Below are 57,671 nucleotides of genomic sequence, written 5' to 3' on the forward strand. Positions count from 1 at the left end.
GAATCTGAGGCTCCTCGGGAATGAGAGGCATGAGCTGATTTTTATCAAACACTGGTGCGGTTCGCGCCAGCGGGTGGCACAGCAGTGCGAACGACGGGGTCAGAAGTCGAAGCCGAGTTGGCCCGCGACCTCCGGAACGCTTGCGTCCGCCCAAGTGCGGGCCTTCTTGAGGTGCCGCCACTGGGGCAGCGCATCAAGATACGCCCACGACAACCGGTGGTACGGGGTGGGGCCCAACTCCTGCAGCGCGGCCTTGTGCACGGGTGACGGATACCCGGCGTTGTCCGCGAAACCGAAGTCTGCATGGTCGATGCCCAGTTCGGCCATCATTTTGTCGCGCTGGACCTTGGCGAGCACCGAGGCGGCCGCGACAGCAACGCACGACTGGTCGCCCTTGATCACCGTGCGAACGCGCCAGGGGGTGCCGAGGTAGTCGTGCTTGCCGTCGAGGATGACCGCGTCGGGCCGGACCGGCAGGCCCTCGAGGGCCCGTACGGCGGCGAGCCGCAGCGCGGCCGTCATCCCCATGCCGTCGATCTCCTCGTGGGAGGCGTGTCCGAGGGCGTAGGACGTCACCCACGTCCGCAGTTCCTCGGCGAGTTCGGTGCGGCGCTTCACGGTGAGGAGCTTGGAGTCGGTGAGGCCCGCGGGAGGTCGGCGCAGTCCGGTGACCGCGGCGCACACGGTGACGGGTCCGGCCCAGGCACCGCGCCCCACCTCGTCGACACCGGCAATGATCTTCGCTCCGGTCGTGGCGCGGAGGGAGCGCTCGACGGTGTGAGTGGGTGGTTCGTACGGCATGGCGCCCTCAGACTACGCCGCCGGGATCGCTGCGCGACACCCCGGTTCCCCTCCGCGGATCCGCCCGCCCGGAAGTCGGCCTGAACGCGCTCCGCGCGCCCGGCACGAGGCCGACCGCCAGTCGTCCTGCCGCTGCTCCGCCACCCGCCCAAGGGCGGCACCCCGCTGGAAGCGGCGGCCCCCGTAGCGCCCCGGCTCAGCCCGCGTGCGGCCGCAGCAACGGCAGCATCAGCTGGTCGACCATCTCCTCCAGCTCCCGGTCCTCCCATTCGCAGCCGCGCACCTTCGAGCGGTACATCATCATCGCCGGGACGGCGTCGAAGACGTAGTCGTTCGTCGCGTCGGGCCGCACCTCCCCCCGCTCGATCCCACGGCTGATGGCCTGATGGAGCAGCTCGACGGTGGGCCGCACGACGCCCTCGAAGATCAGCCCCTGGAAGCGTTCCACTTGCGCCGGATCGCATTCGTGAATCACTGCGCGGAGAGCGACTCCGGGGCGCGAGAACATCGCGTCGCGCGCCGTGCGGCACAGCGCCAGCAGGTCCTCGCGCACGGTGCCCAGGTCGGGCGCCTCGTCCAAGCGCGGCAGCGCGGCCTGGAGGGCGTCGGCGACCAGGTCCTCCTTCGACGGCCAGCGCCGGTAGACCGCGGCCTTGCCGGTCTGGGCGCCGGCGGCGACGCCCTCCATCGTGAGGCCGTTCCAGCCGACGGTGCCGAGTTGCTCCAACGCCGCGTCGAGGATCGCGCGTTGGAGCACGGCGCCGCGCCGGCGGGGGGAGGCCGCCTGAACGGGGGCGGCCGTCCAGCGCGAAGTAACCATCCGAGTCTCTCCAGGTGCAGGTGAAGCGGGGTGGTGCGGGGAAGCAGCGGGCGTCGGACGGCAGTTGGGGGACGGGCGCTGCCGTACGGCGAAGACAGTGAACGCTTGCGTTCTCTAGCGGGGACTCACTACCGTGGGCGCAACAGTGAACGCAAGCGTTCACTAAGCCTTGCGTGGGGGACCCATAGTGACAACCTCTCAGTTGATCGAAGAACAGAAACCGGGTGCGGCCCGCCGGCAGGGGCATCCCGGCATCGCGCTCACCGTCATCGCGGCCTGCCAACTGATGGTGGTCCTCGACGCGACGATTGTGAACATCGCACTCCCGCACATTCAAGATGCGCTCGAGTTCAGCACCACCGACCTCACCTGGGTGGTCAGCGCCTACACGCTCACCTTCGGCGGTCTGCTGCTGCTCGGCGCGCGGGCCGGCGACATCCTCGGGCGACGCCGGGTGTTCATGACCGGCATCCTGCTGTTCACCTTCGCCTCGCTGTTGGGCGGAGTGGCCCAGGAACCATGGCAGTTGCTCGCCGCGCGTGCCCTGCAGGGCGTGGGAGGAGCGATCGCGTCCCCCACCTCCCTGGCGCTCATCACCACCACGTTCCCCGAGGGCCCGGAACGGAACCGGGCCTTCGGAGTCTTCGCCGCCGTGTCGGCGGGCGGCGGTGCCATCGGTCTGCTCACCGGCGGCATGCTCACCGAATGGCTCGACTGGCGCTGGGTGCTGTTCGTCAACGTGCCCATCGGCGTCCTGATCGCGTTCCTGACCCCGCTGTACATCAGCGAGTCCGAACGCCACCCGGGACGCTTCGACATCGCGGGCGCGCTGACCTCCACACTCGGCATGGCCTCCTTGGTGTACGGCTTCATCCGCGCCGCCGAGGAAGGCTGGCGGGACGACCTTACCCTGGGCTCCTTCGCGGCCGCCGTGATCCTGCTGCTGTCCTTCGTCTTCATCGAGACGCGGGCCAAGGAGCCGATCACCCCGCTGAGGATGTTCGCCGACCGCAACCGCTCCGGCACATACGTGATCATGCTCAGCCTGGCCGCCGCCATGTTCGGCATGTTCTTCTACATCGTGCTGTTCGTGCAGAACGTGCTCGGCTACAGCCCGATCAAGGCCGGTGTCGCGTTCCTGCCCGTGACGTTCGCGATCGCCGTGGGCGCCGGTCTGTCGCAGCGCTTCCTGCCCGTGCTCGGCCCCAAGCCGTTCATGCTCAGCGGCACCGCCCTCGTGGTCGTCGGGCTGACCTGGCAGACGTTCATCAACCCCGACAGCTCCTATCTCGGCGGCGTGCTCGGTCCGATGCTCGTGTTCGGCTTCGGCATGGGGCTGAACTTCGTGACCGCCACCGTCACGGCGGTCGCGGGCGTCGCTCCCCACGAGGCGGGCGCGGCCTCCGGGCTGCTCAACGCCATGCAGCAGGTGGGCGGTTCGCTCGGCCTGTCCATCCTGACCACCGTCTTCGGGTCGGCCAGCAAGGACGAGGCCGAGAAGCAGCTGCCGCGGTTCCTGGCCGACGGGTCGCCCGAGCAGAAGGCGGAGTTCGCCAAGACGCACCAGCTGCCCGCCCCGTGGGGGCACGAGGTGCTCGCCCACGGGATCTCGACGGCCTTCATCCCGGCGGCCGCCATGGGTGTACTGGGCCTGGCCACCGCCTGGTTCGTCATCCGGGTCCGCAAGAGCGACCTGGAGGCCCTGTCCGGCACGGCCGGCCCGATCGTGGGCTGACCGGGGAGCCGGACCACCACGGACCGAACGGGCCGGGTCCCCGGCGGACGCGAGCCCAACACGTCCGCCGGGGCCCGGCCGAGCCCGTTCCCGAAGTCGGCACCCACCTCGCACGCGCGCTCCCCACCCCACGAGCACCACCCCTAGACCTCGCACATCCCCTCCAGAACCACCCGCACCTCACACAGCGGATGTCCGGACAACGAGCGCGCGGTCACAGAGAGTTCCCGGCAAATACGCAGAGTTTCGAAAGCACTCTCCGGGACGGCTCAGTGGCGCATCAGGCGGACACGCCCGCCCACTCCGGCAGCGCCTCCGTCCGTTCCGCCCATGCCGCCGGCGGCGCTCCCGCCCGGCCCGCGGAGACGATCCCGCCCACGATCGCGCAGGTGGTGTCCACGTCCCCGCCGACCTGCGCGGTCGTCCAGAACGCCTCCTCGTAGCCGCCCAGGGACCGGGCGGCCGACCAGACGGCGAAGGGGACGGTGTCGTGGGCGGTCGTACGGCGTCCGCAGCCCAGGACCGCCGCGACGGTGGCCGCGTCGCCGTAGTCGAGCATGTCCCGCGCTCGGCGCAGGCCGGCACCGACCGCGCTGCGCGGGACGAGCGCGATCACCCCGTCGAGGAGCGACTCGGGGGTCGGCGGGCCTCCTGGCGCGGCGGCGAGTGCGGCGGCCGCGGCCACGGCCATGGCGCCGACCACCGCCTCCCGGTGCTGGTGCGTGGGGTAGGCGGAGATCTCGGCCTGGTGGGTGGCCTGCTCGGGATCGTCCGCGTACCAGGCGCCGAGCGGGGCGATGCGCATGGCGGCGCCATTGCCCCAGGAGCCCTGGCCGTTGAAGAGCGCGGCGGACAGCTCGCGCCAGTCGCCGCCCTCCCGGACCAGCCGCAGGAGCCGGTTGACGGCGGGGCCGTAGCCCCGGTCGAAGTCGTGGTGCTCGGCGAAGGAGCGGGCCAGGGCGTCCTGGTCGATGCGCCCGTGCCCGGCGAGGACGGCGACGACGGAGCAGGCCATCTCGGTGTCGTCCGTCCACTGCCAGGGTCCGGACGGCAGCTCGCGGAGCTTGAGCAGCGGGACATTGACCGGTACGAAGAACTGCGAGCCCAGCGCGTCGCCGACGGCGAGTCCGCGCAGGCTTGCCAGGGCGCGCTCCAGGCGCCCGTCGGAAGAGGTGTCTGAGATCATCGGTTCTGCCACTCTATCCGGTGATCCCGTACGATTCCGGGTCACGCCAGCGGTCGAACGGCCGGTCGAGGGTGTACTTGCCGTCGTCGCCCAGAACGAGCATGCGCATCTCCGCGTTCCCGGGATTGGACAGCGACTCGAATTCGGCGACGGTCCAGTGGAACCAGCGCATGCAGAACAGGCGCATGGCCAGGCCGTGGGTGACGAGGAGGACGTTCGGCGGGTGGTCGGGGGCCTCGAAGCTGCGGAAGAGGCTCTCCAGGAAGTTGCCGACGCGGTCGTAGACGTCGGCGCCGCTCTCCCCCTGGGCGAAGCGGTAGAAGAAGTGCCCGTAGGCGTCGCGGTAGGCCTTCTGCAGGCGCACGTCGTCGCGGTCCTGCCAGTTCCCCCAGTCCTGCTCGCGCAGCCTGGGCTCCTCGCGCACGCGGATGAGCTCCTGGTCGAGGTGGAAGGCGCGCAGGGTCTCGTGCGTGCGCCGGTACGGGGAGACGTAGACGCTGATCTGCTCGCGCCCGAAGACTTCCCTCAGGGTCTTCCCGGTCTCCTCCGCCTGCCGCCACCCGCGCTCGGTCAGCGCGAGGGCGTGGTCGGGTTCACGCTCGTACACGGTGTCATCAACATTGCCCGTTGACTCCCCGTGGCGGACAAGGACGATGCGCCGTGGTCGTGCCATGCCAAAACACTAGATCGGATGGCGCGATTGCGAGCACTCGTGCGGGCCCCATACGGCGTACGTCACACCGAACGTGCTCCAGGGGTCACACGACGGCGTCAGACGGTCCAGGTGGGTTCCAGCTCGACGATGTCACCGGTGAGCGAGGCGATGTCGGCCTCCGTCTGGGCGCGCAGGGAGAGCCGCTCGATGCGCTCGGTCCGGTACTTGCCGTGCTCGGCCTGCGAGCGCCACATCGACAGCACCAGGAACTCGTTGCCGGGCGCCTCGGCGAACAGGCCGCGGATCATGCCGGGGGAACCGGCCATCGCGGGGTTCCAGACCTTCTCCTGCATCAGCGTGTAGTGCTCGGCCCGGTCCTCGTGGACGCGGCACAGCGCCACGCGCAGCAGGTCGGCGTCCGTGAAGCGGGGCTCGAAACCGGTCTTCACGTCGAAGCGGTAGTCGAAGAGCCGGGCCTGGACGTCCTTGAAGGTGCCGGCCTGCGCCGCCGCGAGGCGGTCGTGGGAGCGGGCCATGAAGGAGTCGTAGAAGGCGCGGCTCTCCCAGAACGCGAAGACGTGGGCCACGGAAGGCCGTCGCCGGCTCCAGCCCCCGCCCTGTCCGCGAAACCCCGGCTCCCCCAGAAGCCCCGCCCACTTCCGCTGCCCGCGCTCGAAACCGCGGCGGTCCACCACGGTGCAGCGAATCCACTTGACCAGCACCGCGCCATCGTAAGGCCAGCGGGCGTGGCGTCGGTCACGCTGAGCGCACCTCAGGCGCACCGACGCGTACGCGCGCGTGGCAGGATGGACAACCCGCCCCGGGGGTCGGTCAGTTACGGCCGACGACCGACCGGGAACGGGCAGTCGGGCACATGCGGAGACGGGGAAGGGGAGCCTGGTGAACGGTCTCAACAAGGGGATCCGCAAGGTCGAAGCCGCGGTGAAGTGGGATCCGAGCCCGGCCGGGCAGCCGCCCACCGACCTCGACATCGTGGCCGCCACCTACCTGGCGAGCGACCCGTACGGCGAACCCGCGTACGTCGTGCACTTCGACAGCCGGTCCCCCGACGGCACGATCTACCTCAACCGGGACAGCACGGACGGCAAGGGCTTCGGCTGGGACGAGGTCCTCACGGTGGAGCTCGAGCGGCTGGACGCGCGGTACGCGCGCGTGGTGGTCGGTGTCGTGATCCAGCAGCGTCCCGCCCACCGCACGTTCGTGAGCGTGCTCAACCCGGGCTTCCGGGTGCGCGAGGGCTACTCCGTCCTGGCCGAGGGCGACTTCGGTTCCGTCCTCGGCGCCACGGCGGCGACGTTCGCGGACTTCGTGCGCGACCCGGACGAGGGCTGGACGTTCCGCGACGATGTGCGGGGGTTCGAGGACGACCCGGTGACGTTCACCCGGTCGATGGGCGGGCTCGGCCAGGCCTGAGGTTCGGGGAGCTGAGGGGCGCGCGTCGCTGCGGAAGGCGCCCGCGTCCCTCGCCCCCTGCCCCTTCCCCGCGTCAGCCCGCGCTGTCCCAGCCGGGCACGGTCGGCAGGACGCGCTCGGCGACCCGCAGCAGGGCCGCGTCGTCGGGCGTCACGTTGTCCTGGCGCCAGATCACGATCTCGAGGGAACCGCCGCCGTCCTTGGCGCTCGGGGCGACCATCAGACAGCGGGCGATGCCGCCGGGACCCGTGCTCGCCTTGTCCCCGTCGAGGGTGAAGTCGAACTCGATGGTCCGGTCCGAGTAGAGGAGCGCCGGATGACCGAGGAACGTCTTCTTCTCGGCGTCGATGCCCATGAGCGTGCTCATCCGGGCCACGGAGATGTCGTCGTACGAGGCGGACAGTTTCACGGAGTAGGTGTCCAGGTCGACACTGCCCTCGGGGGTGATGATCTTGGTGCCGTCGGCGAGCGCGAACGAGCGTTCGTTGCCGTTCGCGCTCATCGGCTGCTCGGTCGGCGTGCCGAGGAGCGCCGCCAGGTCGGGGCGGTTGAGCGCCTTGCACAACTGCCGGCCGGAGACGCGCTGCGCCCGCGGCGGCGCGCTCGAGGAGCTGGAGCACACGGCCGGTTTCGCCTCGGCGGACGTCTCGCCGACGACGTTGCCCAACGCCCACAGCCCCACCCCGAGGCCGCCGACCAGCAGCAGTGCCGCGGCCGCCTGGGCGCCCGCACTCGTCGTCTTCTCCGGTTCGGCGGCACCGTCGACCATGTCCCCCACCTGCGCTTCCTGTCCCCCACTTGAAGTGCGCCTGACATGGCGCCGGTGGAGCCTAGCGGGTGATCGTTTCGCGGGAAACAGAAATGTTCGCGGAAACGGGTGACAAGGGCCCGTAAAGGCAGCAAAGCGGGGGGACCACCGAGGTGGTCCCCCCGCTCAGCGAGGTACCGGGCCGGCCGGTGCCGGGGTCAGCTGCAACCGCTGGTGGAGCCGCAGCCCTCGCAGATGTAGCAGGAACCGGCGCGCTGCATCTTCGTACCGCAGGAGAAGCAGAGCGGGGCGTCGGCCTGGATGCCCAGCTGCATCTCGACCAGTTCGGCGCTGGTGTGGGCCTGCTTCGTGACGGGCTTGGCCGGCTCGGTGGACGCCGCGGGGGTGGCCACGGCCTTCAGGTCCGTCTGGCGCGGCGCCGACTGGGCGAGGCCCTCGACGTCGACGTCCTCCTCGGCCGGCTCGTAGGAGCCGGTCTCCAGGTGGCGCTGACGCTCCTCGGCGGAGTGGATGCCGAGCGCGGAGCGCGTCTCGAACGGCAGGAAGTCCAGCGCGAGGCGGCGGAAGATGTAGTCGACGATCGACTGCGCCATCCGCACGTCCGGGTCGTCCGTCATGCCGGCCGGCTCGAAGCGCATGTTGGTGAACTTCGAGACGTACGTCTCCAGCGGCACGCCGTACTGCAGGCCGACGGAGACGGCGATGGAGAAGGCGTCCATCATGCCCGCGAGGGTCGAGCCCTGCTTGGACATCTTCAGGAAGACCTCGCCCAGGCCGTCGTCCGGGTAGGAGTTGGCCGTCATGTAGCCCTCGGCGCCACCGACGGTGAAGGACGTGGTGATGCCGGGACGTCCCTTCGGGAGGCGCTTGCGGACCGGGCGGTACTCGACGACCTTCTCGACCTTGGTCTCGACGGCGGCGGGCGCCTCGGTCTTGGCCTCGGCCTTGTCGTCGCCCTTGGTCTTGGCGGACAGCGGCTGGCCGACCTTGCAGTTGTCGCGGTAGATCGCGAGGGCCTTGACGCCGAGCTTCCAGGCCTCGTAGTAGATCTCCTCGACCTCCTCGACGGTCGCCGTCTCCGGCATGTTGACCGTCTTGGAGATGGCACCGGAGATCCACGGCTGGATTGCGGCCATCATGCGCACGTGGCCCATCGGGGAGATGGCGCGCTCGCCCATGGCGCAGTCGAACACCTCGTAGTGCTCGGGCTTGAGGCCGGGGGCGTCGATCACGTTGCCGTTCTCGGCGATGTGGGCGACGATCGCCTCGATCTGCTCCTCCTGGTAGCCCAGGCGGCGCAGGGCCTGCGGGACGGTGCCGTTGACGATCTGCATCGAGCCGCCGCCGACCAGCTTCTTGAACTTCACGAGCGCCAGGTCGGGCTCGACGCCGGTGGTGTCGCAGGACATCGCCAGGCCGATGGTGCCGGTCGGGGCGAGCACGGACGCCTGGGCGTTGCGGAAGCCGTTGCGCTCGCCGAGGCGCAGGACGTCCTGCCAGGCCTCCGTGGCGGCGGCCCACACCGGGGTGTCCAGGTCGTCCATGCGGACGGCCGTGCCGTTGGCGTCGGAGTGCTGCTTCATGACCCGGTTGTGTGCGTCGGCGTTGCGGGCGTAACCGTCGTACGGGCCGACGACGGAGGCCAGTTCGGCGGAGCGGCGGTACGCCGTGCCGGTCATCAGGGAGGTGATGGCACCGGCGAGGGCGCGGCCGCCGTCGGAGTCGTAGGCGTGGCCGGTCGCCATCAGCAGGGCGCCGAGGTTGGCGTAGCCGATGCCGAGCTGGCGGAACGCGCGCGTGTTCTCGCCGATCTTCTGGGTCGGGAAGTCCGCGAAGCAGATCGAGATGTCCATCGCGGTGATGACCAGCTCGACGACCTTCTGGAAGCGCTCGGTCTCGAAGGACTGGCTGCCCTTGCCGTCGTCCTTGAGGAACTTCATCAGGTTCAGCGAGGCGAGGTTGCAGGACGTGTTGTCCAGGTGCATGTACTCGCTGCACGGGTTCGACGCGGTGATCCGGCCGGACTCGGGGCAGGTGTGCCAGTTGTTGATCGTGTCGTCGTACTGGATGCCGGGGTCGGCGCAGGCCCAGGCGGCTTCGGCGATCTTGCGGAAGAGCGCCTTGGCGTCGACCTCCTCGATCACGTCACCGGTCATGCGCGCGCGCAGCCCGAACTTGCCGCCCTGCTCGACCGCCTTCATGAACTCGTCGTTGACGCGGACCGAGTTGTTGGCGTTCTGGTACTGGACGGACGTGATGTCGTCGCCGCCCAGGTCCATGTCGTACCCGGCGTCACGCAGGACGCGGATCTTCTCCTCTTCCTTCACCTTGGTCTCGATGAAGTCCTCGATGTCCGGGTGGTCGACGTCGAGGACGACCATCTTCGCGGCGCGGCGGGTGGCGCCACCGGACTTGATGGTGCCGGCGGAGGCGTCGGCACCACGCATGAAGGAGACCGGGCCGGAGGCGTTGCCGCCGGAGGACAGCAGCTCCTTGGAGGAGCGGATGCGGGAGAGGTTCAGGCCGGCGCCGGAGCCGCCCTTGAAGATCATGCCCTCTTCCTTGTACCAGTCGAGGATCGACTCCATGGAGTCGTCGACGGACAGGATGAAGCAGGCGGAGACCTGCTGCGGCTGGGGCGTGCCGACGTTGAACCAGACCGGGCTGTTGAAGCTGAAGATCTGGTGCAGCAGGGCGTAGGCCAGCTCGTGCTCGAAGATCTCGGCGTCCGCGGGCGAGGCGAAGTACTTGTAGTCCTCACCGGCCTTGCGGTACGTCTTCACGATGCGGTCGATCAGCTGCTTGAGGCTGGTCTCGCGCTGCGGGGTGCCGACGGCCCCGCGGAAGTACTTGCTGGTGACGATGTTGACCGCGTTCACCGACCAGAAGTCGGGGAACTCGACGCCACGCTGCTCGAAGTTGACCGAGCCGTCGCGCCAGTTGGTCATGACGACGTCACGGTGCGCCCAGGCCACCTCGTCGTACGGGTGCACGCCGGGGGTGGTGTGGATGCGCTCGATACGCAGACCCTTGGTGGCCTTGGTCCCCTTGGCCCGGGAACCTCGTGCCGGACCGCTCGCCGTCTCTGTCATGCCGCCTCCCTGTACAGGCAAAAACGCCCTGAAATGCCACGATGTTCCCGTGGCACGGTGATGTGTCTGGTGCTGCGGGCGCCCACGCGCCGCCCGCAACCGGTCTTGTCAACGCCGCCGCCCGGCCGGCCCCCGGAGCCGGGATCCCGGTTCCGGCCCTCCGGTCAGTCGGCGGCCCGGGCGGGCTCGGGGACCTGAACGGTTCCCCCTGGCCCCCCGTCGTCTTCCTGGCTCCCCGCGACGGTTCCGCCGTCCGCGCGGTCGCCGCCCGCGTCGTCGTCCGCGGCGGGGGGTCCCGTCTGGTCCCTGAGCTCCGCGATGGCCGTCTCGAAGTCCTCGAGCGAGTCGAAGGCCCGGTAGACGGAGGCGAACCGCAGGTACGCGACGAGGTCGAGTTCCTGCAACGGGCCGAGTATGGCCAGCCCCACGTCATGGGTGGTCAGTTCGGCGCTCCCGGTGGCCCGCACCGCCTCCTCGACCCGCTGGCCGAGCTGGGCGAGTGCGTCCTCGGTGACAGGCCGTCCCTGGCACGCCTTGCGCACACCGTTGATGACCTTGGTGCGGCTGAACGGCTCGGTGACTCCGGAGCGCTTGACCACCATCAGTGAACAGGTCTCCACCGTCGTGAAACGACGGGAGCAGTCGGGACACTGACGGCGCCTGCGGATCGACGTGCCGTCGTCGGTCGTACGGCTGTCGACGACACGGCTGTCGGGGTGCCTGCAGAAGGGGCAGTGCATGATCTCCAACCCTCCTCACAGCAGACTCAACAGCCTCGTGGGCCACACGAGCCCCTCGAAGCAGCCCCCAGCATAGGCGATCGCCGAGCATCCGAAGACACCGGGGACCACAACTTCTGGGCCGCTGATGACATCCAACCACTACATGTAGGGCTTGGCTCATACATGCAGGATGTGTCGCGTGTCGCGGTCGGAGCCCTCACGCACCGCTGCCCGGCCGTCACGCCGAGCGTCCGGGAGACGGCATGATCGCGTCCGCTCCGCACGCGCGCGACCACGAATGGAGCGGACGATGCACCTGCGTGAAGCCGACGGCACGCACGCGTGAAAGCGTCCCGCGAGCACCCGCGGTTCGCGCACGCACGGTGACCGCCTCCAGCCGGCGGCCGTCGACACGCGCGTGTGGGGACGCATCGCGCGGACGCGTACGGAGATACCGTGAGCGCCGCAGGGAGGAGCGGTGCGACTCCCGGACAGGGTCGGCTCCGGGTCCCGACGGGCGGGGCCACGAATGGCAGACTGAGGCTCCGGCCCACAGGTCGGCGGCCCCGGCGGTGAAGAGTACAACAACGAGCTCTTCGGCCCGCCCGGGACGCGGCGTCAGCCATACACCCAGACACATGATCAGGTCCGGTTATCCACGGTTTTTCACTCGAACGTGTGTTTGGCGCAACCTTTCGAAAGCCACTACCGTTGTCCAGCAGGGAGACCATCGAGAGGGGCCGACGTGACCACCACCGCAGACAGCGCCAGCATCACCGCCCAGGACCGCTCCCAGGGCCGACTCGAGCCGGTGCACGCCATGAACGAAGCCGTGCATCCCGAGCACAAGCGCTCCCTGCCGGGCCGACCTCCAGGCATCCGTGCCGACAGCTCGGGACTCACCGACCGTCAGCGCCGGGTGATCGAGGTCATCAGGGACTCCGTGCAGCGCCGGGGGTACCCGCCGTCGATGCGCGAGATCGGTCAGGCGGTGGGCCTGTCCAGCACGTCCTCCGTGGCCCACCAGCTGATGGCGCTGGAGCGCAAGGGCTTCCTGCGCCGCGACCCGCACCGCCCGCGCGCGTACGAGGTGCGCGGCTCGGACCAGGCCGCCCAGGTCCAGCCGACGGACACCGCCGGCAAGCCCGCCGCGTCGTACGTCCCGCTCGTCGGCCGCATCGCCGCCGGTGGCCCGATCCTCGCCGAGGAGTCGGTCGAGGACGTCTTCCCCCTCCCCCGCCAGCTCGTCGGTGACGGTGAGCTGTTCGTCCTGAAGGTCGTCGGCGACTCGATGATCGAGGCCGCCATCTGCGACGGCGACTGGGTCACGGTCCGCCGCCAGCCGGTCGCCGAGAACGGTGACATCGTGGCCGCCATGCTCGACGGCGAGGCGACCGTCAAGCGCTTCAAGCGCGAGGACGGGCACGTGTGGCTGCTCCCCCACAACTCGGCCTACGAGCCGATCCCCGGCGACGACGCGACGATCCTCGGCAAGGTGGTGGCCGTCCTGCGACGCGTCTGAGCACGGCGCCGGGCGAGCTTCTCCTCACCCCGCCCCCTGTGACTGGGCCCCGGGATCCCTGCGCCGGTTCCGGGGCCCTGTGCTGTGCCGGGACACGGGCGCGTGTGTGCGCCGGGGCGCGCGACACGCCTGGCGCCCAGGCCTTCGTGCCGCGAGCGCTGCGCAGTCAGGGGCCGGTACGTGCGTACCGGCCCTCGTTCACTGGTCTTCCGTCTGCTTCGCCGCCGCGTCGATCGCCGCGAGCGACCTGCGGACCTGGTTGCGGTCCGTCGTGAACCAGAAGTCGGGCATGGACGCCTTCAGGTAACTCCCGTACCGGGCCGTCGCCAGCCGCTGATCCAGGACGGCGACCACACCGCGGTCCCCGGACGCCCGTACGAGACGGCCGGCGCCCTGGGCCATGAGGAGCGCCGCGTGCGTGGCGGCCACCGCCATGAAGCCGTTGCCCCCGGCGTCCTCCACCGCCTTCTGCCGGGCGCTCATCAACGGGTCGTCGGGACGCGGGAACGGGATCTTGTCCATGACCACCAGCTGGCAGCTGGGGCCGGGTACGTCCACGCCCTGCCACAGCGAGAGCGTGCCGAACAGGCAGGTCCTGGGGTCCGCTGCGAAGTTCTTGATCAGCTCGCCGAGGGTTTCCTCGCCCTGCAGCAGGATCGGGTACTCGGGGATGCGCGAGCGCAGCTCCTCCGCGGCGAGCTGGGCCGCCCGCATGGAGGAGAAGAGCCCGAGCGTGCGCCCGCCGGCCGCCTGGATCAGCTCCGTCAGCTCGTCCAGCATGTCGGCGCGGTCACCGTCGCGCGCGGGCCGGGCCAGGTGCTTGGCCACGTAGAGGATGCCCTGCTTGGGGTAGTCGAACGGCGATCCGACGTCGATGCCCTTCCACTGCGGCACGTCCTCGCCCTCCGTGCCCTCCGGGGCGAGGCCGAGCGAGGCGCCGACGCCGTTGAAGTCCCCGCCCAGCTTCAGGGTCGCGGAGGCCAGGATCACCGAGCGGTCGGAGAAGAGCTTCTCCCGCAACAGCCCGGACACGGACATGGGGGCGACCCGCAACGACGCGCCGAACCGGTCGTGGCGCTCGTACCAGACGACATCCCACTCGGAGCCGTTCACGACCCGTTCCGCCACGTCGTGCACCGACTCCACGGACGCCAGCGCCTGCTTGCGGACCGCGTCCTCGTCCTGGACGGACTTGTCACGGGTGCCGCCGATCGCGGTGATCACCGTCCGCGCGGCGTCGCGCAGCGCCATCAGTGCGTAGCCGAGGTCCTCCGGGATCTCCTCGAGACGGCCTGGCAGGGCCAGCTCCATCACCCGCTCGAACCCCTCGGCGGCGGTCTGCAGCTGGTCGGCCGCCTTCTCGTTGACGAGCTTCGCGGCACGCCGCACCGCGCGGTTGACCTGCCCCGGGGTCAGCTCCCCGGTCGCGACCCCGGTGACCCGGGAGACGAGCTCGTGGGCCTCGTCGACGATCAGCACCTCGTGCTGCGGGAGCACCGGCGCGCCCTCGATCGCATCGATCGCCAGCAGGGCGTGGTTGGTGACGACGACCTCGGCGAGCTTGGCCCGCTCACGCGCCATCTCGGCGAAGCACTCGGCGCCGTACGCGCACTTGGAGGCGCCCAGGCACTCCCGCGAGGACACCGACACCTGCGCCCAGGCGCGGTCGGAGACACCCGGCGTCAGGCCGTCGCGGTCACCGGACTCCGTGTCGTCGGCCCATTCGCGCAGCCGCAGCAGGTCCTGGCCCAGCTTGCTCGTGGGCGCGGCCGCCTCGAACTGGTCGAAGAGCCCCTCCTCCTCGTCCTGCGGCACCCCTTCGTGCAGGCGGTGCAGGCACAGGTAGTTCGACCGGCCCTTGAGCATGGCGAACTCGGGACGGCGGCGCAGCAGGGGGTGCAGCGCCTCCACCGTGCGCGGCAGGTCCCGCTCGACCAGCTGGCGCTGGAGGGCCAGCGTGGCGGTCGCTACGACGACCCGCTCGCCGTGGGCGAGCGCGGGCACCAGGTAGCCCAGCGACTTACCGGTACCGGTGCCGGCCTGGACGAGCAGGTGGGTGCCGTCGTCGATCGCTTCCGCGACCGCTTCGGCCATGGCCACCTGGCCGGGACGCTCCGTACCGCCGACGGCGGCGACGGCGGCGTGCAGGAGTTCGGGGAGAGAGGGCTTCGTCATAGCGCGACCACCCTACGGCGCGGGACTGACAAACGTGGGGTCGAGGAGGTGAGGGGCGAGGGGATCAAGGTCTTGGGCTTCTCGTGGGAGGGGTGGGGAGAAGGGGCCGGGGGTGGTGGAGGGATAGGTGTGGTGGGGCGCCGATGAGCGGGGGGGGGCGGAGGGCGCCCGGCCGTGGATTTCGAAATATGGGGTGGCGACGGGAACCGGCCCGCCGAGCCGTTCGTTGCGGAGAGTGACGGCACTTCTTCCGAGTGTCACAACAGGTGACGTAGGGATCGGTCTCTGATCAGCAGCGCGGCTCGCTTGGCCGGCAGTTCGAGCTCGGCGGCGTATCGGAAACCGGCGGTCAGGAAGGCGGCGATGGACGGGATGTTACGGAGGTCGGGTTCCGCGACGACGCGGGCACAGGCAGGTCGCTGGTCGAGCACGAGATCGGCCACGGCCCTGAGGAGCACCCCGCCCAGACCGCGCCCTCGGTCGGTTGCGCCACCGATCAGCAGGTGGATACCGGTGTCGTGAGGCCGGGCCGGGTAGTGCCGGGCCAGTGGGTCGAGGTCGGCCCGGTAGATCTCCCAGTAGCTCATCGGCGTGCCCTCCAGCACGCCCAGGCACGGCACGCTGCGTCCGTCGCCCGCCAGTTGGCGACGCAGGTGCTCCTCGGTCACGGCGCCGGGGCCCGCCAGGTCCCAGTAGGCCGCGACGGAGGGGTCGTTCATCCACCGGGTGACGAGGGGGAGGTCGCGGTCGGCTTGTACGGGGACCAGTCGGAACGCACCGACGGGGGTGGCGGCCGCGCCCCAGGTGTCGATGTGGTCGAGCAGGTCCTCAGTGGACGACGCCCAGCGGGCAGGTGAACTCGGCCCCTCGCCGACGAGGTTGTGGAACCCCGCCAGAAGGCGCAACTCCAGCGTCTCCTCGTTGTCCGTGGCGGCGCCTAGGCCGACGACGGGAGCGGTAAGGACGTCGGCGCCAGTGTCGGTGGGCGGCACGGGACGCTCCTCTCGGGAGTGGGTCCGGAAGGGCGCTCAAGACCCAGGGACGAGTTTCAGGAATGGAGGGGGTTGGCGATGGTGACGTAGACGGACTGGGTGTCCACCGGGCCGATGAGTTCGTCAAGGCCGTGCAGCCGGGTGAGCAGGTTGGCCTTGCAGCGCAGGACGGGTGAGTCGAGCAGCCGGGCGGGCAGCGCGCTGCGCATCCGGTGGGGGCCGGATGCGGCGTCCTGGAGGAAGCGGCGCAGGGCGGCGAGCAGCAAGTGTTCGTCGGCCAGGCGTTGGGAGCCGAACGCGCCGATGAGGCCGAACACGTTGTTGATGCCGAGGTAGTAGGCGAAGCGCTCGTCGGTGACCTCGTCGGAGACGAAGGTGTCGCTCCGCTCACCGATGCCGGCCAGTCGGGCCTCTAGTTCCGCGCGGCGGGAGGCGCGGAAGTAGTAGCCCTGGTTGTCGCGGTAGCGGGCGCCGGCGGGCCATCCGTCCCGGTCGAGCAGCAGGAGGGTGTTCTGCTGGTGGGCCTCCAGGGCCACCCCCGCCTCACCGTCCAGCCACAGAACCGGACGGACGACGTGGTGGAGGTAGCGCAGGAACCACTCGGCGGCGACGGCCCCGACAGGTCGGCCGGTGCGGGAGGCCAGAGCACTGACGACGACGGCGAGGCGGGAGCGCGTGACGGTCGTGTCGGAATGGGGGTGGAGGTGAGGGCGCGGTGAGACCAGGCCCGCGACGCAGGAGACGTCGTCGGTCGGGGTGAACGGGTTGTGCCGGATCACCACGTCGAGTCCGGTCACCGGGGTTCCGTCCGGGCTGTCGACGGCCAGCCAGGCGGGGTCGCGGACGATGTCGAAGTCCGGGTGTTCGGCGTGCCACTGCTGGGCGAGGCCGGTGCGCAGCAGGCGGTGGACCTCGACGCCGCGGTGGAGTTCCTTGCGGAGGTTCTCGCGGCGGGAGTTGGTGATGCGCAGCGCCAGCGACAGCTTGAGCATGGCGGGGGCGCCGGAGCGGTGAACGGTACGGACGGAGGAGGTGGGGTGCCACGGCGGGCCGTACGGGCCGAGGTCGCGGAGGTGACCGGCGTCGAGGAGGGCGGCGACCTCACCGCGGTGCCGGGCCTCGCGCAGGTGCCAGGGGTGCAGCGGCAGGGCTGCCCAGCCTTCGGGCAGCGGCAGCCCGGCGCCGACCAGGCGGGCGGTCAGCAGCAGGGCGGGGACAGGGCGTCCGCGTTCGGTCCAGGCGGAGTCGGACGCGAGGACGGAGGGAGCCACGGCGAGCCAGTGCAGGGGGAAGGAGCCGCGCAACTCGGGTGAGTACGGCCGGGCTTCGGTGTCGGAGAGACCTTCGCGGCTCTTTGGGGTCGGGTGCAGGGGGTGGCCGAGGAGAAGGGCCTGCTCGGCTGCCAGGAACAGGTCCGCTTCGTCGGCGGGGCGTTCCCTGCGGTCGGTGATGAAGGTCGCGGTGCGCCGTGCGGAGTCGGCGACGCGGGCGACGAGGTCGATGCCGTGGGTGGAGGAAGGGGCGTCGCCGTGGCCGACGGGCGGGGCCGTTGTGGTGCTGGTGCTGCCGGCTTCGCCTCGGGCCCGCAGGGACTCCTCAGCGGACTCCCGAGCCAGGAGTGCCGCCACCGTGGCCGGGTCGGCGGGTGGGCAGGCCAAGGGGGCTTTGGCGAGGCGAGGGGGACCGAAGCGGTGCCAGCCGGTCGGGGACCAGTAGCGGACAGGGACGAGCAGGGCCGTCCCGGAAGCGGGGAGAGGGATGCGGAGGACGTTGATGAGGGGGGCGGGGAGGTTCGTCTCGCGCACCCAGCAGCGCAGCAGGTTCTCGGTGGTGGCCGCCTGGGCCGCGGTGTGCGGGTCGTGGTGGTCCAGGAGGTCGGGTTCCGGGTCCAGGGCCGTGCGAGGCCGCTTCGCCGGGGGCGGGGCTTCGGTGCCGCGCGAGGAACCGACCGGGAGTACGCACTCCCCGGAGGGCCGGGGGGCGGGGGCTGCGGTGGTGGGCAGGTCCGCGGCACAGGGAGCAGCGGGTGAGGAAGCGACGGTCAACGGAGGTCCTTGCGGGGCGGGTCGGTCGGCTGGTGCGGGGGCTGTACGGGGAAGGTGGGACGAGCGGGGATCAGGGGTTCGGTCGGCCCGGGCGGTCGGCTGTGCCCCGGGCCACCGCTTCCACCGCGTCGGCCAGGCGGTCGAGCACGGCCGAGGCCTGTTCGTCGGTGATCGTCAGGGGCGGGAGCAGGCGTACGACCGAGGCGTGGCGGCCGCCGAGTTCGACGATCAGGCCTCTCCTCAGGCACTCCCGCCGGATGGCTGCCGCGAGGCCGGGCGCGGCGGGGCGGGGTGCACGGGGAACGGGGCGGTGCGTGGTCTCCGCGGCCTCCCGTTCGGGGTCGACCACCTCCAGTCCGATCATCAGGCCGCGTCCCCGTACGTCCCCGATGCACGGGAACCGGTCGGCGAGCGTGCGGAGCTGGGTCAGCATGCGGGTGCCGAGGGCGGCGGCGTGGTCGGCGAGGCGGTGCCGGCGGACGTAGGCGAGGGTGGCGGTGCCGGCGACCATGGCGAGTTGGTTGCCGCGGAAGGTTCCGGCATGGGCACCGGGCTCCCAGGCGTCGAGGTCGTCGCGGTAGACGACGACGGCCAGCGGGAGGCTGCCGCCGATGGCCTTGGAGAGGACCATCACGTCCGGGGTGATGCCGCTGTGCTCGACGGCCCAGAAGGCGCCCGTACGGCCGACGCCGGTCTGGATCTCGTCGGCGATCAGCGGGATCGAGCGGTCGGCCGTGATCTGCCGCATGCGGCGGAGCCATGGGTCCGGTGCCGGGATGACCCCGCCCTCGCCTTGAACGGGTTCGAGGATCATCGCCGCGGGCGTGGGCACGCCGGAGCGGGGGTCGTCGAGGAGGTACTCCGTCCAACGGGCGGCGAGTTCGGCACCCGTCTCGCCTCCGGTGCCGAAGGGACAGCGGTAGTCGTACGGGTACGGAAGTCGGGTGGCGCGGACGTCGGTGGCGTGGCCGGAGGCGTCCTGGGCGGCGGCGGTCATGCCGTGGTAGGCGCCGGTGAAGGAGAGGATGCCCGTGCGGCCGGTCGCGGTGCGGACGAGTTTGAGGGCGGCTTCCACGGCGTCCGTGCCGGCGGGTCCGCAGAACTGCACGCGTGCGTGGTCGGCGAGCCCGGGCGGCAGGGTGTGGAACAGCTCGGTGACGAAGGCGTCCTTGACGGGGGTGGCGAGGTCGAGGGCGTGCAGGGGCGCGCCGGAGTCGAGGACGGCTCGGACGGCCTCAAGGACGACGGGGTGGTTGTGGCCGAGCGCGAGGGCGCCGGCGCCGGAGAGGCAGTCGAGGTAGCGGCGGCCGTCCGCGCCCTCGATGGTCAGTCCGCGAGCGCGCACGGGCACGATGGGCAGGGCGCGCGCGTAGGTTCGGGCGGACGACTCGCGCGCCGCCTGACGCCGCAGGATCCCCTCGTAGCCGGGGTGCGCTCCCCCACGCCCGCCCTCGGGTCCGTCTGCACGTGCGTCCGCCGGTCCGTCCTCAGGCCGGTCCGCACGCCCGCTCTCCCGGACCCCGCCGAGGAACCCACCGGTTCCGGCACCGGTGGGCCCTCGTCCTTCGGCCGCCCCTCCGGCGGTCACCCCTGCCGCTCCCCCGGTGGTTCCTCCGGCGATGTCTCCGGCGGTGTCTCCGGACACAGATTCGGTCACGGCCACGGCTCGCAGTCCTCCCGCTGTCCAGGGGTGAGTTCGTCGTCGCGGAGTACCGGGTGGGGGCGCGGGGCCCGGACGGGCACACGGCCGGTCCGTCGGCGTCCGGTGTTCGGCCGGTCAGGGGGGCGGCCCGCGGGCATCCGGCTCCTCACCGCTACCAACCCCGGTCGGCCTCACGGGTTACGGTCCCGCGCCGAGAAGCTCGTGGCGGCGGGAGCAGTTCGGCCGGACGCGCGCCCCCGCCCGACCCCATCGTCCGCCTCCCGGCGACCTGGTGAAGCAGCAGGTCAGGGAGCTCGTAGCGAAACCGTTGCCGTACCGTCGGAAGTCCCCCACGGGGACGGCATATTGTGTGATGCCGTTCCACGAGGCTGTGGGACGCGTCTGAACCCGGCATGAAAGCACCGTGAGTTCAGCCGGTTGTCCGGGCCACGGTGTCCAGTTCGTCCACCTCAGGGGGAGTAAGACCATGCGACCGATACGGCCGTCGTCCACCGCTCGTCGAGGCGGGAGCACGCGTCGCCGAAGCCTCCCCACCCTGTCGGCCGTCGCCCTCGCCTCGGCGCTCGCGCTCACCGCGACGGCGTGCGGCGGGGACGACACCGACGCGTCCGGGCAGTCCTCCGCGTCCGCCTCGGCCGGCGAGGGCGGCCACGGGAAGATCAAGATCCCGGACGACCTGAAGAACCGGCTCAAGGAACACGGGATCGACCTCGACAAGTGGAAGAACGGGGCCTGGAAGAACTGGGACCGGGACGACTGGCTGCGCGAGGCGAAGGACTTCGTCAACCCGATCATCGAGGGACTGTGGGACCCGGACCGCATGCGAGACGCCGAGGACCCCGACCGGGGCGTGGACAGCGGTGACCTCTCGGCCGACCAGGGCGTGACCGACCCGACGCCGGACCCGGTGGACGCGCAGGCCGTGCCGACCGCCTACCACGCCAACGCGGCCGAGGCGGGCAAGGTGTTCTTCGACTCCCCCGAGGGCACGATGGTCTGCTCGGCGACGGTGGTGAAGGACCCGGCGCACCCGGGCAAGTCCAACCTCGTGTGGACCGCGGGTCACTGTGTGCACGCGGGCAAGAAGGGCGGCTGGTACCGCAACATCGCGTTCGTGCCGTCCTACAACGACGCGGGGCTGTCGACCTCGGCGTTGCAGACCGCGACCAGGGAGCAGGTGGCCCCGTACGGCGTCTGGTGGGGTGACTGGGCGCGGACCTCGGACCAGTGGATCGCGCAGGGCGGCCAGACCGGCGGCGACGGGGCGCCGTACGACTTCGCGGTGATCCATGTGACGCCGGAGCAGGGTGGTTCGGGGAAGTCGCTGGAGGAGACGGTGGGTTCGGCGCTGCCGGTGGACTTCGACGCGCCGGCCGTGCCGCAGGTGCGGAACATGACGGCGACCGGCTACCCGGCGGGTGCGCCCTACGACGGGCAGAAGCTCTACCAGTGCAAGGACAAGCCGGGGCGGCTGTCGCTGGGTGCCTCGGACCCGACGATGTACCGCATCGGCTGCACGATGACCGGCGGTTCGTCCGGTGGCGGCTGGGTGGAGACCGGCTCGGACGGCAAGCCGGCGCTGGTGTCCAACACGTCCATCGGCCCGGTCCGTTCGGGCTGGCTCGCGGGGCCGCGGCTGGGTGCGGTGGCCAAGGGCGTGTACGACTCGGTGAGCAAGAAGTTCGCCGGTCAGTGACGTCGCGCTGAGCCGTCGCGGCACCCGGCACCGGGCGCTCGCAGCGGGCCGCGCCCGCGTCCGTACACGTTTCTTTCTCACGGGGGTCTCCGCACCATGCACGCCACACGTACTCCTGGTACGCCTCACACAGTTGACACGCCTCGCGCGTCTTCTTCGTCCCGAGCGTCATCAGCGTCCGGCACGTCCCGGTCCGGCCGGCGGCGCATCCTGGTGGCCGCGACCGGGCTCGTCGCGGCCCTGGCGCTCACCGCGACCGCCTGCGGCGGCGGGGACGACGACACGGCCGATGGGTCCAACTCCGGTGCCACCGCGACCGCGACCGTCACGGCCGGTGGCGGCGAAGGCGGTGACGGCAAGGTCCGCCTCCCCGCCGGTGTCGCCGACAAGCTGAAGCGCCACGGCATCGACGTGGACGACTGGGCCAAGGGCGGCTGGCGGGACTGGGGCGAGGACAAGTGGCTCAGCGCGGCCAAGGACTTCGTCAACCCCATGATCGAGGGCCTGTGGAAGCCGGAGCGGATGAAGTCGGCGAAGGAGGCCGACAAGACGGTCACGGCCAAGGACGCCGCCGCCGACCAGGGCGTGAGCGATCCCGCGCCCGAGCCCGTCGAGGCGTTGGCCGAGAAGACGCCGTACCACGAGAACGCGGCCCCGGTCGGCAAGGTCTTCTTCGACTCGCCCGAGGGGTCGATGGTCTGCTCCGGCACGGTGATCAAGGACGTGAACCATCCGGGCAAGTCCGACCTCGTGTGGACGGCGGGCCACTGTGTGCACGCGGGGTCGGGCGGCGGCTGGTACCGCAACATCGCCTTCGTGCCCGCCTACAACGACCTCGGTGAGTCCGAGGCACAGTTGCGCAACGCCACCTCCACGGAGATCGCGCCCTACGGCAACTGGTGGGCCGACTGGGCCTCCACGTCGAAGGAGTGGATCGCGGGTGGCTCGGAGACGGGCGGCGCGGGGGCGGCGTACGACTACGCGGTGCTGCACGTCACGCCGGAGCAGGGCTCGAAGTCGCTGGAGGAGACCGTCGGCGGGGCGCTGGACGTCGACTTCTCGGCGCCGTCCGCGAGCGAGGTGGCCTCGATGGGTGCCTGGGGGTACCCGGCGGCGCCGCCGTACAACGGGCTGAAGATGTTCAAGTGCCTCGACCGGCCCGGCCGGCTGTCGCTGAGCCCGGCCCTGCCGACGATGTACCGGATCGGCTGCACGATGACCGGGGGTTCGTCGGGCGGCGGCTGGTTCCGGGTGGTGGACGGCAGGACGAAGCTGGTGTCCAACACGTCGATCGGCCCGTCCGACAACACCTGGCTGGCCGGCCCGCAGCTCGGCGCGGAGGCCGAGGCGATCTACCGGAACATGAGCAGGACGTACGGCGGACGGTGATCCCGCACGCGCGAAGGCCCGCCCCCTGCGACGAGCAGGGGGCGGGCCTTCGGTTTCGGCGTCTGCGCGGTGCGCGTGCCGGACGCAGGTGTCAGAGTGCCTGCGCCGGTACGTACGGTGCGAGGTCCGCGGCCAGTTCCTCGTGGACCCGCGCCTTGAGCAGGGTGCCCTCCGCGGTGTGCTCCTCCGAGATCACCTCGCCCTCGGTGTGGGCACGGGCGACCAGCTTGCCGTGGGTGTACGGCACGAGCGCCTCGATCTCGACGGACGGCCTGGGCAGTTCGTTGTCGATCAGCCCGAGCAGTTCGGCGATGCCCTGGCCGGTGCGGGCGGAGACGGCGATGGAGCGCTTCTCCACCCGCAGCAGCCGCTGGAGCGTCAGCGGGTCGGCCGCGTCGGCCTTGTTGATCACGACGATCTCGGGCACGCCGGTGGCGCCGACGTCCCGGATCACCTCCCGCACGGCCAGCAGCTGCTCCTCCGGGTTGGGGTGCGAGCCGTCCACCACGTGCAGGATCAGGTCGGCGTCGCCGACCTCCTCCATGGTGGAGCGGAACGCCTCGACCAGGTGGTGCGGCAGGTGGCGCACGAAGCCGACGGTGTCGGCCAGCGTGTACAGCCGGCCGCTCGGAGTCTCCGCCCGGCGGACGGTCGGGTCCAGGGTCGCGAACAGGGCATTCTCGACCAGGACACCCGCGCCTGTGAGGCGGTTGAGCAGGGACGACTTGCCGGCGTTGGTGTAGCCCGCGATGGCGACGGACGGCACCTTGTTGCGCCGGCGCACCTGGCGCTGGACCTCACGGCCGGTCTTCATCTCCGCGATCTCCCGGCGCATCTTCGCCATCTTCTCGCGGATCCGTCGCCGGTCCGTCTCGATCTTGGTCTCACCGGGACCACGGGTGGCGAGGCCGCCGCCCTTGCCGCCGCCCATCTGCCGGGACAGCGACTGACCCCAGCCGCGCAGGCGCGGCAGCATGTACTGCATCTGCGCGAGCGCCACCTGCGCCTTGCCCTCTCGGGACTTGGCGTGCTGGGCGAAGATGTCGAGGATCAGGGCCGTACGGTCGATGACCTTGACCTTGACGACGTCCTCGAGGTGGATGAGCTGGCCCGGGCTGAGCTCACCGTCGCAGATGACGGTGTCCGCGCCGGTCTCCAGCACGATGTCGCGCAGCTCTCCGGCCTTGCCGGAGCCGATGTAGGTGGCGGCGTCGGGCTTGTCGCGGCGCTGGATCACGCCGTCGAGCACGAGGGCGCCGGCCGTCTCCGCGAGGGCGGCGAGCTCGGCGAGCGAGTTGTCCGCGTCCTGCACCGTCCCCGACGTCCAGACGCCGACGAGGACGACCCGCTCCAGACGGAGCTGTCGGTACTCGACCTCGGTGACGTCCTCGAGTTCGGTGGAGAGGCCCGCCACGCGGCGCAGGGCCGCGCGCTCGGAGCGGTCGAACTGGTCGCCGTCGCGCTCTCCGTCGATCTCGTGGCTCCAGGCGACGTCCTCTTCCATCAGGGCATCGGCCCGGAGACCTTCGGGGTAGGCGTGCGCGAAGCGCTTGGTGTCCTGGGAAGGGGAAGAAGAGGAGGTCATTGGATCCTTACGTCGATGGGGATGCCTGTGCGGCGTTCACTTCTGACAACGCGCGAGTACCCCGGGAGATTCCCGTGTCCCGCCCCTGTCCGGTGGCGCGCCGACCGGTCGATGGTCGCACGGTACGGCCCGTCTCGTCACCGCCTTATTCGACGGACGCCACGGCCTTCCGGCCGCCTCGCGCGACAGGCGCCGTCCTCTCCCCGCCGCCTCACGCGGCGAACGCCGCCCCCTCCCCGCCGCCTCGCGCGACAGGCGCCGTCCCCTCCCCGCCGCCTCACGCGGCGGACGCCGTCGCCTTCCGGTCGCCGTGCGGGACAGGCGTCGTGGCCGCCTTTTCCTCGTCCGATCCGGCCGGCGCCGTCGCCTTCCAGTCCGGGTGGCCGGGCATCGGCGGGGTCTTGTCGCCGTACAGCCAGCCCTGGAAGAAGCCGTCGAGGTCACGGCCGGAGACGCGGGCGGCCAGCGCCGCGAAGTCGGCGGTGCCCGCGGTGGCGTCCCGGTTCCGTTGCACCCAGGCCCGCTCCAGCTGCTCGAACGCACGTTCGCCGATTTCCTGGCGCAGGGCGTACAGGACGAGCGCGGCACCGTCGTAGACGTTCGCGCGGAAGATGCCGATCTTCTGGCCCGGCTTGGGCGGCTTCGGCGCCGCGGGCGGTCCGCCGGAGGCGCGCCAGCGGTCGGAGGCGCCGTACGCGGCCTTCATCCGCGCCTCCATCGGCCGGTCGGCCTTCTCCTGCGCGTACAGGGACTCGTACCAGGTGGCGTGTCCCTCGTTGAGCCACAGGTCGGACCAGGTGCGCGGGCTGACGCTGTCGCCGAACCACTGGTGGGACAGCTCATGCACCATGATCGACTCGACGTACCAGGCCGGGTAGGCCGGGTCGGTGAACACCTCCCGTTCGAAGAGGGAGAGGGTCTGCGTCTCCAGCTCGTAGCCGGTGGAGGCGTCGGCGAGGAGCAGCCCGTACGTCTCGAAGGGGTAGGCGCCGACCTTGCCCTCCATCCAGGCGATCTGGTCCGGGGTCTTCGTCAGCCACGGCTCCAGCGCGTCGCGGTACCGGGTCGGCACGACGTCCCGCACGGGCAGTCCGTGCGGGCCCTCGCGGTGGACGACCGCGGAGCGGCCGATGGACACCTGGGCGAGCTCGGTGGCCATGGGGTGCCGGGTCCGGTACGTCCAGGTCGTCGACCTGTCACCGCGGTCGACGCCGGTGGGCAGGCCGTTGGCGACGGCGGTGTAGTCGTTCGGGGCGGTGATCCGGAGGGTGAACATCGCCTTGTCGGAGGGGTGGTCGTTGCACGGGAACACGAGGTGGGCCGCGTCCGCCTGGTTGGCCATCGCCAGGCCGTCCGAGGTGCGCACCCAGCCGCCGTCGCGGTCGGGCGCGGGCATGGGGTCGCTGGTGTGCCGCACGGTGATCCGCGTCCAGCTGCCGCGCGGCAGGGGGCGTTCGGGGGTGACGACCAGGTCGTCCCCTGCCTCGGTGAAGCCGGCCGGCCGCCCGTCGACCTCGACGGAGCCGACGGTGCCGTGGGCGAAGTCGAGGTTCACGCGGTCCAGGGAGGCCGTCGTGCGGGCGGCGATCGTGGTGACCGCCTGCAGCGGTTCGCTGTTGTCTCCCGAGTAGGTGAAGGCCAGGTCGTACGCCGCCACGTCGTAGCCCGGGTTGCCCAGGTACGGGAAGAGGCGGTCGCCCAGGCCCAGCGGGGCCGCGGGGGCGCTCGCCGCGAGCAGGGCGAAGGAGACGGCGGACGCGGCGCCGGCGAGCAGCGCGGCCCTGGCCCGGCGCCGACGCGCTGCCGTACGGCCCCGGCGGTCGTCCCGCACTCGGGGCGGGCCGTCGGGGGCGGGCGCCGGGGCGGTGTCGGGCGGGGCGTCGGCAGCGGAGGACCTGCGGAACCGGGGGGCGCGGAGGGTGAGCGGCATGCACCACCGCTACCAGCGCCCGCCCGCCCGACGGCGACGACGCGCGCCCGGCCCACCCGAACGGGTCGCTCACGCGCGCGTGGGGTTCACCGGGCCATCACCGCGCCCGGCTCCGTCAGACGGAGCCGACGGAGCCGATGGAGCCGACAGAGCCGGGCGATGCGGCCACCCGTCACGCCGACACGTGGTGCTGCGCGCGCCCCACGTCGTACACCCCGGCCACGTTCCGCATCGCGCGCATCAGGGTGGGCAGGTGGGAGGCGTCCGGGAGTTGGAGGGTGTAGGTGTGGCGGACGCGCTGCTGGGCGGGCGGTTCGACGGTGGCGGAGACGATCTCGGCGCCCTCCGAGGCGATCGCCTCGGTCAGGTCGGCCAGCAGGTGCGGCCGGCCGAACGACTCGGCGACCAGCGTGACCCGGCACTCCGTGGTGTCCCCCCAGCGCACGTCGACCTCCGCGCGCCCCCCGTCCCGCATCCGCGCCACCCCGGCGCACTCGACGCGGTGCACGGTCACCATCCCCCCGCGCACGGCGAAGCCGATCACCTCGTCGGAGGGCACGGGCGTACAACAGCCGGCGAGCCGCGCGCTCGCCTCGGGCCGTCCGACGACGGTGACGCCGTCACCGGGGCGCGGGGCGGGAGCCTCGGGCGAGGACCGTACGACCGCTCCGGCACCGCCCTGCGGTGCGGCGGACCCGGCGCCCTGGTGTGCCGCGACGACCCCCGCGAAGTCCCCCGCCGCACCGGTTCCGGCCGTCCCATCCGCCCCAGCCGTCGCGACCACCGCCCCCGCACGGTCGTCCGTGGCATCCCGGTCATCCGTCTCCAGGTCCGTCGCCGACGTGGGATGCGCGGTCAGCCAGCGCTGGATGGCGATACGGGCGGCCGGGGTGTGGGCGTGCTCGAGCCACTCGCGCGAGGGCTCCGAGGCGGGGTCCTGGCCCATGAGGAGCTGGACGGTGTCGCCGTCCCGCAGCACGGTGCTCAGGGTCGCGAGGCGGCCGTTGACGCGCGCGCCGATGCACGCGTGGGCGTCCTCGCCGTACTGCGCGTAGGCGGCGTCGACGCAGGTGGCGCCCTCGGGGAGGCCGAGCGTGCCGCCGTCGGGGCGGAAGACGGTGATCTCGCGGTCCTGGGCGAGGTCCTCGCGCAGGGTGGACCAGAAGGTGTCGGGGTCCGGAGCGGCCCGCTGCCAGTCGAGGAGCCGGGACAGCCAGCCGGGGCGGGTGGGGTCGACGCGCTCGCCGTCGGCCGTGGCCTGCTCCTCGGCCGGAGCGGCGGAGGGGTCCGCCGGAGCGGTGTACGGGTTGCCCAGGGCGACGACGCCCGCCTCGGCGACCTTGTGCATCTGGTGGGTGCGGATGAGGACTTCGGCGACCTGGCCGTCCTCGCGGGCGACGGCGGTGTGCAGCGACTGGTACAGGTTGAACTTGGGGACGGCGATGAAGTCCTTGAACTCCGAGACGACGGGCGTCAGACAGGTGTGCAGCTCGCCGAGGACGGCGTAACAGTCGGCGTCCTCGTTGACCAGCACCAGGATGCGCCCGAAGTCGGCGCCGCGCAGTTCCCCGCGCTTGCGGGAGACCCGGTGGACGGAGACGAAGTGGCGTGGCCGGACGAGGACTTCGGCCGGGATGTCGGCGTCGCGCAGCACCGCGCGGATGGCGTCGCAGAACTCGGCCAGCGGATCGTCCGGGCGGGAGGCGTTGGCGGCGATCATCTCCCGGGTGTGCGCGTACTCCTCGGGGTGGAGGATCGCGAAGACCAGGTCCTCCAGTTCGGTCTTGAGGGCCTGGACGCCGAGGCGTTCGGCGAGCGGGATCAGGACGTCGCGGGTGACCTTGGCGATGCGGGCCTGCTTCTCGGGGCGCATCACGCCGAGGGTGCGCATGTTGTGCAGCCGGTCGGCGAGTTTGATCGACATCACGCGGACGTCGTTGCCGGTGGCGACGAGCATCTTGCGGAAGGTCTCGGGCTCGGCGGCGGCGCCGTAGTCGACCTTCTCCAGCTTGGTGACGCCGTCGACGAGGTAGCGCACCTCCTCGCCGAACTGCTCGCCGACCTGATCGAGCGTCACCTCGGTGTCCTCGACGGTGTCGTGGAGCAGCGAGGCGGTCAACGTCGTCGTCTCCGCGCCGAGTTCGGCGAGGATGAGGGTCACGGCGAGGGGGTGGGTGATGTACGGCTCACCGCTCTTGCGCATCTGGCCGCGGTGCGAGGACTCCGCGAGGACGTAGGCGCGGCGCAGGATCTCGAGGTCCGCGTCGGGGTGGTGGGCGCGGTGGGCCTCGACGACGTGGCCGATGGCGTCGGGCAGCCGGTCGCGCGAGGCGGGCCCGAGGAGCGCGGCGCGGCCCAGCCTGCGCAGGTCGATCCGGGGGCGGCTGCGCCTGCGGGCCACCGCGGGCGCTACCGGGCCTGGGGTCGCGGGGTTCGTGGCCTCCGCACTCATGGGGCACCTCCGGCTGCGTCGACCGGCTGACGGGGTGCCCCATGCGGACACGGCTCGGGGCACTGGCGTAGATCCCCCGTCCAGGCCGGTGCTTGATGCTACCGACCTCATCACGCCCGACCGACCGCCTCTCGCCGAGCGTGAAACGGATCACCCATTCGAGCGAGGCAAAGGAGGTTTACGTTTTTGCGCCACAGGTACAGGGCGTCGCCTTCGGCACCAGCGTGCCTGCCACCGCCGGGCCCGCAGGCCGGCCGCGTACATCCTCCCGGACCTGTGAATCGCAGCCCAACTGCCATCAGCGCAGGGCGTTTTCCAGCCACTCCTCGTCGATCTCGCCCTCGGCGACGATCACGGCCGGGCCGGTCATCTCGATCTCGCCGTCCGGGCGCTCGGTGATCACCAGGCGTCCGCCGGGGACGTCCACCGTGTACGTGACCGCGGTGCCCGTGGCGGCCGGGTCGGCCCCGTCCCGGCGGGCGGCGGCCACGGCGACGGCGCACGCGCCCGTGCCGCACGAGCGGGTCTCGCCGGAGCCGCGTTCGTGCACGCGCAGCGCGACGTGGCGCGGGCCGCGGTCGACGACGAACTCGACGTTCACCCCGTCCGGGTAGGCGGAGGCCGGGCTGAAGGGCGGCGGGGCGTACAGGTCGCCGGCGTGCGCGAGGTCGTCGACGAACGCGACGGCGTGCGGGTTGCCCATGTTGACGTTGCGCGCGGGCCAGCTGCGCTCACCCACGCTCACCGTGACGTCGCCGGCCGGCAGGGCGGCCCGGCCCATGCCGACGGTGATGTCGCCGTCCTTGTCGATGTGGACCGACTTCACGCCCCCGCGCGTGGCGATCGCGAGGTCGCCCTCGGTGACGAGCCCGGCGTGCTGGAGGTAGCGTGCGAAGACCCGGACGCCGTTGCCGCACATCTCGGCGATCGAGCCGTCGCCGTTGCGGTAGTCCATGAACCACTCCGCCTCGGCGGCCATCGCGCGTGCCTCGGGGTGCGCCGCGGACCGCACGACGTGCAGCAGGCCGTCCCCGCCGATGCCCGCGCGCCGGTCGCACAGGGCCGCCACGGCGGCCGGGGACAGGTCGAGGGCGTTGTCGGGGTCCGGGACGATCACGAAGTCGTTCTCGGTGCCGTGCCCCTTGAGGAAGGCGATCCGCGTGCTCATTCCTCGATCGTACGGGGTCGCTGTGACAGCGGCCGACGCCCAGGTCGGCGTCGCGTGGAGGGCGCCGATCCACACGTAGGCCTATGCGCGCGCGCCGGGAGCCCCCGTCGCGAGCCGGGGGTCAGCGCAGTCGGGCCACGCGCCAGACGGCGAGTACGGCCACCGCGGCGACGACCACGACGTACGCCAGGACCACCCGCCAGTCCGGACGGCGGCCGGAGCCCCGCTGGGGCAGGCCGGGCCAGGTGTAGCCGACGCGGCGGGCCGCCATCATGCCCCAGCCGGCGGCGCACGAGCAGATCAGCAGCCCGAGCATCGCGATCACGGCCCCGCTGTCGCCGAAGTCGAAGGCGAGGGGGAAGGCGAACATCAGGGAGCCGGTCGCGGCCAGGGCCACGATCGGGGCGAGCTGCCAGATGCGCAGCCGGCGCTGCGGGCGCAGCTCCACCTCGACCTCGGGGCCGCTCGCGAACATCTCCTCGGGCTCGGGACCGTCGTCGGTCACCTCACCGTCGGAGGTGTCGTCGAGCACGTCGGGGCCCAGGGGATCGAGACGCAGCGGATCGGCACCGAGGGGATCAGCACTCAGGGGATCAGCACTCAGAGAATCCTCGCCGCGCGGGCTCGACGAGTCGTCGTCGGGGCTGAAGGGGGCACCGACCTGTTCGACGCGCTCCTCGTCCCGGCGCACGTGATCGTCGTCCGCTTCCCGGTCACCGCATGCCGCGGTGAACGGTTCGCTGCCTTGTGCGGTGTCACGAGGGCCGGCCTCCATCGCCACGCGCCCTCCCAGACTCGGACTCCACTTGGTCGATCGAAGCTCGATGATGGCACGGCGCCGGAGGCCCGGACGGCGGCCTGGGCGTCCCGATGCCATGACGTGATCAGGCTGTAACCGGTCGTTCGACCAACGCCAGGGCACGTCGCGGAAGTTCTGTGACATCCGCCGCAGCCCCACTCAACCAGTGCACCCGCGGATCGCGCCTGAACCACGAATCCTGACGGCGCGCGAAGCGTTTGGTGGCACGGACGGTCTCCGCGCGGGCCTCCTCCTCGGTGCACTCCCCCGCGAGCGCCGCCAGCACCTGCTGGTAGCCGAGCGCGCGCGAGGCCGTACGCCCCTCGCGCAACCCCTGCGCCTCCAGTGCGCGGACCTCGTCCACGAGACCCGCCTCCCACATCCGGTCCACCCGGCGTGCGATGCGCTCGTCGAGCTCCGGACGGGCGACGTCCACGCCGATCTGCACCGTGTCGTAGACCGAGTCGTGCCCGGGGAGGTTGGCGGTGAACGGCTTGCCGGTGATCTCGATGACCTCCAGCGCCCGGACGATACGGCGGCCGTTGCCGGGCAGGATCGCCCGCGCGGCCTCCGGGTCGGCGGCGGCGAGCCGGGCGTGCAGCGCGCCGGAGCCGCGCAGCGTCAGCTCCTCCTCCAGGCGGGCACGGACCTCCGGGTCGGTGCCGGGGAACTCCAGGTTGTCCACGGCGCCACGGACGTAGAGCCCCGATCCGCCCACCAGGACCGGCCAGCGGCCCTCGGCCAGCAGCGCGTCGATGCGGGCGCGGGCCAGCCGCTGGTACTCGGCGACGGAGGCCGTGACGGTGACGTCCCAGACGTCCAGGAGGTGGTGCGGCACGCCCCCGCGCTCCTCGGGCGTCAGCTTGGCGGTACCGATGTCCATCCCTCGGTACAACTGCATGGAGTCGGCGTTGACGACTTCGCCGCCGAGCCGTTGGGCCAGGAAGACGCCCAGATCGGACTTACCGGCCGCGGTCGGTCCGACGACGGCGATGACGCGGGGGGCGGGGGGTGCGCTGCTCACCGGACCAGTCTCCCAAACCTCGCGGGCCGCCCCCGAACGAGTTACGTGACGGCACGCGAGCGGGGTCGTTCCCCGTTGCGAGGTTCCCCGCAGCCAGGGCCTGTCGTTCGGATCAGCCCGGCGAGGCGCACGGACGCTCCCCGGGCTCGCGAGGCCGCCCGAGCTGGGGAGACCGGGACCGCACGGCAACGCGGGATGTCGCCCGCACGAGTAACGTATGGAGTGGATATGGGCGTTTTTGCGCGACTTCTTCGGAGGTCGAAGACCACGGAGGATGCGGTCACGGAGGAGGTGACCCCCGAGGCGATCCCGGTCGCGGACGAGGTCGCGGCCGACGGTGACGTCCCGGCCGGCGGAGGGGTCCCGGCTGCCGACGAGGCTGCGGCCGCGGTCGCAGGGCCGGTCGCCGACGAGGCGGTCCCGGCCACCGGTGCCGAGGCGGAGGCGGAGGAGGGCTCCGCCGTCGACGCTCCCGCGTCCGTCTCCACCGAGGCTCCGGCTCCGGCAGACGCGTCCGAGGCGGAACCGGACGAGAACAAGGCGGCCGCCGAACCGGTTCCGGAGGCCGACTCCGCCGGCGCGGACGGTGTCGAGATCCCCCGGCAGCAGTCCGCCGACGAGGCGGCCGACCGCGAGACCGACGAAGGCGCCCGCACGTGACGCTCCCCGTCAGGGAAGGTGGCCCATGGGTCTGATGGACAACTTGAAGGCCAAGCTCGGCCCGGCCAAGCACAAGGTGTCGGACCTCGCGCAACAGCACGGGGGCAAGATCACGCACGGCATCGACAAGGCCGCGAAGGTCGTGGACGAGAGGACCAAGGGCAAGTACAGCGACAAGATCCATACGGGCACCGACAAGGCCAAGGGCGCCATGGACCGGCTCGCGCACAAGGACGACGGCACGGCGACGCCACCGGGCACACCGCCGCCGAGCACACCGTCGAGCGCACCGCCGCCCAGCGGACCGCCGCCGGCCTCCTGACCACGGCGGCGAACGGCAGCACGCGCACGACCCACGACAAGCAGTACACCCGGCATCCTCGGAACGCTCGCCGCACGTGCAGCGCGGACGGCAGACGGCAGACGGCGGACGGCCGCGCAGCCCCGGCTCGCGGCCGTCCGCCGTCCGCCGTCCGGTGTTCAGCGCTCGACGCTTGCCGTTCCGCCACCGGAGAAGACCGACCGGCGCCTACGACCAGGCGGCGACCAGGTACCCCACCCCGTACGGCGCGTCGTCGTACAGCAGCGCCCCGCCCAGCCCCGAGCCGCCGGCGCCCTGCGCGCCCTCAGCGGCTCCCGCGAGCACCTGCCAGGGCGCGCGGCCGGAGGCCATGAGTTCGTGGGCCAGATCCGCGTCGAGGGCGTTCAGGGCCGCGAGGTCCGCCTCGCGCAGCGCCCGGGCCGCCTCGGCGTCGAAGGGGGCGGCGCGCTCGTCGAGGTAACCGGGCGCCTTGAGGGTCCGGCACGCGCTGCCGTCGCCCATCACCAGCAGCGCGACACGGCCTTCGCGCGTGCCGGTCTCCCGGCCGATGCCGAGACACCGCTCGGGCGCGAGGCGCTGGTCGACGGCCAACGCCTCGACGGGGGCGTCGGCCCAGTTGACGTGTTGGAGCAGCCACGCGGCCACGGCCAGCGAGGGCGGCAGGGTGGGCAGGTCGGCCCCGGCGGGGTCGGGTCGGCCGAGCCGTACGTCGAGGTCGACCCCGAAGCCACGGAACGTCCCCGGTGAGCCCGCGGGGAACAGCGCGTGCCCCGGTTCGTCGGCGGGGCCCACGACCACGAGCCGGTCGGGCCGGGCGGCGGCCAGTACGCCGAGCGCGTCGACGCAGGCGTCCCGCGCCCCGTCCAGCTCGGGCGCGGCACCCGCGGCCACCTCGGGCACGAGCAGCGGCGGACACGGGCATACGGCGGCGGCGACAAGCATGATCGGCAGGGTAACCCGGGGAAGGACCACGGCTCGCCGTCGGCCCACGGTCGAAGGGGACCCGGACCACCACCGCCCCCATGGCCTCAGTACCCCGTCAGCGGCGGCACCTCGGCCGCAGCACTACCCGCCGCCCCGTCACCCCGTCACCCCGTCACCCACCCCGTCACCCCGTCACCCCGTCAGCCCGTCAGCCGGCGGTCGGTCCGCCGTCAGTCGCACCCACACCCGCTCCCCGAAGCCACCGGCAGCGGCTCCGGCGCACCGATCTTCGGCAGGCCCAGGAGCACGCCCTTCGGCTTCGCGGCCTCGGCCGCGTTGCGCTTCTCCCAGGCGTCCCCCGCGCGCGTGCGGCGCACGTCGAGCACGGCGCCCTCGGCGAGGAGGTGGTGCGGGGCGGCGTAAGTGACCTCGACGGTCACCACGTCACCGGGGCGGACGTCCTGCTCGGGCTTGGTGAAGTGGACCAGCCGGTTGTCGGGGGCCCGGCCGGACAGGCGGTGGGTGGCGCCGTCCTTGCGGCCCTCGCCCTCGGCGACCATCAGCTCCAGGGTGCGGCCGACTTGCTTCTTGTTCTCCTCCCAGGAGATCTCCTCCTGGAGGGCGACGAGACGCTCGTAGCGCGCCTGGACGACCTCCTTGGGGATCTGGTCGTCCATGGTCGCCGCCGGGGTGCCGGGGCGCTTGGAGTACTGGAAGGTGAACGCCTGCGCGAAGCGGGCCTCGCGGACAACGTGCAGGGTCTGCTCGAAGTCCTCCTCGGTCTCGCCGGGGAAGCCCACGATGATGTCGGTGGTGATCGCCGCGTGCGGGATGGCGGCGCGCACCTTCTCGATGATGCCGAGGTAGCGCTCCTGCCGGTACGAGCGGCGCATCGCCTTCAGGACCGTGTCCGAGCCGGACTGCAGCGGCATGTGCAGCTGCGGCATGACGTTCGGCGTCTCGGCCATGGCCGCGATGACGTCGTCGGTGAAGTCACGCGGGTGCGGGGAGGTGAAGCGGACGCGCTCCAGGCCCTCGATGCTCCCGCAGGCGCGCAGCAGCTTGCTGAACGCCTCCCGGTCGCCGATGTCGGAGCCGTAGGCGTTGACGTTCTGGCCGAGCAGCGTGATCTCGCTGACGCCCTCGGCCACGAGGGCTTCCACCTCGGCGAGGATGTCGCCGGGCCGGCGGTCCTTCTCCTTGCCGCGCAGGGCCGGGACGATGCAGAAGGTGCAGGTGTTGTTGCAGCCGACGGAGATGGACACCCAGGCGGCGTAGGCGCTCTCGCGCCGGGTCGGCAGGGTGGAGGGGAACGCCTCCAGCGACTCGGCGATCTCGACCTGCGCCTCCTCCTGGACGCGGGCGCGCTCCAGCAGGACCGGCAGCTTGCCGATGTTGTGCGTGCCGAAGACGACGTCCACCCAGGGCGCCTTCTTCACGATGGTGTCGCGGTCCTTCTGCGCGAGGCAGCCGCCGACCGCGATCTGCATGCCGGGCCGGGAGGCCTTCCGCGGGGCGAGGCGGCCGAGGTTGCCGTAGAGCCGGTTGTCGGCGTTCTCGCGGACCGCGCAGGTGTTGAAGACGACCACGTCGGCGTCGCCGTCGGAGCCCTCCGGGGCGCGCACGTAACCCGCCTGCTCCAGCAGCCCGGACAACCGCTCGGAGTCGTGGACGTTCATCTGGCACCCGTAGGTGCGGACTTCGTACGTCTTGGCCGAGGGGATGTCCACTGCGGGGCTCCGGTCGCTGCTGCTGGTCATGCCACAAGGGTAGGCGCTCCCCGGAGGGCCCCGTGTCGGCCGCTTCCCGGCCACCGCACGGCCGCTTCCCGGCCACCGCACGGCCACCGCACGGCACCCGTGCGGTGCTCGCCGGAGCGAGCGCTTCCCCCCGGTGGCGCCCAACCGGCCGACCCCACCCCAGCCGCCGGACGGCACGCGCGCGAGGACCGAAGGAGCACCCGCCCCGCCCGGCCGACCACGCCCCGGCCACAGGGCTGCACGCGCGCGAGGCTCGTCGAAGCCCCCCGGAGCGCCCGCTTTGCCCGCCGGCCCCCGTGACGGTAGACCTGTGCGGACCGCGCCCCGCCCGCCGGAGGGCCCGTGTCCGCGCGGGGGGCGGAGCCGTAAGATCGGTGATCTCGTGGGGGAGGTGGTCATGGGCAGGCGACGCCCTGGCACGCCGACGCTGGAGGAGGTGGCCGCCCGCGCCGGAGTGGGGCGGGGCACCGTCTCCCGTGTCATCAACAACGCGGCGGGGGTGAAGGAGTCCACGCGGCGCGCCGTGCAGCAGGCCATCGCGGAGCTCGGGTACGTGCCCAACCTCGCGGCCCGCTCGCTGGCCGGGCGGCGGGCCGACGCCGTGGCGCTGGTCATGACCGAGCCGGACTGGCGGCAGTTCGCCGAGCCCTTCTTCTCCGAGATCGTCAGCGCACTCGGGGACGCCGTGGCCGACACCGGGCTGCAGTTGCTGCTGACCCTGGTGCGCTCCGACGCCGAGCGGCTGCGCTTCCTCGAGTACGCGCGCGGGGGGCGGGTGGACGGGGTACTGCTGATGTCGGTGCACGCCGACGACCCCCTGCCGGACATGCTCGCCGAGGCGCGGATGCCGACCGTGCTGCTGGGACGCCGTTCCGCCGAGGAGTACGTCAGCTACGTCGACGCGGACAACGTCGGCGGGGCCCGCACCGCGGTGGGGCACCTGCTCGACCAGGGCCGCTCGGCGATCGCCACCATCACCGGGCCGGCCGACATGTACGTCGCCCAGTGCCGGCTGCGCGGCTACCACGAGGCGCTGGAGCTGGCCGGGCTCGGCGGCAAGCCGTCCTGGGTCGCCGAGGGCGACTTCACCGAGGAGAGCGGGCGCCGGGCGATGGCCCGCCTCATCGAGCGGCACCCGGAGATCGACGGGGTGCTCGCCGCGTCGGACACCACGGCCGCGGGGGCCCTCCAGGCGCTGCGCGCGGCCGGCCGGCGGGTGCCGGAGGACGTCGCCGTGATCGGCTTCGACGACTTCCCGCTGGCCCGGCGGACCGCGCCGCCGCTGACGACGGTCCGCCAGCCGCTGGAGGAGATCGGGCGGGCCATGGTGCGGCTGCTCCTGGAGGAGATGGAGGAGCCGTCCGTCGCCTGGCGGCACGTCATCCTCCGCACGGAACTGGTGCTGCGCGAGTCCGCCTGAAGCGATCCCACGAGTCCGCCTGAGGCGACCCCACGGACCCGCCGGAGCGAACCGCCTTTCCGTTCGCAACATTTCGGGAGCGCTCCCAAGCGATCTCCGCGCACTCTCGGCCCTTCCTCGCCCCTCCCCCTGACCTGGGGCTTCGAAGTCGCTTCGACGGACCGCTGTCAGAAGTCTTGTCAGGGACATGAGCCACTCCTTACAGTCCCAACCGAACCGAGGGAATGGGAGCGCTCCCATCCATGGCACCGTGGGAGCGCTCCCGCATGCCCCCCATCTCTCGAAGAGGACCCGCAATGCGACCGTCAAAGCACCATGCACGTCGAGCGCGTGGCCTGTTCGGCGCGCTGCTCACCTGCCTCGCAGCCCTCGCGGCGCTGCTCACCACCACCTCGCCCGCCCAGGCGGCCACCACGATCTGCGAACAGTACGGCTCCACGACCGTCCAGGGCCGCTACGTCGTCCAGAACAACCGCTGGGGCACCAGCGAGACCCAGTGCATCAGCGTCGGCGACTCCGGGTTCACGGTCACCCAGGCCGACGGCTCGGTGGCCACGAACGGCGCCCCGAAGTCGTACCCGTCGATCTTCAACGGCTGCCACTACACCAACTGCTCGCCGGGCACGAACCTCCCGGCCCAGCTCAGCACCATCTCCAGTGCGCCCACCTCCATTTCGTACGCGTACGTCAGCAACGCCGTGTACGACGCCGCCTACGACATCTGGCTCGACCCCACCGCCCGCAAGGACGGCGTGAACCGCACCGAGATCATGGTGTGGTTCAACAAGGTGGGCCCGGTCCAGCCGGTCGGCTCGCAGGTCGGCACCGCCACGGTCGCCGGGCGCCAGTGGCAGGTGTGGTCCGGCAACAACGGCTCCAACGACGTGCTGTCCTTCGTCGCCCCGTCGGCGATCAGCAGCTGGTCCTTCGACGTCATGGACTTCGTCCGGCAGGCCGTCTCCCGGGGCCTGGCCCAGAACAACTGGTACCTGACCAGCATCCAGGCCGGCTTCGAGCCCTGGCAGAACGGCGCTGGCCTCGCGGTGTCGTCGTTCTCCTCGTCGGTCAACACCGGCGGTGGCAGCGGCGACCCGGGCACCCCGGGCGGCCCCGCGGCCTGCCGAGTGACGTACGGCACGAACGTCTGGCAGGGCGGCTTCACCGCCGACGTGACGGTGACCAACACCGGTTCCACCCAGGTCGACGGCTGGAAGCTGGCGTTCGCGCTGCCGTCGGGCCAGCAGATCACCAGTGCGTGGGGCGCGACCGTGTCGCCGTCCTCGGGCTCGGTCACCGCGAGCAACCTGGCGTATAACGGCCGCCTCGCGCCCGGCGGTCAGACGTCCTTCGGGTTCCAGGGCACCTACGGCGGCACCTTCGCCAAGCCCGCCGGCTTCACCCTGAACGGGACCGCCTGCACCACCGCGTGACCCGGGTGCGATGCGCGCGGCCCCGCACCGCCGCGCATCGTGCCCCGCAGGACCGCGCCGCACCGCGGCGCACCGCTCCCGAGGTCCGCCCGTCCGCCGCCGCCGATCGGACGGGCGGACCCCGGGTCCGCACGGCACCGCCCCCTGGGACCCCGCCCCGGAAAGGCCCACCCGCATGAGCCCGCTGCTGAGCCGCCGCCGCCCGTCGGCCGCCCTCGCCCTGTGTGTCACGGCGCTGATCGCCACCGGCACCGGGGCCGCCCCGCCGGAGCCCGCGGCCACCGCCCGGGCCGCGGCCGCCCTGCCGTACCAGGACCCGTCCTTACCCGTGGCCGACCGCGTCGCCGACCTGCTCTCCCGTATGTCGCTCGACGACAAGCTCGGCCAGATGACCCAGATCGAGAAGGACGCCCTCGTCCCGCAGTCCGACCTCGCCACCTACCGCATCGGCTCGGTGCTGTCCGGCGGTGACTCGACCGTCAGCCCCAACAACGCGCAGACCTGGGCCGACACCTACGACTCCCTGCAGCGCACCGCCCTGACCACACCGCTCGCGATCCCGATGATCTACGGGATCGACGCCGTGCACGGCCACAACGCGGTCCGCGGGGCGACACTCTTCCCGCACAACATCGGCCTCGGGGCGACCCGCGACCCCGCCCTCGTCCAGGACGTCGGGCACGCGGTCGCCGAGGAGGTGTCGGGCACCGGCATCGACTGGGACTTCGCGCCGTGCCTGTGCGTGGCGCGCAACGACCGCTGGGGCCGCACCTACGAGTCCTTCGGCGAGACCCCCGAACTGCCCTCCGCCATGACGACGTTCATCACCGGGCTGCAGGGACAGGCGCCGGGCGCGGGCCCCGCCTCCGTGCTCGCCACCGCCAAGCACTACATCGGCGACGGCGGCACCAGCGGGGGCGTCGACCAGGGCGACACCCAGGTGTCCGAGGCAGAACTGCGGGCCGTCCACCTGCCGCCGTTCAAGGAGGCCGTGCGCCGCGGGGTGGGCGCGGTGATGCTGTCGTACAGCAGCTGGAACGGGGTGCGGTCGCACGCGAACAAGTACCTGGTGACCGACGTCCTCAAGGGTGAGCTGGGCTTCGGCGGGTTCGTCGTCTCCGACTGGGCCGCGGTCGACCAGCTCGACGGGCAGACCGGGTTCACCGGCGCGGAGGTCGCCACGGCGGTCAACGCGGGCGTCGACATGGTGATGGTGCCTCATGACTACAAGAAGTTCCTGGGCCTGCTGCGGGGCGAGGTCACCGCGGGCCGCGTCCCGCAGGCCCGGATCGACGACGCCAACCGGCGCATCCTCACCAAGAAGTTCCAGCTGGGCCTGTTCGAGAAGCCGCTGACCGACCGGTCGTACACCGGCACGGTGGGTTCGGCCGCGCACCGGTCGCTGGCCCGGCAGGCGGTGCGCGCCTCGCAGGTGCTGCTGAAGAACGACGGCGGCGTCCTGCCGCTGCCGACGTCGGCCCGGCTGTTCGTCGCGGGCAAGTCGGCAGACGACATCGGCAACCAGAGCGGCGGCTGGACCGTCGGCTGGCAGGGCCGCAGCGGCGCGGTCACCGACGGCACGACGATCCTCCAGGGCATCCGGGCCGCCGTCCCCGACCCGTCCCGGGTCACCTACGACCGGTACGGCAACGGCATAGGCTCCGGGTACACGGCTGCCGTGGCCGTCGTCGGGGAGACCCCGTACGCCGAGGGCCGCGGCGACCGCCCGGGGTCCCTGGGCCTGGACCAGGAGGACCTGCAGACCCTGGCCCGGCTGAAGGCGAGCGGCGTCCCGGTGGTCGTGGTGCTGGTGTCCGGACGGCCGCTGGACATCGCCGCCCAACTGCCCGACTGGAAGGCGCTGCTGGCCGCCTGGCTGCCCGGCACCGAGGGCGCCGGCGTCGCCGACGTGCTGTTCGGTGCCTACGCGCCCACCGGCAAGCTCCCGGTGAGCTGGATGAGCAGCGCGGCGCAGGAGCCGGTCAACGACGGCGACGGCAAGGTCCCGCTCTTCCCCTACGGGTACGGGCTGACCTACGGCGGCACGCAGCCGGACCCCGATCCGACCCCCACCCCGACCCCGACCCCGACGCCGACCCCGACCCCGACGCCCACGGACGGCGCCTGCACCGCTGCCTTCCGCACCGTGTCCTCCTGGCAGGGCGGCTACCAGGCCGAGGTCACGGTCAAGAACACCGGCGCCGCCGCGCTGACCGGCTGGTCGGTCGACTGGGACCTGGGCGGCTCGACGATCGCCAGCCTCTGGAACGGCACGCTGACCACCGCCCAGGGCCGGGCCACCGTCCGCAACGCCGCCTTCAACGGCTCGCTCTCCCCCGGCGCCACCGTCTCGTTCGGCTTCACGGCGAACGGCACGGCCGGCACCCCGGCCCCGCACTGCGCGGCCGGCTGACCGACGTCCCCGCCCACCCGGGTGGCACCTTCCCCGGGCGGGCGGGGCTCCCACCGTTCGCCCCTCCGCGGGGCCCGGCACCACGGGCCCCCGACGGTCGGATCCTCTCCGTTCGACGTCCCCCACCGAGCTCGACAACTCCTCGTCGTGAGACAAGGAAAGGAGAACAGCACGTGGAACAGCACGTGAAACGGCAACCCCACCGGCACCTGAACCGACGCGGTCTCTACGCGTCGCTGGCAGCGGCCCTGGCCACCCTGCTGACGGCGCTCGGGCTGATCGCGCTGTCCGAGTCCAGCGCACAGGCGCACGGGGTGGCGATGCTGCCCGGCTCGCGCACCTACCTGTGCTACCTGGACGCCCGCACCGGCAACGGCGCGCTCGACCCGACCAACGCCGCCTGCAAGGACGCCCTGGCCCAGAGCGGCTCGACCGCGCTGTACAACTGGTTCGCCGTCCTCGACTCCAACGCCGGCGGCAAGGGCGCGGGGTACGTCCCGGACGGCACCCTGTGCAGCGCCGGCAACAAGTCGCCGTACGACTTCAAGGCGTACAACGCGGCCCGCTCCGACTGGCCGCGCACCCACCTGACCAGCGGGGCGACGATCCAGGCCCAGTACAGCAACTGGGCCGCGCACCCGGGCGACTTCCGGGTGTACGTCACCAAGCAGGGCTGGTCGCCGACCACCCCGCTGGCCTGGAGCGACCTGGAGCTGTTCCAGACCGTCACCAACCCGCCGCAGCAGGGTTCGCCGGGCGCCGACGGCGGCCACTACTACTGGGACATGAAGCTGCCCTCGGGCCGCTCCGGTGACGCCATGATCTTCATCCAGTGGGTACGCTCCGACAGCCAGGAGAACTTCTTCTCCTGCTCCGACGTGGTCTTCGACGGCGGCCACGGCGAGGTCACCGGCATCCGCAACTCCGGCAGCACACCGACGCCGACCCCGACGTCGACCCCGACCTCCACCCCCACGTCCACTCCCACCTCGACCCCGACCTCTACCCCGACGTCCACGCCGACCGACCCGCACACCGGTTCCTGCATGGCCGTCTACAGCGTGACGAACTCCTGGGGCGGCGGCTTCCAGGGGTCCGTGGAGGTCATGAACCACAGCACCTCGCCGCAGAGCGGCTGGGCCGTGTCCTGGAAACCGGGCACCGGCACCAGGATCAGCAGCGTCTGGAACGGTGCGCTGTCCACCGCCTCTGACGGCACGGTGACGGTCCGCAACATGGACTACAACCGCGTCGTCCCGGCCGACGGCAGTGTGACGTTCGGCTTCACCGCCACCTCCACGGGCAACAACGTGCCCGTCGGATCCATCGGGTGCGTCACGCCGTAGCGCACCTCGCTCCCCCCGTGACCCGGCCGTCCCCGGCCGGGTCACGGGTCGATGAGGCCGGCCCGGATGGCGTAGCGGGTGAGCTCCAGCCGGTCGCGCATGCCGAGCTTCTGGAGCAGGTTGGCCCGGTGCCGCTCGACGGTCTTGACGCTGATGAACAGCAGTTCGCCGATCTCCTTCGAGGTGTGGCCCTCGGCCACCAGCTTGAGGATCTCCTCCTCGCGCTCGGTGATCGGCCGCGCGGGCACGCCGTCGCCGCGGTGCAGCCGGTCCAGGTAGGAGCGGACCAGGGCGCGCTCGGCGCCCGGGTAGATGAACGGCTCGTCGCGCACGACGGCGCGGCACGCCTCCACCAGGTCCCGGTCCGCGGCCGACTTGAGCACGAACCCGCCCGCGCCCGCCTTCAGCGCCTCGAAGAAGTACTGCTCGTTGTCGTACATCGTCAGGATCAGGATGCGCAGGCCGGGCAGGCGCCGGGACAGCTCGCGGGCCGCCTGGAGGCCGGTCGTGCGGGGCATGGCGACGTCGAGGACGGCCAGGTCGACGCCGCCGCGCCGGGCCAGCTCGACCGCCTCGGCGCCGTCCCCCGCCTCCGCCACGACGGTCAGGTCCGGCTCAGCGTCGAGGATGAGCCGCACACCCCGCCGGACGAGCGTGTGGTCGTCGGCGAGCAGCACACGGATCGGCGCGGTCATCGGGTCTCTCCCTGGGGGGTGGGACGGCCGGGCGGACGTCCGTCCGCGGGGGTGGTCGCGGTCACCGCTGTGTCGGCGGCCGGAACCGTCGCCGGCGTCTGGACCGCGGTCTCCCCGGCCGACGGCACCCACAGGCGCACCTCGGTGCCGCCCGGCGCGCTGGGGCCGCTGGGGCTGCTGGGGCTGCTGGGGCCCGCGACGGTGTCTGGTGTACCGGAACCGTCGCCCGCCACCGCTCCCAGCGTGAAGCGCCCCCCGACCAGCAGCGCCCGCTCCCGCATCCCCCGGATACCGGCCCCCTCCCGCGCCGCTCCCGGCCCCCTGCCGTTGTCGCGGACGACCAGCTCGACGCCGCCCGGCGCCGCGCGCAGGACCAGGCCGGCGCGGTCGGCGGCGGCGTGCCGGGCCGTGTTGGTCAGGGCCTCCTGCGCCACCCGGTAGACGACCAGCTCGGCCTCGGGGGTCAGCGGGGGCAGGGCGGGCCCCAGGTCGGGCCGGACCGTCAGGCCGTGTTCGGTGAACTCGGCCGCCAGGGCGCGCAGGGCGCTGAGCAGCCCCAGCTCGTCGAGCACGCCGGGGCGCAGCCGGCGCGCGATGCGGCGGACCTCGTCGAGTCCGGCCCGGGTGGCGTCCTGGGCCTGGCCGACCTCGGCCCGCAGGTCCGCGGGCACCCGGTCGGCGACCCGCTTCAGCTGGAGCAGCACGGCCGTCAGGGTCTGGCCCACCTCGTCGTGCAGCTCCCGGGCGATGCGCTGCCGCTCGCGCTCCTGCGCGGACAGGGCCCGCCCCGCGCTGGTGGCCCGCTCCGCCTCCAGCCGGTCGAGCATCGCGTTGTACGTGGTGATCAGCCCGGCCGTCTCCACCGGGCCGCCGACCACGGCCCGCCGCCCCGGACTGAGCAGGTCGGCCGCCGCCATGGCCCGCCCCAGCCGCCCGAGCGGGGCGAGCCCGATCCGCAGCACGACCGCGTGGACGACGAGCAGCACGGCGAGCCCCACGACGACGACCACGGCCTCGGCGGGCAGCACGGGCGTCGAGACGGTGACCGGTCCGAGGAGCAGCGCGGCGGCCACCACCAGGCCGGCCGCGTTGAGGGAGAACATCCGCCAGAACAGCGACACGCGTCCGGCGCCTCCCTTCCCGCTCCTCACCCATGGCACGGCCCTGACCAGCATGTTCGCTCGCCGTCGGCCCTGTCCATCCGTGCTGACACCCATGTCTCCACCGTACGGGCGGATGGCAGCATGGCGGCCCTGACCACCTTCCGCGTCACCGCTCCACCGCGACCCGCTCCACCACGACCAGCAAGGGGAAGAAACGTGTCTGCTCCACGCCTGAGGGCGACACCGCTGCCGGGTATCGGGGTCCAGTACGACCTCGTGACACGCGAACAGCGCCACCTGTCGGTCGTGGCGCACCGCGACGGCACGCGCACGGTCAACGTGTACCGGACCGACGACCCCGACTCCTGCGCCCAGTCCGTACGGCTGACCGGCGCCGAGGCGGGCTCGCTGATCGACGCGCTGGTGCCCTCGCACCACAGTGCCAGCCTGCTCTACACCACGGACCTCGGCCTGGTGGCCGAGCGGATCGAGGTGGCGGCCACCTCCCGCTGGAACGGGCGGGTGCTCGGCGAGACCCGGATGCGGACCGACACGGGCGCCTCGGTCGTCGCCGTCCTGCGCCGGGCCGAGGCGATCCCGTCCCCGGCGCCCGACTTCCGGCTCGCGGGCGGTGACACGCTCATCGTGATCGGCACCCGTGAGGGCGTGGACGCGGCCGCGGCGATCCTCGGACGGGAGTGACCGGTGCACTCCGCAGTCCTGCTGATCGAGTTCGGTTCCATCATCCTGGCCCTCGGCCTGCTCGGCCGGTTCGCCGGCCGCTTCCGGATCTCACCGATCCCGCTGTACCTGCTGGCCGGGCTGGCGTTCGGCGAGGGCGGGCTGCTGCCGCTGGGCGCGAGCGAGGAGTTCGTGGCCACCGGCGCCGAGATCGGCGTCATCCTGCTGCTGCTGATGCTGGGCCTGGAGTACTCGGCGAGCGACCTGGTGTCCAACCTCAAGGCCCACTACCCGGCGGGTCTCGTCGACGGAGCGCTGAACGCCCTGCCGGGTGCGGTGGCGGCCCTGCTGCTGGGCTGGGGCCCGGTGGCGGCGGTGGTGCTGGCGGGCGTCACCTGGATCTCGTCGTCCGGGGTCATCGCGAAGGTCCTGGGCGACCTGGGCCGGGTCGGCAACCGTGAGACGCCGGTCATCCTCAGCGTCCTGGTCCTGGAGGACCTGGCGATGGCGGTCTACCTGCCGATCGTCACCGCGCTGGTCGCGGGCGCCGGCCTCGCGGCGGGCAGCCTGACGCTCGCGATCGCGCTGGGCGCGGCGGGCCTGGTGCTGTTCCTGGCGGTGCGCTACGGCCGGGTCATCTCCCGGTTCGTCTCCAGCGACGACCCGGAGAAGCTGCTGCTCGTGGTGCTGGGCCTGACCATCCTGGTGGCCGGTGTCGCCCAGCAGCTGCAGGTGTCGGCCGCGGTCGGCGCCTTCCTGGTCGGCATCGCGCTGTCCGGTGAGGCCGCCGAGGGCGCGCACACGCTGCTGAGCCCGCTGCGGGACCTGTTCGCCGCGATCTTCTTCGTCTTCTTCGGGCTGCACACCGACCCGGCGAGCATCCCGCCGGTGCTGCTGCCGGCCCTCGCGCTGGCCGTCGTCACCGGCGCGACGAAGATCGTCACCGGGTACTGGGCGGCGCGGCGGGCCGGGATCTCGGTCAAGGGACGCTGGCGCGCCGGCGGTGCGCTGGTGGCCCGCGGCGAGTTCTCCATCGTCATCGCCGGGCTCGCGGTCACCGCGGGCATCGAGCCGTCCCTGGGCCCGCTGGCCACGGCGTACGTCCTGATCCTGGTCGTGCTCGGCCCGCTCACCGCCCGGTACACCGAGCCGCTGGCGACGCGGTGGAACAGGCGCCGTACCGCCCGCCGGGAGCCGGATCGGGAGCCGGCGGAGCGCACGGAGGCGCCGGCGCAGACGTCGGTGGGCGACTGAGGACGCCGCGCACCGGGGCACTCGCGCGCACGGGCAGCGGCGCCGAGCCGTGTGGGCCCCGCCCTGCTCACCGGCCCTGCCGTGGTCACCGGCCTCGCCCTGGTCACCGACCCTGCCGTGGTTACCGACCCTGCCGCGGTCACCGGCCCCGCCCTGGTCACCGACCCCGCCCTGGTCACCGACCCCGCCCACCTGGCAGGATCCCGCCCATGTCCAGGACGTTCCCGCGCATCGGCCGGCGCCGCGCCCTCCAGGGGGCCGGGGTCGGCGTCGTCGTGCTCGGGCTGCTGCTGTGGTGGCTGCTACCGCTCGGCGAGGACCCGCCGAGCGGCACGATCACCTTCAGCACCGGGACCCGGGCCGGCGTCTACCAGGAGTACGGCAGCCGGCTCCGGCCCGTACTCGCCGGGGAGATGCCGGACCTGCGGGTGCGGCTAGAAACCAGCAACGGCTCCCAGGACAACGTCGAGCGGGTCGCGTCCGGCCGCGCCGACTTCACCATCGCCGCGGCGGACGCGGTCGCGGCCTACGAGGCGCGGCACCCGGAGTCGAAGGCCGAGCTGCGCGGGGTCGCCCGCCTGTACGACGACTACGTCCAGCTGGTCGTGCCGCGCGACTCGCCCATCCGGACGATCAAGGACCTGCGCGGCAAGCGGGTGGCGACCGGGCTGCCCCGCTCGGGGGTCCGCCTGATCGCGGACCGGGTGCTCCAGGCGGCGGGCCTGGACCCGGTCAAGGACGTCGAGCCGGCGTCGGACGGCATCGACACCGGCCCGCGGCAGCTGGAACAGGGGAAGATCGACGCCTTCTTCTGGTCGGGCGGCGTGCCCACCAACGGCCTGCGCGACCTCGCCGACGACTTCGCCTTCCGGTTCGTCCCGATCGACGCCGCCCTCGTGGCCAAGATGCACGACCAGGACGAGTCGACGCGCCACTACCGCGCGACGAGCATGCCCGAGTCGGCCTACCCCACCGTCCAGAACGGCTACGCCGTGCCGACCGTCGCGGTGTCCAACCTGCTCATCACCCGGGCCGACGTGGACGTCCGGCTCACCGAGTGGATGACCCGCGTCGTCATCGGCAGCCGCGACGAGATCGGCGGCCACGTCCACTCCGCCCAGTTCGTCGACCTGCGCACGGCCATCTACACCGACCCGCTCCCGCTGCACGAGGGGGCGCGCCGGTACTACCGCTCGGTCAAACCCTGACCGACGGCGCGCGCCGCCACTGCCGCTCGGTGAAGCCCTGGCCGACGGTGCCCGGGAACCCCTACGCCCCCGACGTCCGCGGCACCCGCACGGTCGCCGTCAGCCCGTGCGGCTCGTGGTGGCCGTAGGACAGCGAGCCGCCGCCCGCCGCGAGCAGGGCCCGGGAGATGGACAGGCCCAGGCCGGAGCCCTTGACGTTCTGGTGGCGGCCGCTGCGCCAGAAGCGGTCGCCGACGCGGGCCAGCTCCTCGTCGGTCAGGCCGGGTCCGTTGTCGCTGACGACGACGGTCACGCTGTCCCCGTCCGCGGCGACGGACACCTCGACGCGCTCCCCGTCCGGGGTGAACTTCACGGCGTTGTCGATCACCGCGTCCAGGGCGCTGGACAGGGCCACCGGGTCGGCCCAGCCGGTCAGGGGCGGGCAGCTGCCGACCAGGTCGACGCCCTTGGCCCGGGCGGTGGGCGCCCAGGCGGCGACGCGCTCGGCGGCCAGCGCGCCGATGTCGGTGGTGCGCAGGTCGGCCTCGGTGTGCTCGGCCAGGGCCAGGTCGAGCAGGTCGTCCAGGACCTGGGCCAGGCGCTTGCCCTCGGCCTGGACGGAGGCGATCTCCTCGTTGCCCTCCGGGAGTTCGTAGGCCAGCAGTTCGATGCGCAGCAGCAGCGCCGCGAGCGGGTTGCGCAATTGGTGCGAGGCGTCGGCGACGAAGGCGCGCTGCTGCTCCAGCACGTCCTCGACGTTGTCCGCCATCTCGTTGAACGACCGGGCCAGCCGTCTGAGTTCCGGCGGGCCGCCGCCCACGGCGACGCGGGACTTCAGCCGCCCGGTGGCGATGTCGTGGGTGGTGGCGTCGAGGACGCGCACCGGCTTGAGCACCCAGCCGGTGAGCTGGAGCGCCGCACCGATGGCGAGCAGCATCGCGGCGACCTCACCGGCGCCGATCAGCAGCCAGCCGTGCAGGATGCGCGAACGCATCGGACCGGTGGGCGAGTCGAGCACCACCACGGCGACGACGTCGCCGTCCCGGACGACCGGTGAGGCGACCACGAGGTGCCGGTGCTGCCAGGGCCACACCTGCTGCGGGTCGTGGCTGCGCCGGCTGAGCCGCGCCTCCTCGAACGCGTCGCGCACCTCGCCGGCCCCGGGCAGGAACCAGTCCCGCGGCGCGTGGGCCATGGGCGTGTCGGTGCGGTAGAAGACACCGGCGCGGATGCCGTAGACCTCGTAGTAGTTGTCGAGTTCGCGGGCCAGGGTCGCGCGCCGCTCGTCCAGGGAGCGGTCGGTGTCCCCGGGCGCCTCGGCGGTGGCCGTGACGAACTGCGCGAGTGCCGCGAAGCGCGCGGTGTCGTCGATCCGGTCGACGATCACCTTCTGCTGCTGGCCGCCGGCCACGCTGACGGCCAGCGGCACTCCGAGGGCGAGGAGCACGGCCGCCATCAGGACGATCAGCAGCGGCAGCAGACGGGTGCGCAACCGGTCCCCGCTAAGCGGCCGGGGCGACGAGCCGGTACCCGACGCCGCGTACGGTCTCGATCAGCGCGGGCATGCGCAGCTTGGCGCGCAGGGAGGCGACGTGCACCTCCAGGGTGCGGCCGGTCCCCTCCCAGCTGGTGCGCCAGACCTCGCTGATGATCTGCTCGCGGCGGAAGACCACCCCGGGCCGCTGGGCGAGCAGGGCGAGCAGGTCGAACTCCTTGCGGGTGAGCTGGACGACCGCGCCGTCCACGGTGACCCGCCGGGTGGGCAGCTCGATGTGCACGGGCCCGAGCCGCAGCGCGTCCTCGGCGCCGGTGACCTGCTCCTCGGGGACGGTGCGCCGGCTGACCGCGTGGATGCGGGCCAGCAGCTCGCCGGTGTCGTACGGCTTGACCACGTAGTCGTCGGCGCCCAGGTTGAGGCCGTGGATGCGCGAGCGCACGTCGGAGCGGGCCGTCACCATGATCACCGGGGTGCTGGTGCGCTTGCGGATCTTGCCGCAGACCTCGTAGCCGTCCTGGTCGGGCAGGCCCAGGTCGAGCAGGACGACCCCGAAGCCGGCGCCCTCGGGCACGAGCGCCTGGAGGGCCTCCTCGCCGCTGCGCGCGTGCGTGACGTCGAAGCCGTGCCGCTTCAGCACCGCGGACAGCGCGGCGGCGACGTGGTTGTCGTCCTCGACGAGCAGCAGTCTCATTCCGGCCTCCTCCTGTCCCTCGTGCCTTCACCGTGGGTACGATTTCACCCGGTAGGAAGGATTTCGGGCCCCCCGGGCGCGCGAACTGCGCGTGCACGCGCGTGCACCATGGCAGTCACGCCGATGGACGAGGACGCCGTCAAGTGGCTTCCGGTTGCGCGCCCCTACCGTTATCCGGCCGATACGCACGCGTACCGCCCGAGCTACGACACGTGTCCGATTGCTATCGGATCGTGATGCTCAGATCTCCCTCAGATGTAATGACGCTGGTCGTAGCGGGTTACTACTGTCCTCCGAAACCGAGAAGGACGGAGCCTGAGAGCGATGACCGACGTATCGGTGGCCAAGGAAGACGTGGCCGCGACCGGCGACCTGGTCGTCCTGAAGAGCGTCAACAAGCACTTCGGCGCGTTGCACGTGCTCCAGGACATCGATCTGACGATCGCCCGCGGCGAGGTCGTCGTCGTGATCGGGCCCTCCGGGTCCGGCAAGTCGACCCTGTGCCGGACCATCAACCGCCTCGAGACGATCGACTCGGGCACGATCACGATCGACGGCAGGCCCCTGCCGCAGGAGGGCAAGGAGCTGGCCCGGCTGCGCGCCGACGTCGGCATGGTCTTCCAGTCCTTCAACCTCTTCGCGCACAAGACCGTGCTCGAGAACGTGATGCTGGGCCAGATCAAGGTTCGCAAGAGCGACAAGAAGGAAGCCGAGGAGAAGGCCCGTGCCCTCCTCGACCGGGTCGGCGTGGCCAGCCAGGCCGACAAGTACCCCGCGCAGCTCTCGGGCGGCCAGCAGCAGCGCGTGGCCATCGCGCGGGCGCTGGCGATGGGTCCGAAGGTCATGCTCTTCGACGAGCCGACCTCGGCCCTCGACCCCGAGATGATCAACGAGGTGCTGGAAGTGATGCAGCAGCTCGCCCGCGACGGCATGACGATGATCGTCGTCACCCACGAGATGGGTTTCGCACGATCGGCTGCAAACCGTGTGGTCTTCATGGCGGACGGCCGGATCGTGGAACAGGCTGCGCCCGACCAGTTCTTCAGCAACCCGCGCAGCGACCGCGCCAAGGACTTCCTGTCCAAGATCCTGCACCACTGACGCCGCCCGGGACGCCGTACGTCCCGGCCCGTGGCCGACACCACCGGACCCGGGCCCGTCCGGCCCCACGGCGCCGCGCGATCCGCGCCCGGCGACCCGCGTCACCCGCATCGACGGCCCGCATCTGACAACGCGAAGGATGTTCACCATGAAGCTCCGCAAGGTCACCGCCGCCTCGGCAGCCGTGCTCGCCCTCTCCCTGGCCGCCACCGCCTGCGGCGGCAACGACGACGACAGCTCGAGCAGCGGCTCGGGCGGCGGCGGCAAGGTCAAGGTCGGCATCAAGTACGACCAGCCCGGTCTGGGCCTGAAGAAGCCCGACGGCTCCTTCGCCGGCTTCGACGTCGACGTCGCCACGTACGTCGCCAAGGAACTCGGCTACAAGCCCGACCAGATCGAGTTCGTCGAGACCAAGAGCGCCGACCGCGAGAACGCCCTGGCGCGCGGTGACGTGAAGTACATCGTCGCCACCTACTCGATCACGGACGAGCGCAAGCAGAAGGTGGACTTCGCGGGTCCGTACCTGCTGGCGCACCAGGACCTGCTGGTCAAGAAGGACTCGAAGATCAGCAAGGGCACGGACCTGAACGGCAAGAACCTGTGTTCCGTCACGGGTTCGACGTCGGCGCAGAACGTGCAGAAGACCATCGCCCCGAAGGCCAACCTCAAGCAGGTCTCCAGCTACTCGGAGTGCATCGCCGGCCTGCAGAGCGGTGCCGTGGACGCGGTCACCACGGACGACTCGATCCTCGCCGGCTTCGCCTCGCAGGACCAGTACAAGGGCAAGTTCAAGCTCGCCGGCCTGAAGCTCAGCAACGAGAACTACGGCATCGGCGTCAAGAAGGGCGACACCGCGACCGTCGACAAGATCAACAAGGCGCTCGAGAAGATGGTCAGCGACGGCTCCTGGCAGAAGGCCGTCGACGCCAACTTCGGCCCCGCGGACTACAACAACGAGCCGGCCCCGAAGATCGGCCAGCTCGTCAAGTAGTAACCCGGGGCCGCCGCCCGGACCCGCAGGGTTCCCCGTGCGCGCCGCCGCCCGTCGCGATCACGGCGGCGGCGCGCCATGCCCTCCCCCTACGTCACCCACCCGGAAGCGCGGGAGATCGTGTTCGACTTTCTTGAAGGTTACGACGTCCTCGGGGCGTTCTGGATGACGGTGAAGCTCACCGCCCTCTCCGCCGTGGGCTCGCTGATCTGGGGCACCCTGCTGGCCGCGATGCGGGTCAGCCCGGTCCCGCTGATGCGCGGGTTCGGCACGGCCTACGTCAACATCGTCCGCAACATCCCGCTGACGGTGATCATCCTGTTCTCCTCGCTCGGCCTGGCCGACATCTTCGGCGTCACCCTGGGCACCGACGACTTCAAGGCGCAGGGCTTCCGGCTCGCGGTCCTCGGCTTCGTCGCCTACACCGCGGCGTTCGTGTGCGAGGCACTGCGCTCCGGTATCAATACGGTCCCCGTCGGCCAGGCGGAAGCGGCCCGCGCCATCGGGCTCGGCTTCAGCCAGACCCTCCGGCTCATCGTGCTGCCGCAGGCCTTCCGCTCGGTGATCGGGCCACTGGCCAACGTGCTGATCGCCCTGACCAAGAACACCACCGTGGCCGCAGCCATCGGCGTCGCCGAGGCCGCCGCCCTGATGAAGACCATGATCGAGAACGAGGCCCAGACCCTGCTCATCGGCGCCGTCTTCGCCTTCGGGTTCGTGGTCCTGACCCTGCCGACCGGCCTGATCCTCGGCTGGCTCAGCAAGCGACTGGCGGTGAAGCGATGAGTTCGGTCCTCTACGACACTCCGGGCCCCCGCGCCAAGCGGCGCAACGTGGTCCTGTCCGTCGTCTTCTTCGTCCTGCTCGTCCTCCTCCTGTGGTGGATCTACCGGACGATGGACGACAAGAACCAGCTGACGTCGGCCCTGTGGAAGCCGTTCACCGAGTCGGAGGCCTGGACCACCTACCTGCTGCCCGGGCTCGCCAACACCCTCAAGGCGGCGGCCCTCGCCATGGTGATCGGTCTTCCCCTGGGCGCGGTCTTCGGCATCGCCCGGCTGTCCGACCACCGCTGGGTGAGAGCCGTGTCCGGCACGGTGGTCGAGTTCTTCCGGGCCATCCCGGTGCTGCTGCTGATGCTGTTCGCGAACGAGTTCTACTCCCGTTCCACGAACGTGGGCAGCGCGGACCGGCCGCTGTACGCGGTCGTCACCGGCCTGGTGCTCTACAACGCCGCGGTCCTCGCGGAGGTCGTCCGGGCAGGCATCCTCTCGCTGCCCAAGGGGCAGACGGAGGCCGCGTACGCGATCGGTCTGCGCAAGGGCCAGACGATGTCCAGCATCCTGCTGCCGCAGGCCGTGACCGCGATGCTGCCGGCCATCGTCAGCCAGCTCGTGGTCATCGTGAAGGACACCGCGCTCGGCGGTGTGATGATCGGCTTCACCGAGCTGCTGAACGCGCGCGGCACGCTCGCGGCCAACTACGCCAACGTGATCCCGAGCTTCATCGTGGTCGCCGCGATGTACATCGTCCTGAACTTCATCCTCACCAGCTTCGCGAGCTGGCTGGAGCGCTACCTGCGGCGCAGCAAGCGCAGTACCGGCGCGGTGCTCGGCGCGGAGGACATGGAGGAGCTCAACCCGGCGGCGGTCGGCGGGACGTTCGGCACCGGTGCGGGCGGCGGGTTCGGCTCCGGTACCGGAGTCTGACGTCCGATCAAGTGACCAGGCGGGACCCGGAGGCAGTGGTGCGTGCGCCACTGCCTCCGTCGCTTGACGCAAACAGCGCCAATGGGTTGCATACGTTGTGTGATCGTGCACCCTGCTCCAACCCCTGGTTCAGTTGATTCGTCGAGGGCATCGTCACGGGCGGGGGGCGCGGCACCGTGGACCCGGTGATCATCGTCGGAGCGGGCCCCGTGGGCCTCACCCTCGCCCTGGCACTGGCCCGTCAGGACGTCCCCTCGGTCGTCCTGGACGAGGGTCCCGGCAAGGACGAACCCCGGCTCGCGCGCACCGTCGTCCTCGGCGCGGACACCGCCGCGCTCATGGAGCGGCTGACCGGCGTGCCCCTCGACGCGATCGGGGAACGTTGGGCCGGATGGCGGTCGATGCGGCGCAAGCAGGTGATGCGCGAGATCACGTTCTCCGACACCGGGACCGACACCGCCGACGACACCGGCCCCGCCCCCGTGCATGTCGCCCAGCACGTCCTGACCGGTGCCCTGCGCGCCGCGCTCGCGGAGGAACGACTCGTCAAGATCGCGGTCGACAACCGCCTGGACGCGGTCGAGCAGGAGCCGTCCGGCGTCACCGCCCACACCCGCGGCCCCAGCGGCACCTGGTGGCGCGGCAGTTACCTGGTCGGCTGCGACGGCCCCCGCTCGACGGTCCGCAAGCTCCAGGACATCCGCTTCCCTGGCCGTACGGCGGTCGAGCGACACGCCGTGGCCGCATTGCGCGGGGAACTTCCCTGGGACGGCCACGCGGTGCTCCACCGGATGCCGCCGTGGCGCACGTCCGGACCCTCGGCCGGCGAGGTCACCGCCCGTCCCCTGCCGGACGGCGTCTGGCGCCTGGACTGGCTGCTCCCGCCCGGCAAGGACCTCGTCACGCCCGACCTGCTCGTCGCCCGCGTGCGCGAGACCCTCGCCGGCTGGCACGGCGGTACGACCCCGGCGTACGAGCTGCTCGACACCGGCGTGCACACGGTGCACCACCGCCTGGCCCGGCGCTGGCGCGTCGGACGGGTGTTCCTCGCCGGGGACGCCGCACACCTGCTCGGCGCGTTCGGCACCCAGGGGCTGGCGGAGGGCCTGCGGGACGCCGACAACCTCGCCTGGAAGCTGGCCGCCGCCTGGCACCACGGGGGGCACGAGGCGCTGCTCGACAGCTACCAGACCGAGCGCCGCGCCGCCGTCTCCGCCCGGCTGCGCGCCGCCGACCAGGTGCTGCCGCTGCTGCGCGGCGGCGGGGGCATCAGGGCGTACGTCCCCGGCGCCGCCCGGGGCCACGACGCGCTGCTGACCGACGGCCACCTCGGCCGCGGCCCGCTCGGCGATCCCGGTACGTACGCCGACTCGCCCCTGGCGCCCGGGCCGCTGGAGGGCGAGGTCCCGGTGGACACCGCGCCGGGCGCGCCCGTGGTGGACGTGCGGGTGACGGCCGAGGACGGCTCGTTCGTCCAGCTGCGCGACCGGCTGGGCCGCGGCGCACTGCTCGTCGTGCTCATCGCGCCGGGCACGGGCGTCTGGGAGCGCAAGCACTGGGTGGGCGCCGGGCTGATGCCCCGGCTCGCCGCCGCGGTGACCGCGCTGCCGTACCCGACCGAGCTGCTGGTCGCCGAGAGCTACCCGGGCGCGGCCGCCCACACCGTGCTGCTGGTCCGCCCCGACGGTCACCTGGTCACCGCGCTGAGCGGCGTCCGCCCCGCCGACCTGTACGCCGCGGCGGAGGCCGCCGTCGGCGGTGCCGCGGAACGGGCCGGGACAGAGGCGAGAGCGGGCTCGGCGGCGGGGTGAGGGTCGGTCGGTGAGCCAGGTCGGCGCGATCCGGCCGGCCGCTCACGGGCGGAGGCCTCCGCCCGTGTCCTGGACCGCCGAACGGGTCCGCCGACCCCGCTCACCGGCACGTTCCGCCGTGCCGAACCCGGTGCGCCGGCCCCCGGCCGCACGCACGGTCACCGTACGGTCCGCATAGTGACAGTGAGTTGACCGGTCCGCACCGGCATGGTGTACTCCCGATCGTGACCGACACCTGCGTGCGCCTGTGGCGGAGGGTCCACATGGACCTCGTCCGCTACGCGGGCTGCGTGTGTCGCCCGTCCTGCTGACTTCGCACACCCCCTCTTCCTGCCGCCGGCCCGGCGCTCCGCGCCGCCGTGCGCTCCCGCGAACGCTCTTCAGGACGGTGCACGTGTCTGTCGTTCCCCCTGCCTCCCCGCCCTCCCCGCCCGCCTCGGCCCTGCCTTCCGCCGCCCCGTCCGCCGCGGCGCCCACGCAGGCCGAACTCCTCGACTTCGTCCGGCGCACGGCCGCCGACGCCGAACTGATCTCCTCGCTCCCCCTCGACCCCGAGGGCCGCACCTGGGTGCGCCTCGAAGGGCCCGGCGGCAGCGAGGCCTGGCTGATCGGCTGGCCGCCCGGCAGCGGCACCGGCTGGCACGACCACGCCGACTCGGTCGGCGCCTTCCTCACCGCACAGGGCGAGCTGACGGAGAACTCGCTCGCCGCGCGGCTGCCCACCGACGGCTGGAAGACCCTGGAACTCACCGAGGGCGTCGACCGCTCCCGCCGGCTGCCCGCCGGCCGGGGCCGCGCCTTCGGACACCACCACGTGCACGAGGTGTTCAACGAGTCCACCGAGCACCACGCGATCTCCGTGCACGCCTACTACCCGCCCCTGCCGCAGATCCGGCGCTACAGCCGCAGCGGCGCGGTGCTCAGGCTGGAGCAGGTCGAGCGCCCGGAGGACTGGCAGTGAGCACCCGCGGAGACAGCACGCAGGACACCGCCCCGGACACCGCCTCCCCCGTGGGCGTGGACGAGCTGCTGGAACGAGTGCGCGCCCGCTACGAGCGCGTCGAGGCACCCGACGCCTACGCGGCCGCCCGGGCCGGTGAGGCCCTGCTGGTCGACATCCGGTACGCCGCCCTGCGCGAGCGGGACGGGCTCGTCCCCGGCGCACTGGTCATCGAGCGCAACGAACTGGAGTGGCGTCTCGACCCCCAGGGCAGCCACCGGGTCCCCGAGGCCACCGGCCACGACCTGCGGATCGTCGTGCTCTGCAACGAGGGGTACGCCTCCAGCCTCGCCGTCGCGTCCCTCCACCAGCTGGGCCTGCACCGCGCGACCGACCTGGTCGGCGGCTTCCAGGCGTGGCGGGCGGCGGGGCTCCCGGTGACCGAGGAGCCGACGGCGGATCAGTAGGCGTCCTCGGGCAGTACGGCGAGGAGGTGCTCCTCGGGCAGTGCAGCGACGAGGGTTTCCCTCGGGCAGGGCTCATGTCGGAGCGCCTCCTCCGCGCTCAGTACTGCCCGTCGGCGCCCTCGTCGCCGTCGAGGAACTCCGTGTCCTCGCCCTCTTCCTCCAGGGCCTGGCGGACCACCCGCAGGGCCATGCCCTCGGGGTAGCCCTTGCGGGCCAGCATCCCGGCCAGGCGGCGCAGCCGTTTGTCGCGGTCCAGGCCGCGGGTGGAGCGCAGCTTGCGGGCGACCAGCTCCCGCGCCGTCGCCTCCTCCTGCTCGGAGTCGAGCTGGGAGACGGCCTCGTCGATCAGCGCCGAGTCGACGCCCTTGGTGCGCAGCTCCCGCGCGAGGGCCCGCCGGGCCAGGCCCCGGCCGTGGTGCCGGGACTCCACCCAGGCGTCCGCGAAGGCGCCGTCGTCGATCAGCCCGACCTCCTCGAACCGCGAGAGCACCTCCTCGGCCACCTCGTCCGGGATCTCCCGCTTGTGCAGCGCGTCGGCGAGTTGCTTCCGCGTGCGCGGGGTCCCGGTGAGCAGGCGCAGGCAGATCGCCCGAGCCCGCTCAGCCGGGTCCCCTGAAGACTCCCCCTGCTCGGCCCTCGACGAGGAGGAGGAGCCTTCGTCCGCACCGGGCGGCTGCGCGGAACGGCGTCCGCGACGGCCGCCCCGCCCGCGCGGCCCGCCGTCACGCGTGCCGTCCCCGGGAGTGTCGGGAGGGGTGAGCTCGTCGACCCAGTCCGTTCGTCGTGTCACGGGTCGGTCAGCTCTTGGCAGCGGCGGCCTTGGTCTTGGCCGTCTTGGCGGCGGCCGGGGCGGCCACGGCCTTGCCCGCCTCGTCCGCGGGCGCGCCGGACGCGGTGACCGCGGCGTCGGCACCCGCCTCGGGGGTGGGCTCCGCCGGACGCACACCGACGCCCAGCTTCTCCTTGATCTTCCTCTCGATCTCGTTGGCGAGGTCGGGGTTGTCCTTGAGGAAGTTGCGGGCGTTCTCCTTGCCCTGGCCCAACTGGTCGCCCTCGTACGTGTACCAGGCGCCGGCCTTGCGGACGAAGCCGTGCTCCACGCCCATGTCGATCAGGCCGCCCTCGCGGCTGATGCCCTGGCCGTAGAGGATGTCGAACTCGGCCTGCTTGAAGGGCGGGGCCACCTTGTTCTTGACGACCTTGCAGCGGGTGCGGTTGCCGACCGCCTCCGTGCCGTCCTTCAGGGTCTCGATGCGGCGGATGTCGATGCGCACCGAGGCGTAGAACTTCAGCGCACGGCCACCGGTCGTGGTCTCGGGCGAGCCGAACATCACGCCGATCTTCTCGCGGAGCTGGTTGATGAAGATCGCCGTGGTCTTGGACTGGTTCAGCGCGCTGGTGATCTTCCGCAGCGCCTGGCTCATCAGACGGGCCTGCAGACCGACGTGGCTGTCGCCCATCTCGCCCTCGATCTCCGCGCGCGGCACGAGCGCGGCGACGGAGTCGATGACGATGAGGTCGAGCGCGCCGGAGCGGACCAGCATGTCCACGATCTCCAGCGCCTGCTCGCCGTTGTCCGGCTGGGAGAGGATCAGGTTGTCGATGTCGACACCG

Annotated in this window: 49 protein-coding genes (2 of these 49 cut by a window edge); 22 read left to right on the forward strand and 27 right to left on the reverse strand. The window is 72.1% G+C overall.

Annotated features, from left to right (window positions below):
* The 3 genes from AQJ30_RS34925 to AQJ30_RS34935 all read right to left on the reverse strand — a co-directional run.
* Nucleotides 1-31: the 5' end (the start) of a hypothetical protein gene (locus AQJ30_RS34925; RefSeq protein WP_079084512.1), read on the reverse strand. 599 nt of this gene lie to the left of the window's left edge; 31 of the gene's 630 nt are visible here — the first part of the coding sequence; the start codon lies at nt 29-31; the stop codon falls past the left edge of the window.
* Nucleotides 32-99: 68 nt separating this feature from the next.
* Nucleotides 100-801, reverse strand: coding sequence for a ribonuclease HII (locus AQJ30_RS34930; RefSeq protein ID WP_067241892.1), 702 nt, complete (start codon nt 799-801; stop codon nt 100-102).
* A 196-nt stretch (nt 802-997) separates the two neighbouring features.
* Nucleotides 998-1,621: a TetR/AcrR family transcriptional regulator gene (locus tag AQJ30_RS34935; RefSeq protein WP_067241894.1), complete on the reverse strand. Its 624-nt coding sequence runs from the start codon at nt 1,619-1,621 to the stop codon at nt 998-1,000.
* Between the two features lie 187 nt (nt 1,622-1,808).
* Here AQJ30_RS34935 and AQJ30_RS34940 point away from each other — a divergent pair, with 187 nt between their 5' ends.
* Nucleotides 1,809-3,356, forward strand: coding sequence for an MFS transporter (locus AQJ30_RS34940; protein ID WP_079084513.1), 1,548 nt, complete (start codon nt 1,809-1,811; stop codon nt 3,354-3,356).
* A gap of 280 nt (nt 3,357-3,636) precedes the next feature.
* Here AQJ30_RS34940 and AQJ30_RS34945 read toward each other — a convergent pair whose 3' ends face one another.
* From AQJ30_RS34945 to AQJ30_RS34955, 3 genes are all read right to left on the reverse strand, one after another.
* Nucleotides 3,637-4,542, reverse strand: a complete 906-nt coding sequence (locus AQJ30_RS34945; RefSeq protein ID WP_067241896.1) for an ADP-ribosylglycohydrolase family protein — start codon at nt 4,540-4,542, stop codon at nt 3,637-3,639.
* Nucleotides 4,543-4,555: 13 nt separating this feature from the next.
* Entirely contained in the window at nt 4,556-5,215 is a 660-nt protein-coding gene (locus AQJ30_RS34950) for a histidine phosphatase family protein (protein WP_079084514.1), read from the reverse strand.
* A gap of 98 nt (nt 5,216-5,313) precedes the next feature.
* Nucleotides 5,314-5,919, reverse strand: a complete 606-nt coding sequence (locus AQJ30_RS34955; RefSeq protein WP_067241902.1) for a YdbC family protein — start codon at nt 5,917-5,919, stop codon at nt 5,314-5,316.
* 178 nt (nt 5,920-6,097) lie between these two features.
* Here AQJ30_RS34955 and AQJ30_RS34960 point away from each other — a divergent pair, with 178 nt between their 5' ends.
* The gene (locus AQJ30_RS34960) at nt 6,098-6,631 is read left to right on the forward strand and encodes a TerD family protein (RefSeq protein WP_067241903.1); all 534 of its coding nucleotides are present in this window, start codon (nt 6,098-6,100) and stop codon (nt 6,629-6,631) included.
* Between the two features lie 73 nt (nt 6,632-6,704).
* On the opposite strand, the gene AQJ30_RS34965 is transcribed toward AQJ30_RS34960, so the two are convergent.
* From AQJ30_RS34965 to nrdR, 3 genes are all read right to left on the reverse strand, one after another.
* Nucleotides 6,705-7,400 (reverse strand): DUF6215 domain-containing protein, encoded by a 696-nt coding sequence (locus tag AQJ30_RS34965; RefSeq protein WP_067241906.1) that lies wholly within the window; start codon nt 7,398-7,400, stop codon nt 6,705-6,707.
* A gap of 197 nt (nt 7,401-7,597) precedes the next feature.
* The gene (locus AQJ30_RS34970; protein WP_067241908.1) at nt 7,598-10,492 is read right to left on the reverse strand and encodes a vitamin B12-dependent ribonucleotide reductase; all 2,895 of its coding nucleotides are present in this window, start codon (nt 10,490-10,492) and stop codon (nt 7,598-7,600) included.
* Nucleotides 10,493-10,656: 164 nt separating this feature from the next.
* The gene (gene nrdR, locus AQJ30_RS34975; protein ID WP_067241910.1) at nt 10,657-11,232 is read right to left on the reverse strand and encodes a transcriptional regulator NrdR; all 576 of its coding nucleotides are present in this window, start codon (nt 11,230-11,232) and stop codon (nt 10,657-10,659) included.
* 727 nt (nt 11,233-11,959) lie between these two features.
* Between nrdR and lexA the strand changes: the two genes are divergently transcribed.
* Nucleotides 11,960-12,736, forward strand: coding sequence for a transcriptional repressor LexA (gene lexA, locus AQJ30_RS34980; RefSeq protein WP_067241911.1), 777 nt, complete (start codon nt 11,960-11,962; stop codon nt 12,734-12,736).
* Nucleotides 12,737-12,934: 198 nt separating this feature from the next.
* Here lexA and AQJ30_RS34985 read toward each other — a convergent pair whose 3' ends face one another.
* The 4 genes from AQJ30_RS34985 to AQJ30_RS35000 form a co-directional block, all read right to left on the reverse strand.
* On the reverse strand, nt 12,935-14,911 hold the full coding sequence (locus AQJ30_RS34985; RefSeq protein ID WP_067241914.1) for an ATP-dependent DNA helicase: 1,977 nt from the start codon (nt 14,909-14,911) through the stop codon (nt 12,935-12,937).
* Between the two features lie 257 nt (nt 14,912-15,168).
* Nucleotides 15,169-15,903 (reverse strand): GNAT family N-acetyltransferase, encoded by a 735-nt coding sequence (locus AQJ30_RS34990; protein WP_067241915.1) that lies wholly within the window; start codon nt 15,901-15,903, stop codon nt 15,169-15,171.
* 56 nt (nt 15,904-15,959) lie between these two features.
* Entirely contained in the window at nt 15,960-17,948 is a 1,989-nt protein-coding gene (locus AQJ30_RS34995; protein WP_425424179.1) for an IucA/IucC family protein, read from the reverse strand.
* A gap of 70 nt (nt 17,949-18,018) precedes the next feature.
* Nucleotides 18,019-19,362: a diaminobutyrate--2-oxoglutarate transaminase family protein gene (locus AQJ30_RS35000; protein ID WP_245727291.1), complete on the reverse strand. Its 1,344-nt coding sequence runs from the start codon at nt 19,360-19,362 to the stop codon at nt 18,019-18,021.
* Between the two features lie 715 nt (nt 19,363-20,077).
* Here AQJ30_RS35000 and AQJ30_RS35005 point away from each other — a divergent pair.
* Nucleotides 20,078-21,307, forward strand: coding sequence for a trypsin-like serine peptidase (locus tag AQJ30_RS35005; protein WP_067241918.1), 1,230 nt, complete (start codon nt 20,078-20,080; stop codon nt 21,305-21,307).
* Nucleotides 21,308-21,520: 213 nt separating this feature from the next.
* Nucleotides 21,521-22,696 (forward strand): trypsin-like serine peptidase, encoded by a 1,176-nt coding sequence (locus AQJ30_RS35010; protein ID WP_245727283.1) that lies wholly within the window; start codon nt 21,521-21,523, stop codon nt 22,694-22,696.
* A 91-nt stretch (nt 22,697-22,787) separates the two neighbouring features.
* Here AQJ30_RS35010 and hflX read toward each other — a convergent pair whose 3' ends face one another.
* The 6 genes from hflX to miaA all read right to left on the reverse strand — a co-directional run bounded on the left by hflX (nt 22,788) and on the right by miaA (nt 31,654).
* Nucleotides 22,788-24,281, reverse strand: coding sequence for a GTPase HflX (gene hflX, locus AQJ30_RS35015; protein WP_067241920.1), 1,494 nt, complete (start codon nt 24,279-24,281; stop codon nt 22,788-22,790).
* Between the two features lie 277 nt (nt 24,282-24,558).
* Nucleotides 24,559-26,211: a M1 family metallopeptidase gene (locus AQJ30_RS35020; protein ID WP_079084516.1), complete on the reverse strand. Its 1,653-nt coding sequence runs from the start codon at nt 26,209-26,211 to the stop codon at nt 24,559-24,561.
* Between the two features lie 172 nt (nt 26,212-26,383).
* Nucleotides 26,384-28,663 carry a RelA/SpoT family protein gene (locus AQJ30_RS35025; RefSeq protein ID WP_067241922.1) on the reverse strand — a complete coding sequence of 760 codons (2,280 nt, stop codon included), beginning with the start codon at nt 28,661-28,663 and terminating at the stop codon, nt 26,384-26,386.
* A gap of 298 nt (nt 28,664-28,961) precedes the next feature.
* Nucleotides 28,962-29,831 carry a diaminopimelate epimerase gene (dapF, locus tag AQJ30_RS35030; RefSeq protein ID WP_067241923.1) on the reverse strand — a complete coding sequence of 290 codons (870 nt, stop codon included), beginning with the start codon at nt 29,829-29,831 and terminating at the stop codon, nt 28,962-28,964.
* 121 nt (nt 29,832-29,952) lie between these two features.
* Nucleotides 29,953-30,606, reverse strand: coding sequence for a hypothetical protein (locus AQJ30_RS35035; RefSeq protein ID WP_107119785.1), 654 nt, complete (start codon nt 30,604-30,606; stop codon nt 29,953-29,955).
* Between the two features lie 109 nt (nt 30,607-30,715).
* The gene (gene miaA, locus AQJ30_RS35040) at nt 30,716-31,654 is read right to left on the reverse strand and encodes a tRNA (adenosine(37)-N6)-dimethylallyltransferase MiaA (protein WP_067241925.1); all 939 of its coding nucleotides are present in this window, start codon (nt 31,652-31,654) and stop codon (nt 30,716-30,718) included.
* 291 nt (nt 31,655-31,945) lie between these two features.
* On the opposite strand from miaA, the gene AQJ30_RS37575 reads away from it, so the two are divergent.
* Together AQJ30_RS37575 and AQJ30_RS35050 are read left to right on the forward strand one after the other, a co-directional pair.
* Nucleotides 31,946-32,314, forward strand: coding sequence for a hypothetical protein (locus AQJ30_RS37575; RefSeq protein WP_245727284.1), 369 nt, complete (start codon nt 31,946-31,948; stop codon nt 32,312-32,314).
* Nucleotides 32,315-32,339: 25 nt separating this feature from the next.
* Nucleotides 32,340-32,636, forward strand: coding sequence for an antitoxin (locus AQJ30_RS35050; RefSeq protein ID WP_067241926.1), 297 nt, complete (start codon nt 32,340-32,342; stop codon nt 32,634-32,636).
* Nucleotides 32,637-32,843: 207 nt separating this feature from the next.
* On the opposite strand, the gene AQJ30_RS35055 is transcribed toward AQJ30_RS35050, so the two are convergent.
* Nucleotides 32,844-33,578, reverse strand: a complete 735-nt coding sequence (locus AQJ30_RS35055) for a class III extradiol dioxygenase subunit B-like domain-containing protein (RefSeq protein WP_067241928.1) — start codon at nt 33,576-33,578, stop codon at nt 32,844-32,846.
* Between the two features lie 212 nt (nt 33,579-33,790).
* Entirely contained in the window at nt 33,791-35,320 is a 1,530-nt protein-coding gene (miaB, locus tag AQJ30_RS35060) for a tRNA (N6-isopentenyl adenosine(37)-C2)-methylthiotransferase MiaB (RefSeq protein WP_067241929.1), read from the reverse strand.
* A gap of 397 nt (nt 35,321-35,717) precedes the next feature.
* Here miaB and AQJ30_RS35065 point away from each other — a divergent pair, with 397 nt between their 5' ends.
* The 4 genes from AQJ30_RS35065 to AQJ30_RS35080 all read left to right on the forward strand — a co-directional run bounded on the left by AQJ30_RS35065 (nt 35,718) and on the right by AQJ30_RS35080 (nt 41,929).
* Nucleotides 35,718-36,740 (forward strand): LacI family DNA-binding transcriptional regulator, encoded by a 1,023-nt coding sequence (locus AQJ30_RS35065; RefSeq protein WP_067241931.1) that lies wholly within the window; start codon nt 35,718-35,720, stop codon nt 36,738-36,740.
* A 296-nt stretch (nt 36,741-37,036) separates the two neighbouring features.
* The gene (locus AQJ30_RS35070; RefSeq protein ID WP_067241933.1) at nt 37,037-38,170 is read left to right on the forward strand and encodes a glycoside hydrolase family 12 protein; all 1,134 of its coding nucleotides are present in this window, start codon (nt 37,037-37,039) and stop codon (nt 38,168-38,170) included.
* 175 nt (nt 38,171-38,345) lie between these two features.
* Entirely contained in the window at nt 38,346-40,583 is a 2,238-nt protein-coding gene (locus AQJ30_RS35075; protein ID WP_067241934.1) for a glycoside hydrolase family 3 N-terminal domain-containing protein, read from the forward strand.
* 209 nt (nt 40,584-40,792) lie between these two features.
* On the forward strand, nt 40,793-41,929 hold the full coding sequence (locus AQJ30_RS35080) for a lytic polysaccharide monooxygenase auxiliary activity family 9 protein (RefSeq protein WP_067241993.1): 1,137 nt from the start codon (nt 40,793-40,795) through the stop codon (nt 41,927-41,929).
* Nucleotides 41,930-41,970: 41 nt separating this feature from the next.
* Here AQJ30_RS35080 and AQJ30_RS35085 read toward each other — a convergent pair whose 3' ends face one another.
* Together AQJ30_RS35085 and AQJ30_RS35090 are read right to left on the reverse strand one after the other, a co-directional pair.
* Nucleotides 41,971-42,624, reverse strand: coding sequence for a response regulator (locus AQJ30_RS35085; RefSeq protein ID WP_067241935.1), 654 nt, complete (start codon nt 42,622-42,624; stop codon nt 41,971-41,973).
* Nucleotides 42,621-43,799 carry a sensor histidine kinase gene (locus tag AQJ30_RS35090; protein ID WP_425424182.1) on the reverse strand — a complete coding sequence of 393 codons (1,179 nt, stop codon included), beginning with the start codon at nt 43,797-43,799 and terminating at the stop codon, nt 42,621-42,623. The genes AQJ30_RS35085 and AQJ30_RS35090 overlap by 4 nt, the downstream gene beginning before the upstream one ends.
* 144 nt (nt 43,800-43,943) lie before the next feature.
* Between AQJ30_RS35090 and AQJ30_RS35095 the strand changes: the two genes are divergently transcribed.
* The 3 genes from AQJ30_RS35095 to AQJ30_RS35105 all read left to right on the forward strand — a co-directional run bounded on the left by AQJ30_RS35095 (nt 43,944) and on the right by AQJ30_RS35105 (nt 46,870).
* Nucleotides 43,944-44,429, forward strand: a complete 486-nt coding sequence (locus AQJ30_RS35095) for a cation:proton antiporter regulatory subunit (protein ID WP_067241937.1) — start codon at nt 43,944-43,946, stop codon at nt 44,427-44,429.
* A gap of 3 nt (nt 44,430-44,432) precedes the next feature.
* The gene (locus tag AQJ30_RS35100) at nt 44,433-45,662 is read left to right on the forward strand and encodes a cation:proton antiporter (protein WP_067241939.1); all 1,230 of its coding nucleotides are present in this window, start codon (nt 44,433-44,435) and stop codon (nt 45,660-45,662) included.
* Nucleotides 45,663-45,871: 209 nt separating this feature from the next.
* Complete coding sequence (locus AQJ30_RS35105) at nt 45,872-46,870, forward strand: TAXI family TRAP transporter solute-binding subunit (protein ID WP_067241940.1); 999 nt, start codon at nt 45,872-45,874, stop codon at nt 46,868-46,870.
* Between the two features lie 61 nt (nt 46,871-46,931).
* Here the strand turns inward: AQJ30_RS35105 and AQJ30_RS35110 are convergent, their stop codons facing one another.
* Complete coding sequence (locus AQJ30_RS35110) at nt 46,932-48,341, reverse strand: sensor histidine kinase (RefSeq protein ID WP_067241942.1); 1,410 nt, start codon at nt 48,339-48,341, stop codon at nt 46,932-46,934.
* A gap of 10 nt (nt 48,342-48,351) precedes the next feature.
* Nucleotides 48,352-49,038 (reverse strand): response regulator transcription factor, encoded by a 687-nt coding sequence (locus AQJ30_RS35115; protein ID WP_067241943.1) that lies wholly within the window; start codon nt 49,036-49,038, stop codon nt 48,352-48,354.
* A gap of 324 nt (nt 49,039-49,362) precedes the next feature.
* Between AQJ30_RS35115 and AQJ30_RS35120 the strand changes: the two genes are divergently transcribed.
* The 8 genes from AQJ30_RS35120 (at nt 49,363) to AQJ30_RS35150 (ending at nt 56,057) form a co-directional block, all read left to right on the forward strand.
* Entirely contained in the window at nt 49,363-50,139 is a 777-nt protein-coding gene (locus tag AQJ30_RS35120; protein WP_067241945.1) for an amino acid ABC transporter ATP-binding protein, read from the forward strand.
* Between the two features lie 148 nt (nt 50,140-50,287).
* A complete protein-coding gene (locus AQJ30_RS35125) occupies nt 50,288-51,130 on the forward strand; it encodes a glutamate ABC transporter substrate-binding protein (protein WP_067241946.1) in 843 nt (280 codons plus the stop codon).
* Nucleotides 51,131-51,250: 120 nt separating this feature from the next.
* Nucleotides 51,251-51,916 (forward strand): amino acid ABC transporter permease, encoded by a 666-nt coding sequence (locus AQJ30_RS35130; protein WP_067241995.1) that lies wholly within the window; start codon nt 51,251-51,253, stop codon nt 51,914-51,916.
* Entirely contained in the window at nt 51,913-52,839 is a 927-nt protein-coding gene (locus AQJ30_RS35135; protein WP_067241948.1) for an amino acid ABC transporter permease, read from the forward strand. Before AQJ30_RS35130 ends, AQJ30_RS35135 begins: the two co-directional genes overlap by 4 nt.
* A 176-nt stretch (nt 52,840-53,015) precedes the next feature.
* Nucleotides 53,016-54,650: an FAD-dependent monooxygenase gene (locus AQJ30_RS35140; protein WP_067241949.1), complete on the forward strand. Its 1,635-nt coding sequence runs from the start codon at nt 53,016-53,018 to the stop codon at nt 54,648-54,650.
* A gap of 239 nt (nt 54,651-54,889) precedes the next feature.
* The gene (locus AQJ30_RS40005; protein WP_309544753.1) at nt 54,890-54,961 is read left to right on the forward strand and encodes a putative leader peptide; all 72 of its coding nucleotides are present in this window, start codon (nt 54,890-54,892) and stop codon (nt 54,959-54,961) included.
* 77 nt (nt 54,962-55,038) lie between these two features.
* Nucleotides 55,039-55,611, forward strand: coding sequence for a cupin domain-containing protein (locus tag AQJ30_RS35145; RefSeq protein ID WP_425424180.1), 573 nt, complete (start codon nt 55,039-55,041; stop codon nt 55,609-55,611).
* Entirely contained in the window at nt 55,602-56,057 is a 456-nt protein-coding gene (locus AQJ30_RS35150; RefSeq protein WP_425424183.1) for a rhodanese-like domain-containing protein, read from the forward strand. Before AQJ30_RS35145 ends, AQJ30_RS35150 begins: the two co-directional genes overlap by 10 nt.
* Before the next feature lie 97 nt (nt 56,058-56,154).
* Here AQJ30_RS35150 and recX read toward each other — a convergent pair whose 3' ends face one another.
* Nucleotides 56,155-56,847, reverse strand: coding sequence for a recombination regulator RecX (gene recX / locus AQJ30_RS37585; protein WP_079084521.1), 693 nt, complete (start codon nt 56,845-56,847; stop codon nt 56,155-56,157).
* 7 nt (nt 56,848-56,854) lie between these two features.
* A protein-coding gene (gene recA, locus AQJ30_RS35160) for a recombinase RecA (protein ID WP_067241955.1) crosses the window boundary here: on the reverse strand, nt 56,855-57,671 show its 3' portion. The gene runs 320 nt beyond the window's last position; the window shows 817 of its 1,137 coding nt (coding positions 321-1,137); the start codon falls outside the window, past its right edge; it ends in the stop codon at nt 56,855-56,857.

It is taken from the genome of Streptomyces longwoodensis, assembly GCF_001514125.1.
GTDB classification, from domain to species: domain Bacteria; phylum Actinomycetota; class Actinomycetes; order Streptomycetales; family Streptomycetaceae; genus Streptomyces; species Streptomyces longwoodensis.

Excerpts from the sequence above, each read along its gene's own strand:
- AQJ30_RS34930 (WP_067241892.1), bottom strand. The coding sequence starts at position 801 with ATGCCGTACGAACCACCCACTCACACCGTCGAGCGCTCCCTCCGCGCC.
- AQJ30_RS34935 (WP_067241894.1), bottom strand. The coding sequence starts at position 1,621 with ATGGTTACTTCGCGCTGGACGGCCGCCCCCGTTCAGGCGGCCTCCCCC.
- AQJ30_RS34945 (WP_067241896.1), bottom strand. The coding sequence starts at position 4,542 with ATGATCTCAGACACCTCTTCCGACGGGCGCCTGGAGCGCGCCCTGGCA.
- AQJ30_RS34950 (WP_079084514.1), bottom strand. The coding sequence starts at position 5,215 with ATGGCACGACCACGGCGCATCGTCCTTGTCCGCCACGGGGAGTCAACG.
- AQJ30_RS34965 (WP_067241906.1), bottom strand. The coding sequence starts at position 7,400 with ATGGTCGACGGTGCCGCCGAACCGGAGAAGACGACGAGTGCGGGCGCC.
- AQJ30_RS34970 (WP_067241908.1), bottom strand. The coding sequence starts at position 10,492 with ATGACAGAGACGGCGAGCGGTCCGGCACGAGGTTCCCGGGCCAAGGGG.
- nrdR (WP_067241910.1), bottom strand. The coding sequence starts at position 11,232 with ATGCACTGCCCCTTCTGCAGGCACCCCGACAGCCGTGTCGTCGACAGC.
- AQJ30_RS34985 (WP_067241914.1), bottom strand. The coding sequence starts at position 14,911 with ATGACGAAGCCCTCTCTCCCCGAACTCCTGCACGCCGCCGTCGCCGCC.
- AQJ30_RS35005 (WP_067241918.1), top strand. The coding sequence starts at position 20,078 with ATGCGACCGATACGGCCGTCGTCCACCGCTCGTCGAGGCGGGAGCACG.
- hflX (WP_067241920.1), bottom strand. The coding sequence starts at position 24,281 with ATGACCTCCTCTTCTTCCCCTTCCCAGGACACCAAGCGCTTCGCGCAC.
- AQJ30_RS35020 (WP_079084516.1), bottom strand. The coding sequence starts at position 26,211 with ATGCCGCTCACCCTCCGCGCCCCCCGGTTCCGCAGGTCCTCCGCTGCC.
- AQJ30_RS35025 (WP_067241922.1), bottom strand. The coding sequence starts at position 28,663 with ATGAGTGCGGAGGCCACGAACCCCGCGACCCCAGGCCCGGTAGCGCCC.
- dapF (WP_067241923.1), bottom strand. The coding sequence starts at position 29,831 with ATGAGCACGCGGATCGCCTTCCTCAAGGGGCACGGCACCGAGAACGAC.
- AQJ30_RS35035 (WP_107119785.1), bottom strand. The coding sequence starts at position 30,606 with ATGGAGGCCGGCCCTCGTGACACCGCACAAGGCAGCGAACCGTTCACC.
- AQJ30_RS35050 (WP_067241926.1), top strand. The coding sequence starts at position 32,340 with ATGGGTCTGATGGACAACTTGAAGGCCAAGCTCGGCCCGGCCAAGCAC.
- AQJ30_RS35055 (WP_067241928.1), bottom strand. The coding sequence starts at position 33,578 with ATGCTTGTCGCCGCCGCCGTATGCCCGTGTCCGCCGCTGCTCGTGCCC.
- miaB (WP_067241929.1), bottom strand. The coding sequence starts at position 35,320 with ATGACCAGCAGCAGCGACCGGAGCCCCGCAGTGGACATCCCCTCGGCC.
- AQJ30_RS35065 (WP_067241931.1), top strand. The coding sequence starts at position 35,718 with ATGGGCAGGCGACGCCCTGGCACGCCGACGCTGGAGGAGGTGGCCGCC.
- AQJ30_RS35070 (WP_067241933.1), top strand. The coding sequence starts at position 37,037 with ATGCGACCGTCAAAGCACCATGCACGTCGAGCGCGTGGCCTGTTCGGC.
- AQJ30_RS35075 (WP_067241934.1), top strand. The coding sequence starts at position 38,346 with ATGAGCCCGCTGCTGAGCCGCCGCCGCCCGTCGGCCGCCCTCGCCCTG.
- AQJ30_RS35085 (WP_067241935.1), bottom strand. The coding sequence starts at position 42,624 with ATGACCGCGCCGATCCGTGTGCTGCTCGCCGACGACCACACGCTCGTC.
- AQJ30_RS35090 (WP_425424182.1), bottom strand. The coding sequence starts at position 43,799 with ATGCTGGTCAGGGCCGTGCCATGGGTGAGGAGCGGGAAGGGAGGCGCC.
- AQJ30_RS35105 (WP_067241940.1), top strand. The coding sequence starts at position 45,872 with ATGTCCAGGACGTTCCCGCGCATCGGCCGGCGCCGCGCCCTCCAGGGG.
- AQJ30_RS35115 (WP_067241943.1), bottom strand. The coding sequence starts at position 49,038 with ATGAGACTGCTGCTCGTCGAGGACGACAACCACGTCGCCGCCGCGCTG.
- AQJ30_RS35120 (WP_067241945.1), top strand. The coding sequence starts at position 49,363 with ATGACCGACGTATCGGTGGCCAAGGAAGACGTGGCCGCGACCGGCGAC.
- AQJ30_RS35125 (WP_067241946.1), top strand. The coding sequence starts at position 50,288 with ATGAAGCTCCGCAAGGTCACCGCCGCCTCGGCAGCCGTGCTCGCCCTC.
- AQJ30_RS35135 (WP_067241948.1), top strand. The coding sequence starts at position 51,913 with ATGAGTTCGGTCCTCTACGACACTCCGGGCCCCCGCGCCAAGCGGCGC.